Source organism: Pseudomonas sp. GW823-FHT05G12, assembly GCF_058795575.1.
This window is the reverse complement of the sequence record NZ_CM179501.1, coordinates 2,165,658-2,223,175: the sequence shown is the minus strand read 5'-3', so window position 1 is coordinate 2,223,175 and position 57,518 is coordinate 2,165,658. Positions and strand designations below refer to the sequence as shown.

Below are 57,518 nucleotides of genomic sequence, written 5' to 3'. Positions count from 1 at the left end.
GGTTGGCGTTGCGTGCGCGCTCGCTCAGGTACTCGTCACTGGTCTGCAACTCGTCAACCAGCTTGCGATTCAAGGCGGCCACGCCCAGCCAGACTTCGCCAGTGGCCACTTCATCGATGTGCAACTGCGGACGATAGCGGGAGACGAAATCCTTGAACAACTGGTGAGTGATGTCCAGGTCTTCCTGGAACTTCTCCCGGCCCTTCTCGGTGTTTTCGCCAAAGATGGTCAGGGTGCGCTTGTACTCGCCAGCAGTCAGCACTTCGAAGTCGATGTCGTGCTTTTTCAACAGGCGGTTGACGTTGGGTAACTGCGCCACCACGCCAATAGACCCCAGTACGGCGAATGGGGCGCTGACGATCTTCTCGCCGATGCAGGCCATCATGTACCCACCGCTGGCAGCCACCTTGTCGATGCACACGGTCAACGGGATGCCTGCCTGACGAATACGCGCCAGTTGCGACGCAGCCAAGCCGTAACTGTGCACCAGGCCACCGCCGCTTTCCAGGCGCAGTACCACTTCGTCACGCGCGGTGGCGAGCGTCAGCAGCGCGGTGATTTCGTTGCGCAGGCTTTCGGTGGCCGAGGCTTTGATGTCGCCATCGAAGTCCAGTACGAATACCCGGCTCTTGTCTTCGGCCTTGCCCTTCTTCTGCTGTTTTTCCGCCTTGGCCTGCTGCTTGCGCAGGGCCTTGAGCTGGGCCTTGTCGAGCAGGCCGGACTCCAGGCGCTCACGCAGGTCCTTGTAAAAATCGTTCAGTCGGGTGACCTGTAATTGCCCGCCCGATTTGCGCCGACCTTTGCCACGCAGACCGGCGATGGCCGACAGCACCACCAGGATGGCGATGACCAGGGTGGCGGTTTTGGCGAGAAAGCTTGCGTATTCGGCAAGAAACTCCACGTTGACTCCTTAAATGCCTGCGCCACTACGGCGCGTCACTGTTGCAAGCATACCGTTGCGTCTATGGTGCTGCCAGCCGGTGTAAACGCTGGCAACATCTTTCAAACAACCTTTTCAAACGCTTGTATGTTTTTTCGTTGACAGCCCGTGAGCCGCATCCTAACCTCGCAGCAACCTCCAACAGGCCGGAACCTTTCGTGGGCAATCTCTACCTGATTCGACATGGCCAAGCCTCCTTCGGTGCCGATGACTACGACGTCCTCTCGCCCGTGGGCGTGCGCCAGAGCCAGGCCCTGGGTGAACACCTGGCCCAGTTGGGCGTGCGGCTGGACCGCTGCGTGGCTGGCGACCTGCGCCGCCAGCAGGATACCGCACGGCTGGCGCTGCAGGCGCTGCACGCCAACGGCTGCCCGGTGCCGGCGATTGAGACCGACGCCGCATTCAATGAGTTCGATGCCGACGGGGTGATCCGCGCCCTGTTGCCCGACCTGCTGCCGGAAGAGCCCGATGCCCTGCATGTGCTGCGCAATGCTGCGCAGCATCGCAGCGAGTTTCAGCGCCTGTTCGCGTTGATGGTGCAGCGCTGGCACGATGGCGAGCATGCCGATAATGGCCTGGAAACCTGGCATTCGTTTACGTCACGCGTACAAGGGGGCCTGCAACGCGTGCTGGACAGCGCCGGCAGCGGCGATCATGTTGCTATCTTCACCTCGGGTGGCACCATTGCCGCCCTGCTCCACCTGGTTACCGGTATTACCCCCAGCCAGGCGTTCGCGCTGAACTGGCAGATCATCAACACGTCGCTCAGCCAGCTGAAGTTTCGCGGCCGCGACGTGGCACTAGCCTCCTTCAACAGCCAGGCCCATGTGCAGCTGTTGAGGGCGCCGGAGCTTGTCACCTACCGATAAGCCCGGCTTGTTGTGTCCCTGCGGGGACGTGTAAATCACTCTATAAGGAATGCGCCATGACCTCCGTAGCTGATGCCGTCAAAAAGATGCAAGAGAAATTCAACCCATCCGCTGCCGCCGGCCTGGACCTGGTGTTCGGCTTCAACATCACCGACGAAGACAAGCACTACGCGCTGATCGTCAAGGACGGCACCTGCGACCTGCAGGAAGGCGAAAACCCGGATGCCAACTGCACCCTGGTGATGGACGCCGAAACCCTGAAGGGTATCGTAAGCGGCGAAACCGACGGCATGCAGGCCTTCATGGGTGGCAAGCTGCGGGTTGAAGGCGACATGATGCTGTCGATGAAACTCAGCGAGCTGTTCCCGTCCTGAGGGCTGGGAATACCGGATGATCGAAAAACCGAAGCCTGACGGCTTCGGTTTTTTTTGCCCTGCATTCGGTGCAGTGATCCACCAGCAACACCCTCACCTATTTGGCACATGGGACGATTGTTCCAACCCCGGCGGACCATTAGATTACCCAATAGTACTTGCTATCGAGAATAAGGAAGACGCATGACGCTCACCGACCAGTCCACCCAGGTACGCCCCGGCGAAGAACTCGACGCGGCCGTCATCGACCCTTACTTCAAAGCCAATATCCCCGGCCTGCACGGCCTGCCGAGCATCAGCCAGTTTCCTGGCGGCGCCTCCAACCTCACCTACCTGGTCAGCTACCCGGGCCGCGACTTCGTGCTGCGTCGACCACCCTTCGGTCAAAAGGCCAAGTCGGCCCACGACATGGGTCGCGAGTACCGCATCCTCAACCAGCTGAACAGCGGCTTCCCCTACTGCCCCAAGGCCTATGCACACTGCACCGACACCGGCCTGATCGGCGGCGAGTTCTATGTGATGGAACGGGTCGAGGGCATCATCCTGCGCTCGGACATCCCGGCCGAACTGAACCTGGACGCCAGCCGGACCGAAGCCCTGTGCAAAAGCTTCATCGACCGCCTGGTCGAGCTGCACCAGGTGGACTACACCGCCTGCGGCCTGGCCGACCTGGGCAAGCCGGAGGGCTACGTGCAGCGTCAGATCGAGGGCTGGACCAGCCGTTATGAAAAAGCCCTGACACCGGATGCGCCACGCTGGGAAACGGTAACCGCCTGGCTGCACGAAAAAATGCCCGCCGACCACCCGCGCCCAGGCATCGTGCACAACGACTACCGGTTCGACAACGTCATCCTGGACGCGGACAACCCCATGCGCATCATCGGTGTGCTGGACTGGGAAATGGCCACCCTGGGCGACCCACTCATGGACCTGGGCAACTCCCTGGCCTACTGGATCGAAGCCGGCGACCCGGCGCCAGTGCAGTTGATGCGCCGCCAGCCGAGCAACGCGCCGGGCATGCTCAGCCGTCGCCAGTTCGTCGATTACTACGCCGAGCGCGCCGGCATCCGCCTGGACAACTTCGATTACTACTATTGCTATGGCCTGTTCCGCCTGGCAGGCATCGTTCAGCAGATCTACTACCGCTACTACCATGGCCAGACCCAGGACAAGCGTTTCGCCCAGTTCATTCACATGAACCGCTTGCTGGAACAAATGACCTTGCAGGTCATTTCCAAGTCCAGCCTCTGAGCACAGCCCACGACGACGGATAACAAGGAAAACAGCATGTCCAAGACCCACCTGTTCGACCTCGACGGCAAGATTGCCTTTGTTTCCGGCGCCAGCCGAGGCATCGGCGAGGCCATCGCCCACTTGCTCGCGCAGCAAGGGGCCCATGTGATCGTTTCCAGCCGCAAGCTTGACGGGTGCCAGCAGGTGGCCGACGCCATCATTGCCGCCGGCGGCAAGGCCACGGCTGTGGCCTGCCACATTGGTGAGCTGGAACAGATTCAGCAGGTGTTCGCCGGCATTCGCGAACAGTTCGGGCGACTGGACGTGCTGGTCAACAATGCTGCCACCAACCCGCAATTCTGCAATGTGCTGGACACCGACCCAGGGGCGTTCCAGAAGACCGTGGACGTGAACATCCGTGGTTACTTCTTCATGTCGGTGGAGGCTGGCAAGCTGATGCGCGAGAACGGCGGCGGCAGCATCATCAACGTGGCGTCGATCAACGGTGTTTCACCCGGGCTGTTCCAAGGCATCTACTCGGTGACCAAGGCAGCGGTCATCAACATGACCAAGGTGTTCGCCAAAGAGTGTGCACCCTTCGGTATTCGCTGCAACGCGCTACTGCCGGGGCTGACCGACACCAAGTTCGCTTCGGCATTGGTGAAGAACGAAGCCATCCTTAACGCCGCCTTGCAGCAGATCCCCCTCAAACGCATGGCCGACCCCAAGGAAATGGCGGGCGCGGTGCTGTACCTGGCCAGCGATGCCTCCAGCTACACCACCGGCACCACGCTCAATGTCGACGGTGGCTTCCTGTCCTGATCAGGCTTTGACGGCGACCAAGGTGTAACTCAGGGGCAGGCGTGCAGGCTGCTCGCGCAGGCGATATTCGCCGTCTTCGCCCTTGACCATCTGCCCCGGCAGCGCCTCCCAGGGGATGCTCTGGTGCTCGACCAGTGCTGTCAGCTGCAGGCCGTGGGCCAGCAAGGCAGTGATCACTTCTCCCAGGCCGTGGTTCCATTCGTGGGTTTCGGTGTGGGCCAGGCGTTGATCGGTTTCGACGTAGGTCTGGTCGGTGTGCCACACCGTCGGCGCTTCGTGTTCGAAATACGGATATTCGAGCTGCAGGCGGTCCTGATGATCTTCGTTGACAGCCATCAGCATCGGGTGCCCGTCGCGCAGGAACAGCCGCCCGCCCGGTTTCAGTAGTGCCGCGACGGTGCGCGCCCACGGCTCGATGCGGGGCAACCAGCAGAGCGCGCCAATACCGGTGTAGACCAGGTCGAACGTACCCGCCGGCAGTACCTTGTCGGCGGCATAGACGTCAGACTCGACATACTGGATGGGCAGCGCGCATCGCTCGGCCAATGCCCGTGCCTCGGCCAGCGAAGCCTTGGAATAATCCAGGCCACAAACCTTGGCGCCAAGGCGCGCCAGCGACAGGGTGTCGGTGCCGATGTGGCACTGCAAGTGGACCGTATCAAGCCCGTCGATGTCACCGAGCAATGGCAGGTCGAAGCGTACGGTTTCGGACAAGTGCCCGTGTTGCTGGACCAGGCGTTCGACCTCGTAGTCCTTCGAAGCGGCGTGCAACGGGGCACGCTCATCCCAGCTGATGCGGTTGAGTTGCAGTGAACGGTCCATGGTGTCGTCCTTGAGTGGAAGCACCTTATGCTAGCCGCCACCGAGCGCCCTGCGACACAACTGCCTTGAAAAAAACTGTAAAGCCCGCGCGCCTCTGCCGTGGCAACAACTGCCTTGCTCAGTACCCTGAATGCACGGGCCCCTTACAGGAGCGGCGATAGCGTCAGCCGTTACAGGCAGGTTGCAGCAGCCGCTCGGCGTTGCAGGGCCACGCCGTCGTTCTGCTTCGCGTAGTAATCCACACGCGTGCCGCCCGGCTGCGGGTAAACGTCCACGAACGCTTCGGCCTCACGGGTAAACACGGTGAAACCGCCCTGCTTGCGAGGCTCCAGGTAGCCGCTGGCGTCATCACCGAACACCTTCTCTTCCTGCCAGCTGAACTGGATGCACTGGGCCACCAGCTCTGGCGCCTTGTGCGAATCGAGCTGCGCAGTCGGCTTGCCGCCACGCGCCGTTTCCATGGTCGCAGAAGCACAACCGGCCAGCATCAGCACCGCAGCCAACGGCAGAATCGCACGCATGTTCCATCCTCGGGGTCGCAAAAAAGAAGGCGACTCTAGCACTGGCAGGCATCCCGAGTGAATTGCCGCGCACTTGCCGCTGTCGCAGATAAAACATGCCATCACGAGGAACGCATCATGAAACTGCACTATCTGCTACTCGCCGCCCTGCCTTGCCTGCCTCTGAGCGTCAGCGCCGCCCCCTCGAGCGAAGAAAGCATCACCGCCCCCGAAACCCACAACCGTGAACTGAACGTCGGCGACAAGGCCCCGGACCAGTACAAACGCGATGACCAGGCCATCCAGGACTGGAAAGCCAAAGGCCTGCCCGAACCGGAAAAGGAAAGCCACTGGGTGCGCATGGGCAAGCATTATGTGCTGGTGCAGATCACCAATGGCGTGGTGCTGGCGATTCAACCGGCATCCTGATTCGACACGCCCCGGCCAAGGCGACCCATTGCACAGCACTTCGCCGCCGGCCAAGCATGGCCAGAACGTGTTGATACGCTTGGAACGATCAATGCCGGTCAGCGCCACAGCCCGTTCTTTCAGGCGAACGCCTTGGCGCTGATCACTTGAAGCACAATTTTTTTGCCCGCCCGGGAAACCAAATCGATCGGTCCCAGTCTTAAAAGGTGCCCCGTAAACCTATGCGGATCAAGGACCTATATCGTGCTCACGCGTCTTGCAAGCCTTTCTCTGGTTGCTGTTGTCCTGCTGACCGCAGGTTGCCATAGCCATCGCTACCATGATGACGACGGCTGGCGTGACCGCGACCGTGACCATCGCCACCACCATCGCCATGACCGCGACGACGATGACGATCGGCAATACCGCGGTGACCGCTACTACCGCTGAAGCGTCCTTTCAGCCCTGACCTGCCGCCCGTTGCGCGGCGACTTATCCTGATGATTCCTTTGAGGTTCGTATCATGCGTCTGACTCTGCCTTCCCTTGCCCTTGGCCTGCTGCTATGCCAGGGCGCTTTCGCCGGTGACGGTACTGCCGCCATTGGCGGTGGCCTGGGGGGTGTCCTGGGCAACGTTGTTGGTCAACAGCTCGGCGGCAAGACCGGCGCAGCCATCGGTGCCGGCGTTGGCGGCGCAGCCGGCAGCGCTGTCGGTGCGCGCAAAGGCAACCGTACCGAAGCCGCCATCGGCGGTGGCCTGGGCTCGGCCGGCGGCTCGCTGCTGGGCGGCGCAGTAGGCGGCAAGACCGGTTCGACCGTGGGTGCCGGCCTGGGCGGCGCGGCCGGTGGTGCCCTCGGCAACCATCTGGGCGACAACAACCGCGGCAGCAAGAAGCACCACCGCCACCGTCACTGACCCCGTGACCGGAGGGCCGCATAGCGGCCCTTTTTGTTGCAGCACATCAACACCCCCTTCACTACAAGCTGGCACACTGACTGCTACTGTCTATCGTGCCCCCGTGTGAAGGAACACCCCCTCCCCATGAACCATGAGTTGCTCTGGGTCCTCGGCCTGCTGGCCATCGTGATTACCCTGTTCGTCATCAACCGCCCACGCATGGACGTGGTCGCGCTGCTGGTGATTCTCGCCCTGCCACTACTCGGCATCCTTACCGTGGAACAGGCCCTGGCCGGGTTCAGCGACCCCAACGTGGTGCTGATCGCCGCCCTGTTCGTGATTGGCGAAGGCCTGGTGCGCACCGGCATTGCCTATCGCATCGGCGAATGGATGAGCGAGCGGGCCGGCAATAGCGAAGCACGCCTGCTGGTACTGCTGATGGTGGCGGTGGCCGGGCTGGGATCGATAATGAGCTCCACCGGCGTGGTGGCCATTTTCATCCCGGTGGTGCTGAGCATCGCTGCGCGCCTGCAGCTGTCACCCAGCCGCCTGATGATGCCACTGGCTTTTGCCGGCCTCATCAGTGGCATGCTCAGCCTGGTCGCCACACCGCCCAACGTGGTGGTGCACAGCGAACTGGTCCGCCATGGCGAAGCGGGGTTCAGCTTCTTCAGCTTTACCCCGTTCGGCCTGGTGGTACTGGTGCTGGGCATTGGCTACATGCTGCTGACCCGGCACTGGCTCAACGGTGAAGTGCGCAAGGACGGCCGGGTGGAAAGCCGCCGCACCTTGCTGGACCTGGTACTGGACTACAAGCTCAACGGCCGTGAACGACGCCTGCGCATCCGCCCTCAGTCACCGCTGATCGGCCACAACCTTGGCGAGCTGCAACTGCGCACCAGACACGGCGCCAACGTGATCGGTATCGAGCGCCAACACAAGTTCACCACGCGCGTGATCGCGGCCGACTCGGGCACCGTGCTGCATCAGGGCGACGTGCTGCTGCTCGACCTGTTCGCCAAGCATGACAACCTGCGCAGCCTGTGCCAAACCATGCACCTGGAGCCGCTGCACTTCAAGGCCGCCTACTTCATCGACCAGTCCCAGGATTTGGGAATGGCTGAGGTGTCGCTGCCACCCGGCTCGCAGTTGATCGGCAAGAGCATCCTCGAACTGGCGTTCCGCACCCGCTATGGCCTCAACGTGGTCGGCCTGCGCCGCGATCAGGCCGCTATCGAAGAGCAACTGGTGGAAGAAAAGCTGCGCCTTGGCGACACGCTGCTGGTAGTCGGCCCGTGGAAGGCAGTACGCCAATTGCAAAGCAAGCCCAAAGATTTCCTGGTCCTGAGCTTGCCCGCCGAGATCGACCTGGTCGCACCAGCCCGCACTCGCGCGCCGCAAGCGTTGCTTAGCCTGGCGGTAATGGTCGGGCTAATGGTCAGCGGCGCCGTACCCAATGTCATGGCAGCGTTGATCGGCTGCTTGCTGATGGGCGCAGGCCGTTGCATCGACATGAACAGTGCCTATCGCGCCATCCACTGGCAAAGCCTGGTGCTGATCGTGGGTATGCTGCCCTTCGCCCAGGCGCTGCAGAAAACCGGCGGCATCGACCTGGCGGTGGGTGGGCTGGTGAACGTGCTGGGTGGTGCCGGCCCCAGCGCCATTCTTGCCTGCCTGTTCGCCGTCACCGCAGTGATCGGGCTGTTCATTTCCAACACCGCCACCGCGGTTCTGATGGCGCCGGTGGCTGTCAGCACTGCGGCGCAGCTGGGCATGTCGCCCTACCCGTTCGCCATGACCGTCGCACTGGCCGCGTCGGCGGCATTCATGACGCCGGTGTCATCACCGGTCAACACGCTGGTGCTTGGGCCCGGGCAATACCGCTTCGCTGACTTCGTCAAGATTGGCGTGCCGTTCACCGTGCTGGTGATGCTGGTTACCGTCGTGATGGTGCCGTGGTTCTTCGGGCTGTGAGGAAAGTGGCCAGAAATAGAGGCAATTTGACATTATCGCAACCAATCGCGGCAGATTGACATCAACCACCCTGAGCCAACACACTGCGGGTAATTGCCCCAGGTGCTCTATCGCGTTGTCCTGGATTTCGTTTCCGCTTGCCGGTCGAGTTCATGGTTTTTCCAGCCCAATCGCGCGTGTTGCCTTATGTCATTGTAGTTGGCGTAACCTTCGCCCTTACCCTGGGCGGTATCCTGGCACGCCCGATCGAATCGCTGTCGCTGTTCTGGCCAGTCAATGCCGTACTGGCCGGCGTACTGCTGCGCTACCCCCGTCAAGCCACGTTTACGGGCTTTAGCCTGGTGTGGCTGGCCATGGTCGGGGCCGACCTGCTGTGTGGCAGCGCCTGGGTACCGGCTCTGTGGTTAAACCTGTGCAATCTTGGCGTGGTGGTCACCCTCTGGCAGCTGCTGTCGCGCTTGCCACGCATGCACCGGCGCATGCGCAGCCCGCACGGCGTACTCAGCGTGTTCGCCGCCTGCGCCGCCGCTGCCATGGTGGCGGCCAGCATGGCAGCGGTAATGGCCGCACCCTGGTTCGAACAGTCGTTGCGCGCCACCTGGCTAGCCTGGTTCAGCGAACAGTTCTCGACCGGCGTGCTGGTGCTGCCGGTGCTGCTTACAGCGCCCTCGGTGCGGGCCTTGGTGCGCGGCGGCGCGCAGCCCATTCGCCTGGCGCCGTTGCTGGTACTGCTGGCCTCGCTGGCATTCAGCATCGCATTCGGTGGCCCTGGGGCCATTGCCTTCCCGATTGCCGCGTTACTGTGGTGTGCCTGGACCTACTCACCGTTCCTGGTTTCATTGCTGACGCTCACGGCCGGCAGTACGCTCATCGTGGCCGTGGCGCAAAACCTCATGCACTTCAGCGTGCCGCAGAGCGAGCCTGGGGTTACCACGCTGATGTCGGCGCGCCTGGGCATCGCCATGCTGGTGCTCGGGCCGCTGGTGGTGGCCTGCGTCAGCCAGGCCAACCGTAGCCTCATGGCCCGCCTGGCGCACCAGGCCACCGTCGATCACCTCACCGGCGTGCTCACCCGCAGCGCCTTCACACGCCGTGCCAACTCGCTGCTGGAGAGCCGCCAGCAGCACGCCCAGGCGCTGCCGCTGACCCTGATGATGCTGGACATCGACCACTTCAAGTCGATCAACGATGCCCACGGCCATGCCGTCGGTGACCAGGTGCTGCGCCAATTCGCCAGCACCCTGCAGGACCAACTGCACAACGATGAACTGATCGCACGGCTGGGTGGCGAAGAATTCGTTGTCATCCTGCCCGGACTTGCGCCAGAGCGGGCCAACTTCACCGCCGAACGCCTGCGCCGCGCCATACAGGACCTGCACGTGACACAGGCCGACCAGCGCCTGCAGATTACCGTGAGTATCGGTGTGGCAGGCTGCGACGCAGACATGCCGGCCCCCAGCCTCGACGAACTGCTGGCCAGTGCCGACCAGGCGCTGTACCGGGCCAAGGCCCGGGGCCGCAATCGCGTCGAACAGGCCGAAGCACAGCGCCTGGTGATCTGAACTAGCCGGCCAGCAGGTCCCACGACAGCTTGGCGATCAGCACACACAACAGCACCAGGAACAGCCCGCGGACAAACCCGGCACCCTTGCGTACCGCCAGCCAGGTACCGGTCAGCGCGCCGAGAATGTTACACACCGCCATGGGCAAGGCTATGGCGTACAGCACGTTGCCCGTCGGCACGAAGAACACCAGCGCCGCCAGGTTGGTGGCAATGTTCACCACCTTGGCCGAAGCCGAGGCGTGCAGGAAGTCCAGGGCAAAGAAGCGGATGAACAGGAAGATCAGGAAGCTACCGGTGCCCGGGCCGAACAGGCCATCGTAGAAGCCGATAGCACCGCCGATCAGCACTGCCAGGCACTGCTCCTTGCGGCCGACCTGCGCAGGTGTGTGCAAGGTGCCGAAGTCCTTCTTGCAGAAGGTGTAGACAGCCATCAGCACGATCAGCACCAGCACTGCCGGGCGCATCACGCTGGGGGGTACCAGCGACACCGTGGCGGCCCCCGCGAACGACATGACAAAGGCACTGAGTGCCGCCGGTACGATCAACCCCCAATCCAGCGTCACTTTACGGATGAACGAGCGGGCCGCGAAGGCCGTGCCGCACACGGACGCCAGTTTGTTGCTGCCGAGCAAGGCGGCCGGTTGCGCGGAGGGCAACACGTTGAACAAGGCCGGGATCTGGATCAGCCCGCCGCCACCCACCGCGGCGTCGATCAACCCAGCGGCGAAGGCGAACACAGAAAGCACAGCAATATCCATCATGACGCGGTTCCAGGCAGTGAAGACGCCTGCAAGGCTAATCAAAGTGGCACACTTGTGTTGAAATGCCATATTGCGATAACTGCAACGAGGAGCACGCCATGGCACTGGACATGCTGCGGGAAATTCAGGCGTTCGTCAGTGTGGCGCACAAGCGCAGCTTCGTTGCTGCCGCCCGCGCCCTGGGGCGTTCGCCCAGCGCAGTTACGCGCGCGGTACAAACCCTGGAAGACAATGCGGGAAGCAAACTGCTCAACCGCAACGCCAACGCCGTCACACTGACCGAGGCCGGCGAGCGCTTGCTGCCGCATGCCGAACGCTTGCTGGATGTGCAACGCGATGCTGCCGACGAACTGGCCGCGCTCAGCGGCAGCGCCCAAGGTTGGATTCGCTTTGCCGCGCCGCAACTGCTGGGAGAGCATGTGCTACCGCAAGTGCTTGCCGAGTTTTCCCGCCGCCACCCTCAGGTGACCCTGGACGTGCAGTACAGCGACGAAGCCCTTGACCCGCTGCAAGGTAAATTCGACTTCGTGGTGCGCGGCGCCTTTCCGCAATCGAGCGAGCTGATCGGCTACCCGCTTTGGCCCTACCAGCGCCACCTGTATGCCAGCCCGGCATATCTGGCCCTGGCTGGCACACCGCAACATCCGGAAGACCTGGATGGACACACCTTGATCCTGCATACCGCGCCACGCATCCTCAAGGCCTGGCACTTCTGCCACGATGACCAGATCACCAGCCTGCGCCCCAGGCCCAGGCTCCGCCTGGGCTCAGGAGGCGCGGTGTACCACAGCACCCTGGCCGGCGCCGGCATCGCACGCCTTGCCGCCTGGGTCGGCGAAGCACAGGTCAAGGCCGGCCGCCTGGTGCGGGTGTGCCCGCAGTACCGCTTGACGTCCAGTAGCGGCCAAGACCCACAGATGCATGCTGTATACCCTGCCGGCGAGTTGCCGACGCGGGTGCGTGACTTGCTGGCCGCCCTGCGCCGAGCCGGCCCGCTGTACTGAAACAAGCCATGAAACGACTGTTCAAATTCTGCTCAATTTAACAGAGCCCGCCGCGGGTCTGGCTTGCAGCACTTTATCCACAGACCTACCCACGTTTTTTGTGGACAGATTTCCCAGCGTAAAGAACGACTTATCGCACAAGGAGAAAGGCGAACTGGCCAACCTGACCCGCTCGATCCACGCCTGCCCTGAGAATGACTTGCACCTGATGCTGACCCAGCAGTGCGATGAAAAAGATGACCGGCCATTGGCCAATAGATTGGGCCCGTCGCTTGGAGTGGACGGGCCGCGCAGGGGAAAACGCAGTTGAACTCAGCTTGGCGGAATGGTGCCAAGAATACCAATCAGAATGGTCAGCAGCAGAAAACCACCCAGGAACAGCGCCAGCTTGCCCATTGGAACCTCTACAGTTGTGATGCGGGAATGGGCATATTGTCGAGCTTGGGCTGATACGGTTACAGATTCAGGTTTATGGAAAAAAAGCGGATCAGATGTGATGCGCAGATGCCGCCGAGCTGGATTCAGCCACAGTGGTTGACGCTGAGCACGTGTCGCTCGCGGGCCGGCAATTGATACATGAAGTTTCCAAACACGCCTCCAGGTTTACCCAGCACCTGCGTTGGGTGCGCTGCCCCTCGAAAGCGCCCGAACCCAGCCAATACGGTAGATTGAGCTTGCTTGGGAGGACACGATCTGAAACACGACTTGTAGGATTATTTACCGCACTCCGTAGGAAAGGACGTGGCAATGAGTATTGCCTGTATGAAACATCAGTTTCTCAGGCAAATTCGAGCTGCTACGGTCCATTTTTCCTACAACGGTACGGAAGCCTACAGCGTGAGAAAAGCATGGACTCGTTCAAAACCTCTGCACTGAAGTTGCAGAAAAATCTGCTTAACCTGCGCGTTGAGCGTGAGCGCTTAAGAGGTGAAGGCAAGGACAAGGAAGCGGATCAACTCACTGGGCCGATCGCGCGGCTTGAGGAGGCCATTCGGCAACTGCCGGATAGCCTGAAGCCCGACACCTTGCAGTGACCTGCAAGAGCCATTGTCATGCTCCACAGCTCAGGCCTACCCATCCCCTTGCACGAGCAGCCTTGCGCTGCGAAGAGAGCGGTAAGGCAAACGACTGCCTTAGGCAGCTATTGCTTCTTCGCAGCATAAGGTTGCTTCGGAAGCCGAGCTGGCGCCGGGTCACCTATCCCCTCAGAACACCTTGATCGTGTAACTCAGAATCAAGCGGTTCTCATCTATATCTGTCCGGTAGTTGGAGCGCGCCATCACGTTGCGCACCCGTATCCCAAGCCCGGCCAACGGCCCGCTTTGCACCACGTAGGCCAGGTCCAGGTCACGCTCGCGGTCACGCCCTTCAAAGCCCAGCCCTGTCTCCACGTCCCGGCCCTTCACATAACGCAGGGTCGACGTCAGCCCTGGAAGCCCCAAGGCGACAAAATTGTAATCATGTCGCACCTGCCACGAGCGTTCACCCGGCGCCGAGAACTCATAGGTCGGCAGCGTATTACCCATCGGGTTGGTGTTGGCGCCTACCTGGATAAAGCCGTCATCCCCGCCGATCTGCTGATAGCCCACATAGAAGGTATGCCCGCCGGTCTTGGCCGAGAACAGGCTGAACAGCGCATGGTTATCGTAGTCGCCAGCCACCTTGCTCCCGTCCTCGCTGGCATCGAAGTAGCCGGCATTGACCCCCAGCGTCCAGCCCCCGATCGGCTCGGCATGCTTGAAGCTGTAGAAGCGCTGCTGGTAGATATCCTCCAGCTGCGCCTGCCAGACACCGACGCTGGTTCGGTTGTCGTTGAAGGCATAGTCGGCACCCACGTAGTTGAACCGGTCGCTGGTAAAACGCGCCAGCCGCGCCGGGTTGATCGGGTCGTTGACCAGCGCGTACATCTTCTGGCTGTTGGACGAGTCGCGCAGGCTGGTGGAACGGAACTGGCCGGCGTTCAAGGTCAACCCGGCGAACTCGCGCGACTCCACCATCGCGCCCTGATATGTCGGCGGCAGCAGGCGCAAATCGCTGAACAGCAGCACCGGCAGGTTGGGCATCAACTCGCCCACCTTCAGCTCGGTTTGCGACACCTTGAACTTGATCGCCGCACCCAGGCGGCTGTATTCGTCCGCCGACTTGCCGCTGTCCAGGCTGGGCAGCAATCCGGACCGGGCATGTTCCGGGCTGCTGTCGAGCTTGAAACCCAGCAGGCCAGTAACATCCACACCCACGCCAACGGTGCCCTGGGTATAACCGGAGCTGGCATTGAGGATAAACCCTTGCGCCCATTCCTGGGTGCGCGACTGGGTGCTGGCGCCCTTGATATCGGCATAGTCGCGGCTGAAGAAGTAATTGCGCGCCTGCAGCGTGGCGCGGGCACCTTCGATGAAACCGGCCTCTTCTGCCGTGGCCTCTGCACACAAGGCGGCGGCAATACAACCGCCGGCCAGGCGTGCAGACGAAGAAAAACGCGGCGCAGTGAAACCTTGCATAGGGCTACTCCTGGATTTGGGCAACAGCAACCCGGCGCGGCGGCACTGCATGGCCACCGGCGTGCGGGTTGCATCGAAAGAGGTCGGCAGGCGGGCCACGGCCCGCCTGCCCTGCCGTTGCGTGAAGCGCTGGGCCGCTAGCGGTTGACCAGCTTCGCCGGCAAGGCGATGACCAGGAAGCAGCTGAGGATCAGGCAGCCGGCAAACACCCACAGGGCAGCGTGCGAGGTGCCGGTGAGGTCGGTGACCACGCCCATCAGTGAGTTGCTCACCAGGCCGGCGATGTTGGCGACCGAACAGGCCAGGGCAAAGCCGGTGGCGGCTGCGGTGCCTTTGAGGAAGGTGGCCGGCAGGCTGAAGAACACCGGCACCGCGCCGATGATCGCCGCCGAGGCAATGGCGAACAGCACCACGGTCATCACCAGGTTCTGGCTGAACAAGGTGCTGCTGGCCATGGCGATTGCACCAATGATGAACGGCACGATGATGTGCCAGCGGCGCTCGCGGTGGCGGTCGGAGCTGGCCCCGATCATGAGCATGCCGGCCAGCGCGGCCAGGCTTGGAATGGCCGTGAGCAGGCCGATATGGAAGGTATCGCTGACGCCCGCATCGCGGATGAAGGTCGGCATCCAGAAGCCCATCGCATAGGCGCTGAGCAGGATCGAAAAGTCGATACCACCGAGCATCCACACCTTAAGGTTGAAGAAGCCATCGCGGAAGCTGTGTTTGCTGTCCTTGCCCTCGGCATCGTCCGCGGCCAGGTCTGCCGCCAGTTGTACCTTGTCGTCAGCCGACAGCCATTTGGCCTGCTGGAAATGGTTAGGCAATGCCCAGAACGTGAGGATGCCGAGTAAAACGCTGGGGATCGCCTCCAGCAGGAACAGCCACTGCCACCCATGCAAACCTTGAACCTGGTCGAAATGCCCCATGATCCAGCCAGAAATCGGCCCGCCAATCACGCTCGACAACGGCAGCCCGATCATGAACAGGGCAATGATGCGCCCGCGGCGATAGGTGGGGTACCACATGGTCAGGTAGTACAGCACGCCTGGCAGGAAGCCGGCTTCGGCCGCCCCCAGCAGGAAACGCAGTATATAGAACTGGGTGGTGCTGGTGACGAACATGGTGCAGGCCGACAGCAGGCCCCAGGTGATCATGATGCGGGCGATCCACAGCTTGGCGCCAACGCGCTGCAGGATCAGGTTGCTCGGCACTTCGAAGATGATGTAGCCGACGAAGAACAGCCCTGCACCCAGGCCATAGGCCGCTGTGCTGAACTGCAGGTCTTCGAGCATCTGCAGCTTGGCGAAGCCGACATTGATGCGGTCCAGATAAGCTGCAAGGTAGCAGAAGCACAAGAAGGGGATGAGCCTCCAGGTGATCTTGCTGTACAGCGCTTTCGTGCCATGGTCGATGTCACTGTGGACCGTGGTTGCATTCGCAATTGGCATTTCCTGTCTCCTGGCGGGCGACTTTGTGGTTGTTTTAAGGCCAGCAGTTTTCGACGCGCCGGGCACGCCGCGCATTCTACGCGGCGGGCCTGGACAGCGCCTGAAGACCCCGAGTGCTCCTGCGGGGCGACCACCAGGACAGCAGGCGGTCATGGACGGGCTTCCCGCACCGGTCCTTGATTGTTATTGGGTAGGCGCTGCCCGGCGTTCAGCCGGCCAGGTGCCTGAGTTGCTGCATGGCATCCTGCCGGGTGACGACATCGCCGTACTTGCTGTCGATGTCGAACAGGTTGGCTTCGTGCGGGTCGCTGTGGCGGTCACCGACACACTCGCGCACCACGATGGTTCGAAACCCGTGCTGCATGGCATCCACCGCACTGGCGCGGATGCAGCCGCTGGTCGAGCAGCCAGCCAGCACCACGGTATCCACCCCCTGTGCATGCAGTAGCGGGGCCAGGCTGGTGGCGAAGAAAGCGCTGGCGTACTGCTTGCTCAGCACCACCTCCCCTGCCTGTGGCGCAACGGCCTCGCAAAAGGCTGCCAGCGGGTTGCCTTCGACCATGTCCTTCATCACCGGCGCCTTGCGCACCCACACGCCGCCGTCAGCAAAATGCGGAGGCTGGTAGCGGATGTTGGTATGCACCACCAAGGTACCGCAGTCGCGGGCCAGCGCCAGCAGGCCGGCGGCCTGCTCGACCGCTGCGACCACGCCCGAGGCGTACAGCGGTGCGCCCGGGGTGGTGTAGCCCTGCATGAAGTCGATCATCAGCAGGGCCGGCTTGCGGCCAAAGCCGATGCGCTGGCCCCACACACCCTGGTAGTTGTCACGGGCGCTTTGTGCGTCGCTCATGTCCGTCTCCCGATTTCAGTAGGCGCCCGACAGCAAGGCACCGGCGCCCGGCACGATCGGCTCCAGGTCCAGCGCCTTGAGCATGGCGTAGGTGGTAGCGATGGCAGCGGTGACCACCGGCTTGCCGGTTTGCGCCTCGACCTTGGCCACTGCCGGCAGCGATTGCATCTGCACGCACGCCGACAGCACCACCACATCGACGCCTTCAAGGTCCATGCCGGCGACGATGTCCGGCAGGTTGGCCGGGTCGTGACGGGCCACGGCGAGGTTGTCGGGGATTTCCAGCGCGCGCCAGTCCTGCACCTCGAAGCCTTCCTCGCGGATGTAGTTCACCACCAGCTCGGTCAGCGGCTTCATGTACGGCGCGACGATGGCAATGCGCTTGGCCTTCATCACATGCAAGGCCTCGACCAGCGCCCCGGCGCTGGTGATCACCGGCGCCAGTGCATCATTGTCGGCGGTGGCCTGCTGCAGGCGCTTTTCAGATTGGCGGTGATAGCCCAGCCCCATGGCCATGATCGCCACAAGGCAGGCATAGCCCAGCACATCGACCTTGGCGTCGGACAGCTCGACTGCGCAGCGGTCGGACTCGGCGTCCATCGCGGCCAGTTCTTCCTTCTTCACCTGCTTCATGCGCATGCGGCTGGAATGGAAGGTGAACCGCTCGGGGCGGATCGCCTGGCGTGCGTTGAGCATCGCCGGAATTTCGGTTTCCATGGTGGTGTTCGAACTCGGCACGATCTGGCCGATGCGGTATAGCTGGGTCATGTCTCGTGCTCCGTCAGACGAGGGGGTGGTCGAGGAAGTCGCCAAAGGCGGCGAAGAAACCGTCCAGGTCATCCCAGGGGATCATGTGGCCGGCGTTATCCACGTACGCGACCTGGATATCCGGCTTGAGCTCGCGCATTTCAGCAATGTCACGGGGCTCGATCACTCCACCCCGCCCGGCCACCATCAGCAATGCCGGCTGGCGCACCGCGGGCAGGTACTGGTGGATATCGACCTCGTGGAAATCATCGAAGGCCCGCACGATCGCCGGCTCGTAGCAGGTGTGCAGCCACTCGGCACGCAGGGCCAGCTGCTCGTCGCTCCAGGTGGCACAGAAGGCGCGCATGTCATCGCCGCTCATGCCAACCGTGGCTTGGCGGATCGAATCGACGTACCACGGCAACTTGCTCGGGTAGGCACGGCGGCCCGGCCCGGACACCGGTGGGTCGACCAGCACCAGCCGCTGCAGCCCCGGTGCCCCTTGGGCGGCTGCGCGGATGGCAAAACGCGCACCCATCGAGTGACCGAGCAGATGGTAGCCATCCAGGCCCAGCGCGGCGGCAAAGGCGGGAATATCCGCAGCACAAGCGTCGGTGCCGTAGTCCAGGTCGGGGCCGCTTGAAGACAAGCCACGCCCGCGCACATCCAGCACATAGGTGTCGAAATACTGCCCAAGGCGCTCGGCGACAAAGCTCCAGGTGATCGCTGGGCTTGTGATGCCCGGCACCAGGATCAGCGCATGGCCCTTGCCACCATAGCGCAGGTAATGCTGGCGGATGCCATTGGCGCTGACGTTACCACCAGCGACGAAGGTGCTCATGCCGCCTCCCCGCTTTCAAGCTGCTGCCCATAGAGGTCGTAGCCGTAAACCCAGGCTGGATCTTCCTGGCTGTAGAGCCAGGTGTTGGCGTTGGATACCGATTGCACCTGCGATGCCCGCTCTTTACGGTTGGCCTCGTAGAGGGCGAACGCCGTGCGGTGGTCGGACAGCCCGGTCTCCTGCAGGCAGCGGGTCAGCATGGCCGCGTCCTCGATGGCCATGCACGCGCCCTGGGCCATGTGTGGCTTCATCGGGTGGCAGGCGTCGCCCAGCAGCACCAGGCGGCCACGGCTCCACAACGGCAACGGGTTGCGGTTGCGCAACGGCCACTTGGTGATCGATTCGGTAGCGTCGATCAGCTTCTGCACCGTGGGGTGGTAGCCTTCGAAGGCTGCGCGCATTTCTTCCTGGCTGCTGTCGACGAACGCACCCTGGAAGTCCCAGGCTTCATGTGGCACGCCGGTGACGAAGTAATACTCGTCGCGCTTGCCGGTGGTGTAGTAGACCATCATGTGGCGGTCTTCGGACCACCATTTGACGCAGGGCTCAAACACATCGGCATGCTGTGCCAGGTTCACCCCGCGAATCAGTGCACGGTGCGCGACCCAGCCGCTGTAGATCGGCGCTTCAGCCCCCAGCAACTCTTCACGGATCTTCGAGTGGATGCCGTCGGCCCCGATGACGATGTCGGCCACGGTGTGGGTGCCGTCGGCGAAGTCCAGGCGCACCTGGTCACCTTCGTCGACGATCTTTTCCAGGCGCTTGCCGAAGTGCACGGTGCCCGGCTTGATGGCCTCGATCTGCAGGGCGTGCAGGTCGCCACGGTGGATGGTGATGTAGGCGGCGCCGTATTCGCGGCGGGCAAACTCGCCCAGCGGAATGCGCGACAGGTAATCACCGGTATTGCCGTCGCGGCTGAACCAGAAGTCCGGGTGCGAGCCCATCAGCTCCAGCTTCTGCTCCAGCCCCATGCGGCGGAAGATTTTCATCACGTTAGGGCCGATATGAATGCCCGCGCCCAGGCGGGTGAACGCCGGAGCCTGTTCGAATACCTCGACATCGAACCCGGCCTGTTGCAGCAACGTGGCGGCGGCCGCCCCACCCAGACCTGCACCGACGATTGCGATTTTCTGCCTACCCCGCATGGGTATGTCTCCTCTTGTTCTGATAGGTGGCCAGCGGTTCAACCGCCTGACGATTTAGAGCGTATACGCTACAAATGACCTTTGAAAAGAGCCAGCTGAAAATATTTTTCAAACAGCTGATCGAAACGACACCCGGCTGATTGTTACCGTAAATACTGGTCAATGTGTGGATATGTAACGTTTGAACAGATCACTTGCGCTCGCTGGCAGGATGCGTTTTCATCTGCACACATATGGTGTACACACTATTATTTTGCACCGAGATGAAGCACCAGGCACTGCCATGGTGCGCCCCTGTCAACGCCACCCAGGAGAACCCCGATGCCGGTGAGCAATGCACAACTGACCCAGATGTTCGAGCACGTACTGAAGCTGTCTCGCGTGGACGAAACGCAGAGCGTGGCCGTGCTCAAGAGCCACTACTCCGACTCGCGCACGGTCAACGCCGCCATGGAGGCCGCCCAGCGTTTGAAGGCCAAGGTGTATGCGGTAGAGCTGCCGGCGTTCAACCACCCGACCGCCATGGGCAACGACATGACGGCCTACTGCGGCGACACCGCGCTGACTGGCAACCTGGCGGCGCAGCGGGCGCTGGAAGCCGCCGACCTGGTCGTCGACACCATGATGCTGCTGCACTCGCCCGAGCAGGAGCAGATTCTCAAGACCGGCACGCGCATCCTGCTGGCCGTGGAGCCACCCGAGGTGCTGGCGCGCATGCTGCCGACCGAAGACGACAAACGCCGGGTGCTGGCTGCCGAAACCCTGCTGAAACAGGCGCGCAGCCTGCATGTGCGGTCCAAGGCCGGGAGCGACTTCCATGCCCCGCTCGGCCAGTACCCGGCCGTGACTGAGTACGGCTATGCCGACGAACCGGGGCGCTGGGACCACTGGCCCAGCGGCTTTCTGTTCACCTGGCCGAACGAGGACAGCGCCGAAGGCACGCTGGTGCTGGACGTGGGTGACATCATCCTGCCGTTCAAGAACTATTGCCGCGAGCGCATCACCCTGGAAATCGAAAAAGGCTTCATCACCGGCATACATGGCGGCTTCGAGGCCGAGTACCTGCGTGACTACATGAAATACTTCAACGACCCCGAGGTATACGGCATCTCGCACATAGGCTGGGGCCTGCAGCCGCGCGCGCAATGGACGGCCATGGGCCTGCACGACCGCAACGACGGCATGTGCATGGATGCCCGTGCGTTCTACGGCAACTTCCTGTTCTCCACCGGCCCCAACACCGAGGTCGGCGGCAAGCGCAAGACCCCGTGCCACCTGGACATCCCGCTGCGCAATTGCGATATCTACCTGGATGACAAGGCGGTAGTGCTGGCCGGCGACGTGGTTGCTCCAGAGGAGTCGCGAGCGCGATAGGGGTTATACTGGCCGGGCGCTCCGCTATTGGCGGCCGGCCAGCCTCTTTCCACCCAGCCCAAGCCATCCTATGTCGAAAAAAACCACCCCCAGCAGCGCCCCGCTCGACAACACCCCCTACGACGTTACCGAACAGGTCGGGCACTTGCTGCGCAAGGCCTACCAACGGCACACGGCGATCTTCCAGCAGCAGGCCTGCGACCCGCAGCTTACCTCGATCCAGTTCGTCACCCTGTGCGCCCTGCGCGATCACGGCCCCAGCTCCCAGGCTGAACTGATCAAGGCCACCGCGGTGGACCAGGCAACCATCCGCGGCATCGTCGAGCGCCTGAAGGCGCGCGAGCTGGTGCAGCTTTCGCCAGACCCGGGGGACCGGCGCAAGGTCATCGTCGAACTCACCGAAAGCGGCGCGGCCTTGCTCGATGCAATGATCCCCTGCGCCCGGCAGATCAGCGAATTGAGCATGGGCAGCCTGAATGCCGGGGAGCGCGTAGCCATTTTGTACCTGCTGCGCAAGATGATCGACAGCGACGAGAACGCGGGCTGAAAATTGTTGTGACTGCCGCGATTGCCGTCACAGATACGCAGCCTGAGAGATCAAGCGCATCGCGAGCAAGCTCGCTCACATTGGACACGCATCGGTGGTTGGACACTGGCCGCCGTAGGAGCGGGTTCACCCGCGAATGGGCCGGCCCTGCTGGCCAATCTCCACCCGCCGATCACCGTCACCGCCACCACCGTATTCGCGGGTAACCCCGCTCCTACACACACAACATCGGGGGTTCGGCACAACATCGGGGGTTCGGCACAGGCCGTCGTAGGAGCGGGTTCACCCGCGAATGGGCCGGTCCTGCTAACCAATCTCCACCCGCCGATCACCGCTACCGCCACCACCGTATTCGCGGGTAAACCCGCTCCTACACACACAACATCGGGGGTTCGGCACAACATCGCGGGTTCGGCACAGGCCGTCGTAGGAGCGGGTTCACCCGCGAATGGGCCGGCCCTGCTGGCCAATCTCCACCTGCCGATCACCGGTGCCGCCACCACCGTATTCGCGGGTAAACCCGCTCCTACACACACACAACATCGGGGGTTCGGCACAGCGAGATGCGCCGCGCGGGCGGCGCTCGGTTTCCCGGGCGCCGACAATCTTTAACCCTGCCCCACCATCACAGTTCTCTGCAGATTCATCTCTGGCCTGCTTCTTGCTCTCTCATTTCATGTAGTGAGTACTTACCGAAACGCTCGCGTCATTTGAGTCCTTTGGTAGCGCAAGCAACCTCCAGAGATGAGCCAATAATGCAAACAACCATCTCCCTGCAGGTCAACGGCCAGCCCGTCGAAGTCAGCGCCATGCCTGACACCCCGCTGCTGCTGATCCTGCGCAACGACCTGTGCCTGAACGGCCCCAAGTACGGCTGCGGCCTGGGCGAATGCGGGGCGTGTACGGTGATCATCGACGGCGTGGCCGCCCGCTCCTGCGTCATCCCCTTGGCCGGCGCCGCTGGCCGCAATATCACCACCCTCGAAGGGCTGGGCAGCAAGGCCGCGCCGCACCCCGTGCAACAGGCGTTCATCGACGAGCAGGCGGCCCAGTGTGGTTACTGCATGAACGGCATGATCATGACTGCCAAGGCCCTGCTCGATCGCATTCCCGAGCCCAGCGACGAACAGATTCGCAATGAGCTGTCCGGCAACCTGTGCCGCTGCGGCACCCACGTCGAAATCCTGCGCGCCGTGCGCCGCGCTGCCGAGACCCGGAGAAAGCCATGAACCACTCACAACAGGTGCCCAGCCGCGATCAACTGCTGGCCAAGACCGGCGTGTTGCTGATCGTCGACCAGATCACCCCACCCTCAGGCCCTGTGGCCAAGGGCGTGACACCTGCAGTCAAGGAACTTGAGCTGGCGCTGTTCATCGCGGTCAGCGACGACGGCATGGTCTACGCCTTCAATGGCCATGTCGACCTGGGCACTGGTATCCGCACCTCGCTGGCGCAGATCGTCGCCGAAGAGCTGGACGTGCGCATGGACCAGGTGCACATGGTGCTGGGCGACACCGAGCGGGCACCCAACCAGGGCGCGACCATTGCCAGCGCCACCCTGCAGATTTCCGCGGTACCGCTGCGCAAGGCCGCAGCCACAGCGCGACGCTATCTGTTGCAACAGGCCGCCCTACGCTTTGGCTGCCCGCCCGAAATGCTGCGCATTGAAGACGGCACGGTTATCGCCAGTAACGGCAGCACGCTGAGCTTTGCCGAACTGGTGCAAGGCGAGAACCACCAGCTGCACATTGCCGACGACGCCCCGCTCAAGGCCATCGAGGACTACCGCCTGGTCGGGCGCAGCGCCCCTCGAGTAGACATCCCTGGCAAGGCCACCGGCGAGCTGACCTATGTGCACGACATGCGCCTGCCCAACATGCTTCACGGTCGGGTCATCCGCCCGCCCTATGCCGGCCATGACAGCGGCGACTTTGTCGGCAACAGCCTGCTGGCGGTGGATGAATCCTCCATCGCCCATCTACCCGGCGTGGTCGCCGTGGTGGTCATCCGCGACTTCGTCGGTGTGGTGGCAGAGCGCGAAGAGCAAGCCATCCGTGCAGCCCATGAGCTGAAAGTCAGCTGGAAGCCCTTTACAGGCAAGCTGCCCGACCTTAGCGATGTCGCCCAGGCCATCCGCGACAACCCGCGCGTGCAGCGCACTGTGCTGGACCAGGGCGATGTCGACAGCGGCATCGCCAATGCCAGCCAGCGCCTGAGCCGCAGCTACCTGTGGCCTTACCAGCTGCACGCATCGATCGGCCCATCATGTGCACTGGCCGACTTCACCGCAGGGCAGATCCGCGTGTGGTCAGGTACGCAGAACCCGCACCTGCTGCGCGCAGACCTGGCCTGGCTGCTGGCGTGCGACGAAGCACGCATCGAGATCATTCGCATGGAGGCAGCCGGCTGTTATGGCCGCAACTGCGCCGATGACGTGTGCGCCGACGCGGTGCTGCTGTCGCGTGCGGTGCAGCGCCCGGTGCGGGTGCAGCTGACCCGCGAACAGGAACACGTATGGGAGCCCAAGGGCACCGCGCAGCTGATGGAAATCGATGGCGGCCTGAACGCCGATGGCAGCGTGGCCGCCTATGACTTCCAGACCAGCTACCCGTCCAATGGCGCGCCCACCCTGGCCCTGCTGCTGACCGGTGCCGTGGAACCGGTGCCGGCGCTGTTCGAGATGGGCGATCGCACGTCGATCCCACCTTATGATTACCAACACATGCGCGTCACCATCAATGACATGACGCCACTGGTGCGCGCCTCGTGGATGCGGGGGGTGTCGGCCATGCCCAACAGCTTCGCCCACGAGTCGTACATTGATGAGCTGGCCTTCGCCGCTGGCGTCGACCCGGTCGAATATCGCCTCAAGCACCTGTCCGACCCGCGCGCCATCGACCTGGTCAAAGCCACCGCTGAACGCGCGCAATGGCAGCCGCATACCCGGCCCATGCAGACACAGGCCGAAGGTGACGTGCTGCGCGGCAGGGGCTTTGCCTATGCGCGCTATATCCACAGTAAATTTCCCGGCTTCGGCGCGGCCTGGGCAGCTTGGGTGGCTGATGTCGCAGTGGACCGGCGCACAGGCGAAGTCGCCGTCACCCGCGTGGTGATCGGCCACGATGCCGGGATGATGGTCAACCCCGAGGGTGTGCGTCACCAGATCCACGGTAACGTCATCCAGTCCACCAGCCGGGTACTCAAGGAGCAGGTCAGTTTCGAAGAATCGACAGTGGCGAGCAAGGAATGGGGCGGCTACCCGATCCTGACCTTCCCCGAGCTGCCGGCTATCGACGTGATGATGCTGCCGCGCCAGCACGAGCCGCCAATGGGCAGCGGCGAATCAGCCTCGGTACCCAGCGCAGCGGCCATCGCCAATGCCATTTTCGACGCCACCGGCATTCGTTTTCGCGAGCTCCCGATCACTGCCGAACGCGTGCGCGCTGCGCTCGGTGGCGAAGGCCAAGGGCCAGATGCACCCGTGCCAGCGCAGCCGTCAACCAAGCGTTCGAAGTGGTGGTTCGGCTCGCTGGCCGGGGTGTTCGGCGCCGCATTGGGCATGCTTGCCACCGCCTTGCCCTGGCGCGCCGAAATCGCCCCGGTAACGCCACCTGGTGTCGGCAGCTGGAGCGCCGCCATGCTCGAGCGCGGGCGCCAGGTGGCGGCGGCCGGCGACTGCGCCGTGTGCCATACGGTCAGCGGCGGCAAGGTCAATGCCGGGGGGCTGGCAATGGATACGCCTTTCGGCACGTTGTACAGCACCAATATCACCCCCGACCCGGAAACCGGTATCGGCCGCTGGTCCTTCGCCGCCTTCGAGCGGGCCATGCGCGAAGGTATCAGCCGCGATGGCCGGCACCTGTACCCGGCGTTTCCCTACACCTCGTTTCGCAACATCAACGACGCCGACATGCAAGCGCTGTATGCCTACCTGATGTCGCAAACCCCGGTACGCCAGGAAGCGCCCGCCAACCAGATGCGCTTCCCGTTCAACCAGCGGCCGCTGATGGCCGGCTGGAATGCGCTGTTTCTGCAACGCGGCGAATACCAGCCCGACCCGCAGCGCAGCGCGCAGTGGAACCGCGGTGCCTACCTGGTCGACGGCCTGGGCCACTGCACGGCCTGCCACTCGCCGCGTAACCTGATGGGTGCAGAAAAAGGCGGTAGCAGCTACCTTGCCGGCGGCATGGTCGATGGCTGGGAGGCCCCGGCCTTGAATGCCCTGGCCAAGTCATCGACGCCGTGGAGCGAAGACGAGTTGTTCAACTACCTCAGCACTGGCTTCTCCGAAAAACATGGCGTGGCGGCCGGCCCCATGGGCGCGGTGGTCAGTGAGCTTGCCACCCTGCCAAAAAGCGACGTGCGCGCCATCGCCCACTACCTCAGTTCCCTGGAGGGCGAGCCGCAGGCACTGGCCGCCAATGCCGCGCCCCAGGTGGACACGCACGTGTCGCTGAGCAACGGCGAGCGGGTATTCAAAGGTGCGTGCCTGGCCTGCCACAGTGATGGGCTGGGGCCGAAGCTGTTTGGCGTCAGCCCGTCGATGGCGGTCAACAGCAACGTCCACAGCGACCTGCCGGACAACCTGCTGCGCGTGGTGCTGCACGGCATTCCGACCCCGGCAACCCGCGACCTGGGCTACATGCCTGGTTTCAAGGACAGCCTGTCGGACCGCCAGGTAGCCGACCTCGCGGCCTACCTGCGCCATCGTTTTGCCGCCGACAAACCGGCCTGGCAAGGGCTGGCGTCCAAGGCTGCGCAGGTACGCGCCAACCCTGGCAGCCACTGAGGCTCAGCGGCGCAAGCCGCGCAGCGCAAGGTCACTGATGAAGGCCAGCCAATCGGCCTTGGCCTGCTTGTCGGCCAGGTCCACGGCCAGGAACGAGCTGAGCGTATGGCGGTTGGAGTTATAGAAGTAGCAGAGCGAGGCAATCATCAGGTAGGCGTGGGTAATGCAGATATCGTCGCGGAACAGGCCCTTTGCCTGCCCTGCCTCGATGATCGGCCGCAGCACGCCGACCGCTTCGCCGGACAGCGCCCTGAGGTTTTGCGACTTGCGCGCGTGCAAGCCCTGGTGAAGGTTTTCGGTGGCGAGGATGGTGACGAATTCGGGGTGGCGCACATAATAGTCCCAGATAAACGCCACCAGCTCGCGCAGGGCCTGCTCAGGGTCGGCGAGGTCGAGGCGCAGCTTCGCTTCGGCCTGGTTGAAGCTGGCATAGATGTGTTCCAGCACACTGATGAACAGCTTTTCCTTGCTGCCGAAGTAGTAATAGATCATCCGGTCGTTGGACTTGGCCAGCGTGGAGATCTGCTCGATGCGCCCGCCAGTGAAGCCTTCCTTGCTGAAGACCTTCACTGCGGCCTTGAGAATATTGTCCCGGGTGCGGTCGGCCTGCTGGGCGCGAACACCGGTTTTGCGAGTTTGCATGTCGGTCCCTGTGGGGCTGGCCAGATACCCAACACTGCCACAGACATTGAGCCATTGCGCGGCTTTTTCGGCTGGGCTGATGGCGGAGATGGCGGACCGGCTAACACCGGCAGAGCCGCTGCCATTGATCGCGTTGCTTTCTTCCCGGGCAAACCCGCTCTCCGTCCGCTACCGGCCTGGAAGTCAGCAGTCATCGGGGCTGGCTTGCACCTGATCATTGGCAGGTACAGCCAGCCGGATCATGACGGACTCCCGGGTTACCGGACAGGTGCGTTACTCAAGCAGCGACGCCTCGTTCGCCATCATCACTGACTTCGAACTGCCCCACCAGCTTCTGCAACTTGCCAGCATCCACCTTCACCTTCTGCGCACTGCTTTGCAGCACCAGGGCGGTCTGGCGCATCTCGCTGGAGGACTGGTTGACCTGCTCGATCGTCTTGCCGTATTCAACGCTGCGACGGTTGAGCTGCTGGATAATGGCGAACATGCTCTCCACCGCCTGGTGCAGCTGTACATTTTCGGAAGAGGCGTCCTCCGCCAGGCGCAGGCTGTTGTCGACGTCCTGCACGCCCTGCTCCATGAAGCTTACCGCCTGCCGGGTTTCGCCCTGCAGGCTCTCGACCATGTGGCGGATGTCGTCGGCGGCACGCGAGGTGCGTGCGGCCAGGCTGCGCACCTCGTCGGCCACCACCGCGAAGCCACGGCCATGCTCCCCGGCACGCGCCGCCTCGATAGCGGCATTGAGCGCCAGCAGGTTGGTCTGGTTGGTGATTTCGCTGATCAACCCGGTGATGTTGTCGATCTCGACCATGCGGCTGTCGAGCCGCTGCACGCTGGATGATGAGCGCGCCACCACATCGCGGATCGACTGCGTGCCCGCCTGCACCGCCTGGTACTGCGCGCGTGCGCGGCTGACCACTTCGTCCATGGCCTGCTTCATCTGCTCGGCGCTGACCGAGGCCTGCTGCAGTTCGCCGAGTTGCTCTTCCATGATGATCATCATCTGGTGCACGGCGTCGGCCACGTCGGCGGAGCTTACGCTGGCCTCCTGGCTGCGCCCGAGCATCATCTGGTTGGTGCTGCCGACCGTGCGACTGGCTTTGACCACCTGCCCGACCACCGCGTCCAGGCGGTCGATGAAGCTGTTGATCCAGCGTGCCATGTCGCCGCTCTCATCATTGGCCAAAGTGCTGGTATCCAGGCGCTGGCGCAGGTTGCCTTCACCCTCGGCGATGGTGCACAACACACTGCTCATGCCATTCAACCTCGCGGCCAGGCGCTTGGGCCCGAGCACGCCAAACAACAAGGTGGCGCCCAGCATGCTCACGGCCTCGATCACGTCAGTCAGTCCTTGCGGCAGGCCTGCATAGTGCTGTACCAGAAAATTGCAGCCGAACAGCCCCGCCATGATCGCCACATAGGGTTTCATCAACCCGTAGCTCAGCGAACGCCGGCGGTAGACCTCCTCCAGATCCGCCTCGCACATCATGCCCCAGCGGTCGGGTGAGCCCGGCAACTGGAAGGTCACGCCCTTGCCCACCACTGGCACATGACGGTAGTCGGAATAGCCGGGGTAGGTCACGAACAGGTTGGCACCGCGCCTGATCGTTTCCCTCACGCCAGGGTGCAGTTCCCGCGTGGAAGGGTCGGTGAAACGAAGCTCCAGCTCGGTATGACGCTGGACCTTTACAGTGGCCCAGGGCGTGTGCACACCGTTCTTGAGGTTTTCGCCATGGGTGAAGGTGGCGTCCTCGAAGCGCGAGCGGGACAACGCGGTACCGGGCTGTATGCCAGGGTCGAAGCGCGATTGCGCCATGAACAGGTAGTTGTCGCCCGACTCGGGGTAAATGTGCCCTGCCTCGCGCTGGATCAGATCGCCCAGCACATCGTTGGGCACCCGCCCACACAGACAACCCAGCACTTTGCCCTCGTGCATGAGAGGCTGGTAGAACATCAACGTGACTTCATCGTGGAAGCGCGAGGAAGACGGGCCGATCTGCAAGGTCAGCGGGTCGCTATAGGGACCGTGCAGGAAGGGTGCTTTCAGCCCCTGCGCCAGGGCTGCCAAGTACTCGATACGTGGCGTGCCACGCTGGGGCCAGGTCGAAGCGATGACGCTGCCGTGCACATCGACGACAAACAGTTCGGAAAAGTCCTCCGCCTGGGCCAGCGTGTTGCGCAACATTGCGCTATCGACTTGAGCGAGCCCGGGCGCCACCTGCTCGGCCAGGTCGGCCAGGTGCTCCCACTGCTCGCGCACCCACTCATGCAGCAACTGCACGCGGGTCTGGGCAATGGCTTCGAAGGTTTGCTCGACCTGCGGGTAACTGGCCCGGTTAAGGCGGCACGCCCAGCCCATGCTGAATTTGCCGGTTTTGCCGAACCACGGCAGCCAGCCCTTTTCACTCGACGATAACTGCATCGAACCACTGGAAAGCGACATTATCTTCACCATACGCGACATCGAATGGCAATCTGATAGCAAGTCGCACGCCAACGGCGGGAGGCGTGATTAATCGGCGATGCCGCGGAGTGAATGCACTTCATCAGTGCAAGATGCCGGCAGGCAACCCCGGAACGCACCAGCCACGGGCAAAAATGAGCGATTTAAGCATTCAACTGAAATGAGGCAAATAGCCTCCAGAACTGCTCGCAGATCGCACAACAGTTCGATAATCGCACAAATTCAGCCAAACCCTCTCTACTGTTTCCCTATCTTGCGGCACGCTATAGCGAAAGTCAGCAAACCATTTCAAGTGCTGACAGGCCCCATCGCTTCACGCGCTCCGGCCAGCCCGACAACCACAACTCCAGGAACAACCAGGAGCTCGCCTTGATCAATAAAACGTACGAGTCCATCGCCAGCGCGGTGGAAGGGATTACCGACGGTTCGACCATCATGGTCGGTGGCTTCGGCACGGCTGGCATGCCGTCCGAGCTGATCGATGGCCTCATTGCCACCGGTGCCCGCGACCTGACCATCATCAGCAACAACGCCGGCAACGGCGAGATCGGCCTGGCCGCCCTGCTCATGGCAGGCAGCGTGCGCAAGGTGGTCTGCTCGTTCCCGCGCCAGTCCGACTCCTACGTGTTCGACGAACTGTACCGCGCCGGCAAGATAGAGCTGGAAGTGGTCCCGCAGGGCAACCTGGCCGAGCGTATCCGCGCCGCAGGCTCCGGCATTGGTGCGTTCTTCTCGCCAACCGGCTACGGCACCCTGCTGGCCGAGGGCAAGGAAACCCGTGAGATCGACGGCCGCATGTACGTGCTGGAAATGCCGCTGCACGCCGACTTCGCACTGATCAAGGCGCACAAGGGTGACCGTTGGGGCAACCTGACCTACCGCAAGGCCGCCCGCAACTTCGGCCCGATCATGGCCATGGCTGCCAAGACCGCCATCGCCCAGGTCGACCAGGTCGTCGAACTTGGTGAACTGGACCCGGAACACATCATCACCCCGGGTATCTTCGTCCAGCGCGTGGTCGCCGTCACCGGTGCTACCGCTTCTTCGATCGCCAAAGCTGTCTGAGGCCTGCCATGACCATCACCAAAAAGCTCTCCCGCACCGAGATGGCCCAACGCGTGGCCGCAGACATCCAGGAAGGCGCGTACGTAAACCTGGGCATTGGCGCGCCAACCCTGGTGGCCAACTACCTGGGCGACAAGGAAGTGTTCCTGCACAGCGAAAACGGCCTGCTGGGCATGGGTCCAAGCCCTGCGCCGGGCGAGGAAGACGATGACCTGATCAACGCCGGCAAGCAGCACGTCACCCTGCTGACCGGTGGTGCCTTCTTCCACCATGCCGATTCGTTCTCGATGATGCGTGGCGGCCACCTGGACATCGCCGTACTGGGCGCCTTCCAGGTGTCAGTCAAGGGCGACCTGGCCAACTGGCACACCGGTGCCGAAGGTTCGATCCCGGCCGTAGGCGGCGCAATGGACCTGGCCACCGGCGCCCGCCAGGTGTTCGTGATGATGGACCACCTGACCAAGACCGGCGAAAGCAAGCTGGTGCCCGAGTGCACCTACCCGCTGACCGGTATCGCTTGCGTCAGCCGCATCTACACCGACCTGGCCGTGCTGGAAGTGACACCGGAAGGGCTGAAAGTGGTCGAAATCTGCGCGGACATCGACTTTGACGAACTGCAGAAACTCAGTGGCGTGCCGCTGATCAAGTGATCCAGGAAGACTTAGGGCTTTCCATGCCTCTGCGGCACAGTCAATAGTGCCGCACAAGCGCCGCGAGCAGGGAGCACGCGGTGCTTGAGACTACCTTTACAGCCGCTTCGAAGCCGATGGAACTCTCGGAGAGGTCAACCCAATGAGCTATCGAGCGGGAGCCAGATAGCGGCGTAAAAAATTGCCGGCCACGACTTTACGCCTTTTTTACTCGACATTACCGAAAAGCAGGCAATACTGCCGGCACTGTCCACACGAGCTCCCTCAATGCCGCTTCCTGCATTGCGTTTCATCGCCTTCATTATCGGTGTATTCCTGATCACATTGGCCGTCAGCATGGTGATTCCGATGCTGACGTTGCTGTGGTACGACCGCAGCGACGACCTCGGTGCATTCGTCTGGTCGAGCCTGATCGTTCTTTGCGTTGGCCTGGTCATGGTAGCCCGGGGCGTCCCCGACATACCGCAAATGCGGACCAGGGACATGTATTTTCTCACGACGGCAAGCTGGGTCATCGTGTGCGCATTTGCGGCGCTGCCGATGGTGTTAATTCGCGACATCAGTTACACGGACGCGTTCTTCGAAACCATGTCGGGAATCACAACCACCGGCTCGACCGTGCTGACCGGCCTGGACAGTGCGTCGCCGGGGCTGCTGATATGGCGTTCCCTGCTGCACTGGCTGGGAGGCATTGGGTTTATCGGCATGGCCGTGGCGATCCTGCCACTGCTGCGCGTGGGCGGCATGCGCCTGTTCCAGACCGAGTCTTCGGATTGGTCTGACAAAGTGACGCCGCGTTCGCATGTGGCAGCCAAGATGATCCTGCTGGTCTACCTGGGCCTGACAGCATTGGGGACATGTGCGTTGTGGGCTGCCGGCATGACCCCGTTCGAATCCATCAATCATTCGATGTCGCTGATTTCAACCGGCGGTTACTCGACCTCGGATGCCTCGCTGGCTCATTGGCCACAGCCCGCGGTGCATTGGGTAGCTGTGGTCATCATGATACTCGGCAGCCTGCCATTCACACTCTATGTCGCCACGCTGCGTGGCCATCGAGGCATCCTGCTCAAGGACCATCAAGTTCGCGGTTTCATTGGGTTTCTCGTCTTCATCTGGCTCACGGTCGGAACCTGGCTCTGCTTGCACAGCGACCTGGCCTGGTGGGATGCGTTTCGTATCGTTGCGGTCAATGTGACCTCGGTGGTAACTACCACAGGCGTTGCCTTGGGTGATTACACGCTCTGGGGCAGCTTCGCCATCATGCTGTTCTTTTACCTGACGTTCGTCGGCGGGTGCTCGGGCTCCACCGCCGGTGGTTTGAAAATATTCCGTTTCCAGGTGGCCGCGGCCTTGCTTGTCAGCAGCCTGAAACAGTTGATCCATCCACGGGCAACGATCTCGAAGAAATATAACGGCCACCCCATCGATGAGGAGATCGTACGGTCACTGCTGACGTTCTCGTTCTTCTTCTCCGTCACCATCGCAGTCATCGCCCTCGGCCTCTCTCTGATAGGGCTCGACTGGATGACGGCGTTGAGCGGGGCTGCCACCGCCGTGTGCAACGTCGGTCCAGGCTTGGGGACGCTTATCGGTCCAGCAGGTAATTTCGCCTCGTTGCCGGACGCAGCGAAATGGTTACTGACGATTGGCATGTTGCTTGGACGGCTCGAGATCCTCACCGTACTGGTACTGGTCTCGCCGGCCTTCTGGCGATTCTAGGCCTGGAGTCATACAACCAATCAGCCAGAAGACCTCTGGACGGTAGGTAATCCGCCCTGCCCTGACTACGCCAGGGCAGGACCGAATCCACTTCAGCCCACCACGTGCAAGTAATGCAGGTGGCGTTCGTACTGATCCAGGATGTCGCCAATCACATCGTCACGGCTCCACCCCATGATGTCGTAGTCCTGGCCCCCTTCTCGCAGATGCACTTCCGCGCGGAAATACTTGCGGGCATCGGCACCGTCTTCGGTGTCCCGCATGACGAAGCTTGGCGTATTGAAGGCCCGTGGCCGCACCTCGTAGAGGAAACGTCCTTCACCGGCATGGGAGAGCTCCAGAGATACCCGCCCATCATCACGCTCATTCACGCTCACCTCGTAGCCTTGCTTGCGCAGCTCCTGGGCGACCTCTTCACAGGCCGGCCTCACCACCTCGGCGATAAAGCGCGTGACATGAACCCGGCGAGGCATCAATGCAATATTGCGCAGCCTCCGCTGCCAGCCACCGTGTGGGTGGCGGGTATGGCGTGGGCCCGGCAAGGCTTGATTGCGCAACCCGCGGCGAGTCGCATCAAGGCTCAGCGCCTTGAACAAGCCCCAAATCGCAACCAGCAGGATGACCGCGAACGGCAAAGCGCTCGCAATGGTCGCGGTCTGCAGCGCCTTCAGACCGTTCGCCAGCAGCAACGCGATCGCGACTGCGCCTATGCAGACTGACCAGAAGATCCGTTGCCACAGGGGTGAGTGACCTTGTCCGGAGGAGGCGAGCATATCCACGACCAGCGCACCAGAGTCCGCCGAGGTCACAAAGAACACGACCACCATCAGCACCGCGACCAGCGAAATGATGCTGGAGAACGGAAAATGCTCCAGGAAAGCAAACAACGCGAGGGAACTGTCCTCACTGACCACAGCAGCCAGATCCTTCACGCCATCGTTGAGGATCATATGGATTGCCGAGTCGCCGAACACGGTCATCCACAGCAAGGTGAAACCCGCAGGCACGAACAGTACGCCGCAGACGAATTCGCGGATGGTCCGCCCTCGCGAAATACGTGCGATGAACAAACCCACGAAGGGCGACCAGGACAACCACCAGCCCCAGTACAGCAAGGTCCAGCCGCCGATCCAGTCGGTGGGCTCGTAAGCGTAGAGATTGAAGGTTTTATTGACGATGTCCGAAAGGTAGGCGCCGGTATTCTGTACATAGGTCTGCAGCAGGAACACCGTAGGCCCAAGCAGCAGCACGAACAGCATCAGGATCACCGCCAGGCTCAGGTTGAGTTCGGACAGGATGCGAATACCTTTATCCAGGCCGCTAGCCACCGAAAGCGTCGCCAATGCGCAGGTGGCGGTGATGAGGATGACTTGCACGGTGGTGTTTACCGGCAAACCGAACACATGATGAAACCCGCTGTTGATCTGCAATACCCCATAACCCAGCGAGGTGGCCACACCAAACACCGTGCCGAGGATGGCGAAGACATCCACGGCATGCCCTATAGGGCCATAGATTCGCTCACCGATCAGCGGATAGAGTGCCGAACGCAAGGTTAACGGCAGGCCATTGCGGAAGCTGAAGTAGGCCAGGATCAGCGCGACGATGGCATAGATCGCCCAGGCATGCAGGCCCCAGTGGAAAAAGGTGATTTTCATGGCTTCGCGCGCCGCGGCAACGGTGCCGGGATCGCCCACGGGCGGCGTGGAGAAATGCATGACCGGTTCGGCCACGCCGAAGAACATGAGGCCAATCCCCATTCCTGCCGAGAACAGCATGGCGAACCAACTGCTCTTTCGGTAATCCGGCTCACTGTGGTCAGGGCCTAGCTTGATGTCGCCATAGCGGCTGACGGCCAGAAACACCACGCTGATCAACACCAACGCTACAACAAGAATGTAGAACCAGCTGGCATTGGTGATGATCCATCGCTGGACTTGCTCGAACAGCGTTTGGGCGTGCTCCTGAAATGCCGTGGCGTACAAGACCAGCAGAAAAACAAGTATCGCACTGGTGTAGAAGACAGGTGGATTGAGGGTGCTCCTGGGTTTGGGGGCTGCAGTCATAGCGGCAGTTCTCCTTGCAAGGCGATGAGCACAGCAGTGCCTGGGCACGACGACATTTACCAAGGCTAGCAGCTGGATAAACTCTCGTTTGCCAAGCTCCGTGTGCTCGAAAACAACCACAAACCCTAGCGTCTGCAGGAAAAAATCTCAAACCGACGCCTCATTGGAGTGAATGGTTTGGCGCTTTTTGTTCATCTGCGAGTGGTTATTCGGTAGACTACCGCACGGGTGCCAGCTGCACGGTGCAGTGAGGCAGGTTAAAGAACAGCGCAGGTCGGGCCGCCATGCGGGAGCACCTGTGCCTATGCATAAACAAGAATTACCTCGCGCCCAGAAACTGGCCGAGCGCGCCTTCGCCAACCTTGAACGCTTTTTGCACATTGAAGCGGTCAGCGGCATCGTTCTCTTGATTGCCGCAGTCGCTGCCCTGATCTGGGCGAATTCCCCGGCTGCCGACAGTTATGAAGCCCTTTGGCATACCCCGTTGACGTTCGGCGTGGGCTCGCATGTCTATTCGCAGTCCCTGCATTTCTGGATCAATGATGGCCTGATGACCATCTTTTTCCTGGTCGTGGGCATGGAGATCCGCCGCGAGATCCACGAAGGTGCACTGTCCAGCCTGCGTCAAGCCACGCTTCCCATGGCAGCCGCTGTCGGCGGCGTAGCGGTACCCGCACTCCTCTACCTGAGTTTTGGTCACGCGCCAGCAGACCAACAAGGTTGGGCCGTGCCAACGGCGACGGATATCGCCTTTGCGGTGGGCGTATTGGCCCTGCTCGGCAAGTCGATCCCGTCCAACGTACGTGTATTCCTCCTCGCCCTGGCAATCATCGATGACATCATCGCAGTCCTGATCATCGCGTTCTTCTACTCAGGCGGCCTTGATTACACCGGCTTCGGCGTTGCAGTGATCGGCCTGCTAATGGTGATCGGGCTTCAGAAGATTGGAGTGGGTTCAGCCTACGCCTATGTCATTCCCGGTGCGATCGTCTGGCTGGGCATCTTGTTGACCGGCGCCCACCCGACCCTCGCAGGTGTCGTGCTGGGCCTGATGACACCTGTCACCGCAATGCCGATGCGTGAGCGCCCACTGGACGCCATTACCCGCTTCACCGGCGAATTGCTGGGGCGCGCCAAGGCGCCTGAGCAAGATGCCAGCGACCTCATGGACCCGTTGAAACGACTGCGCCTGGCCCAGCGCGAACTGCTGCCGCCGGTAGTGCGCATGCAAGGCACCCTGCACCCCTGGGTAGCCTTCGGCATCATGCCGGTGTTTGCCTTGGCCAACGCCGGGGTCAGCCTTTCGGGTGTCGACCTGTCCGCAGAAGGCCCCCAGTGGGTCATGATCGCCGTCGCTGTCGCCCTGGTAGCAGGAAAGCCCTTGGGCATCGTCAGCGTCAGTTGGCTGATGGTCCGCCTGGGCTGGTGCGTGCTTCCCGCCGAGGTCAACTGGCGTAGCATTGTCCTGGTCGGGCTGCTGGCCGGCATCGGTTTCACCATGTCGATCTTCATCGCCAACCTCGCGTTCGTCGACCCTGGCTCACTTGGGGCAGCGAAACTCGGCGTGCTATCCGCATCGTTGATCGCGGCCGTGCTGGGGTTGACCTGGGGGGTGTGGAGCCTGCGTAGCGCAGCGTCTGCTACCAAAGCAGGTTCGCCCACCTAGCCACGTTCCGAGACTGGCGATCCCTTGCAGTCGGGCAAGCGGATCGCCACTCCCGGCGCGGCTACAACCTGTGTCGGGTAGGCCTGTGCGGGAAAACACGCCATACTCTCGGTTTTCCAAGTCAGCCATGTGTGGACAATGTCCGACCCTACCCGACCTGCTCCTTCACTCCCCCGCCGTTCACGCTGGCGAGAATGGCGTCAGCGACTGGCGTTCTGGATCGGGGCATTGCTGGTGGGGCTCGTTGCGCTGGCATTCGCCTGGCTAGCCGACGCGGCGTTCGCTTCGTTCAAGCGCTTGCTGGAATGGGCACCCTGGTCACCTCTTCTCATCACTCCGCTGGGTTTCGCGGCCCTGGCTTATCTGACGCAACGATGGTTTGAAAATGCCAAGGGTAGCGGCATTCCCCAAGTCATCGCCGCCCTGGAAATGCCCTCTCGCCGGCTGCGCGCCCGATTACTCTCGCTCCCTGTGGCTGCAGCACGCATGAGCCTGACGCTGGGCGCCCTGCTGGTCGGCGGTTCGGTTGGCCGGGAAGGCCCGACCGTCCATATCGGCGCCGCAGTGCTCTATTCCTTTGGCCGACGCTTAGGCCTGCACGGCCGGCGCACCATCGCTGGCCTGGTGCTCGCCGGAGGCGCCGCGGGTATTGCCGCAGCCTTCAATACACCGTTAGCGGGGGTAGTCTTTGCCATTGAGGAGTTGAGCCGCACGTTCGAGCAACGTTTCAGTGGCTTGGTGCTCACTGCGGTGCTGATCGGCGGGGTCGTGACGCTGGGGCTGATGGGGCATTACGCCTACTTTGGCGAGATCAGCGGTCGGATGCCGGTGGGCTGGGGCTGGAGCGTCGTTCCTGCCTGTGCAGTGCTGGGCGGGCTGCTGGGTGGTTTTTACGCCAAGCTTGTGCTGCCCACCGACAAGGGCATACTCGGCCAGGTCTGTACGTTACGCGGACGCTATCCAGTGCGCTTTGCTGCCACCTGTGGGTTGCTGCTGGCCACCTTGGGGCTCGTCTCTGGCAATCATGTATTCGGCACCGGGTATGAAGAAACGCGTGCGTTGCTGGAGGGGCAGCCGATCACGGACACAAGCTTTCTCCTGTGGAAGTTTCTGGCCAACGTCGCGTCCTATCTTTCCGGGATTCCAGGCGGGCTCTTTTCGCCTTCGCTGAGCATCGGCGCCGCCTTTGCGCCGCTGTTGAGCTTGCTGCCCGATGTTGACCCTCAGGCAGGCGCACTACTCGGCATGGGCGCATACCTGGCCGGTGTGACACGCTCGCCACTGACCGCCTCGGTCATCGTGCTTGAACTGACACACAGCCCGGACCTGGCCATTCCCATGTTGGCAGCCACACTGATGGCGGCGGCGATCTCTGGATGGGTGTCTCCGGTCTCGCTTTACCATGCCTTGGCCAAGCAGATTACTGACAAGCTTCATGCTGCCGCGTCTTCCTCCACAGAACCCGCCGCTCGCCAAACGAGCGCTACCGAAAAACCTTGAGCAGCACCAAGCCTGCCCTGCCAGACGTTAACGGGTAGTCAGGTAGCGGAACTGCCCTGAGGGGGACGGGGCTCCCAACAGGGTGGAACTGTCGCGCGCATTCACGCGTCCGTAGAGTCTGTTGGCCGCTTTAGCACCCCGAGCAACAGCAGGTCGAACGCCTTGCCAGCCTGCGCCAAGCGTGCATTGCCGTCTTCGGCCTCCGCGATCCACACAGCCGCTTCAGCCAAGCTGCCGTAGATCAAAGCAGCCAGCGCTTGAGCGTGCGCGTTGACGAAAACGCCCTCTAGTACCAGGTTGTCGATCAACTGGCGCAGCGACTCTATGCAATACCGCTGGGCCTCAGGCGAGCCGCCCCCCAACACCGCTCTGGCGTCGCGCAGCACGATGCGCTGGATCTCGGGCTCCAGCGCCATCTCCAGGTAGGCGTGGCAGCGTTGGCGGAAGCCGTCCAAAGCGTTATCGGCGGTCTCGGTAATAGCACGCAGGCGCTCGTCCATTTCAGCGTCGAGCTGCTCAACGACGGCTGCCAGCAACCCCTTCTTGTCGCCAAAGTGGTGGTACAACGCCCCCCGTGTCAATCCCGCCCGAGCGGTCAGATCATCCATCGAGGCGTGCGCAAACCCCTGCTCGCTGAACATCTGGCGGGCGGTGGCCAGTAACAGGGCTCGGGTTTCTTGCATTGCGGCGCGGGTGCGGCGAACCATCCAGCTATTCCTTGTGTTCTGGCGGCATGGGGTAGGCGTATACGAGTATTCATACCGCTTGCACGCATTGTCTTGGGCGCGAGGCGCACTGACAAGCCTGTCGTATCGTCGCGCGGTGACCGAGCCACCAAGCCTGCCGGCCAGCCCTGAAGCCGATCAAAGCGAATACGACGCCTGTCGGGCTCCGGCGCGCATGCGCTGGTAGCCCCAAAGCGCGACCAACAACACTGCGGCCCCACCGGCCAAGGCAACGTTGAATCCGGCCTGGGCACCCCACATATCGACCACCTGCCCAGACGCTGCGGCACCGCCGGCAACTCCAACGTTGAGACCGGCGAGCAACCAGGTCATCCCTTCAGTCAGCTTGCTTTCGGGAACGATGCGCTCTACCAGCGACATCGCCACGATCATGGTCGGGGCGAAGAACAGGCCCGCAACCAGCACGGCAATGGTCAGCCCGATGATGTTTCCCACCACCAGCAGCGGCAAGGTTGTCGCCGCCGTCGCCAACCCACCCAGCAGTAGCAGCTTGTGTAGCGGGGTATCGAGTTTCAGGACACCGAACACCAGCCCCGCGACACAGGAGCCGATGGCATAACAGGACAGCACCACGCTGGCCGCAGCCGGCATGTACATCTGCTCGGCGAATGCCACGCTGACGATGTCGACCGTACCGACGATCAAGCCCATAGCGACCATCAGCAAGGTCAGCAGGCGTACGTCGGCCAGCCTGAACACCGACATGCTGCCTTGCCCGGTGGCGGCATCGGCCTCTACTGGCGGCTCGGTGCCGACCTGCACCGCCAAGGCGAACACGCCGATGGCCAGGAACACGGCAGCAGCCAATGTACCGGCCTGCGGAAGTACCGCCACGCTCAGCCCCACCGAAATCGGCGGGCCAGCAATGAAGGTGACTTCGTCAAGAACGGTTTCCAGCGAGTAGGCTGTCTTCAGTTGCGCCTTGCCGCGGTAAATCGCGGTCCAGCGCGCGCGCACCATCGCCGACATGCTGGGCATGAAGCCGGCGAGCGCGGCCCCGACGAATAGGGTCCAGTCCGCCAGCCGCCAATAGCTGCAAGCCAATAGCAGAAGGATGCCCAGCACACTGAGCCCGGCGGCGGCCGGCAATAATCGGCCCTGGCCATGGCGGTCGACCAGGCGCGAGATCTGCGGCGACATCAGTGCATAAGTCAGCACGAAGGTGGCCGCCACCGCACCGGCCAGGCCGTAACTGCCGGTGATTTGAGACAACATGGTGATGATCCCGATACCGGTCATCGGCAACGGCAGCCGGGCCAGCAGGCCGGCCAAGGCGAAGCCCTTGGCGCCTCTGACCTGGAACAACTCGCGGTAGGTACTGAACACGCTCGACTCTCCTTATCGAAAGGCCCTTGGGCAGTCACGCTCAAGGTAAAATACATACAGCTCGTATGATTAAAACCTTATTATCATACGAATTGAATGTAAATACTCGACGGGGAACGTCCTTATTCAGCCGCCCTGCCCCGTGACGCCTTGCGTGTGGCGAACACTCGTTCGCCGTTGAGCGAGAGTTGAAGGTGTGAGCGATGAGGCCCGCAGGCCAGTCGCCACGAACGTCGCTGCAGTCAGCGCACAATTGTAGAGCTTGCTTGAACCACCAAAGCCAACGGCCAAGAACCCTATGCATGGCTTCGCCACGTACTGGAGGACTTGCCGCATGCCGCGAAGATTGAGGATTACGAATCGCTATTGCCGTGGAAGTGAAAGTCGGGGAAGCCACGGTAAACCAAGCCCTGACCTTGCGGCAGGAGGGGAACGTGCATCGGTTAAGAATCGCAAAAAGCCCTGAATAATCAGGGCTTTCCTCACGCCTTTGTCCCATTGGGCCGGCGCGCTCCGCTTGCCATTTGACCACAAGATTCAATGACGTGAACCGTCGCATATCTCCGTCGCAGATCACGCGCATAGGCTGGCCCAGCGTTGGAGAACCCTGCATGACATTGGAGGGACTTTTCTTTCACCCCATTTTCACGACACCTAGGCAACACTCGTCCTATCCCCCCGCGTGATAGAAGCTCCCATTAGCCCGCCTAGCAGCGGGCTTTCTTTTGCCTAGAATTCGGCCGTTTGTCTTCTGAGTTGTCCGTTCAACAGGCCCAGGCTGTCCCTTGAGGACACTAGCTAGAGCCACTCTCATGCCACAACTCATCAAATTCGTAGCCCTTCCCCTGGCCTGTAGTCTTCTTTGGGCTTGCTCTGCTCCTGAGACGAAGTCGCCTGTGGAGACGCCTGGCAGGCCCGAATCCGCAAAGACTCAGTTGCTGGAAGCCGGCGCCGCGACCTTGCAGGCGAAGCCGCCCATTGAGGCCATCAACGCCTATCTGGATGGCTTCCACTTTTACAACGGACATCCTGATGTGCAGATGGAAGCGCATCACTACTGCTCCATCCTGAATGAGGATGTCATCCAGTGCGTCATCTTCGACGGTAATACCAGGGAAGCGAAGATCATGGGTGTCGAGTACATCATCGACGAAAAGCTGTTTGCTGGTCTGCCGGCCAACGAGAAGGCGATGTGGCACAGCCACGGCTATGAAGTCTCGTCCGGTCAGTTGGTTGCACCAGGCATCCCCGCGACTGCTGAACATGCGCTGATGGAGCGGCTTGCCCATACCTACGGGAAGACATGGCACACGTGGCACACCGACCAGGATAAAGCTCCTCCTGTGGGCGTTCCGCAGTTGATGATGGGGTTCACAATGGATGGCCAGGCTGACCCGGCGATGGTCGAGCAGCGCAATCGCCGTCTGAGGGTAGATGCGGCAAAAATCAAAGCTCAGCGGGCTAACATTCAAATCCCTGCGGCTGATCCCAAGGCGGATGCTTGGCAACACGGCAACGTTATTCAGATCACCGATCCAACAGGTGCTCATCTGCATCGGCCCGCCACGTCGACATCTGAGAAAGCGAACAGCCGTTCCAGCCAATAGCACGTGGGACAGTTGCATGTAGTTATGCCCCTGACGTACCCCTCTTGGGACGGCTATCGTAAACCGCACCCTGGCAAAGCCAGGCTACAGCCCTTTCGGGCTTACATCCTCACGCGCTGGCCCATCCTTGGGCCGGCGCGCTCCGCTTGCCTTATCCAAATTATCCCGGCGCATCCCACAACTTGGATTCCCGACTGCCCTTGTCAGTAGTTGCCATCATCCAGCAGCGGGCTGGGCAAGCTAGCCTCATGTCAAAGTGAACGCTCAGCACACCGCGCCACTCCATTTACCGCACCGTGTTTCACGAACAGCACGGCAACGGAAGGGTACTCATCAACATCCATGGAGAGGAAAGCTGTGAGCGGCACGCTGAGATGTCTCAAATGCGGTGGGCAAGACCTTGTGACACCAATAAAGTTGAACAAAAAGGCCATCCTCACGTGCCGAAGGTGTGGCGCAATTGCCAATTATGGCGATCTGATGCAGGCAGAAGGCAGACGGCTCATCGCCGACATCCGGCAGCGTCTGCCCCTGTTGGAAGTAAATTAGCCGCGCTCAGATCGCCACACCTACCTATACCATCGCAACGATCTTTATCACACGATACGTTGCGTTTTACGATCTTTCGCGCCCCCGGTCAGCTAGCACGAAAGTAAGGGGAGCATCCCACACTCTCCCGGCATCCGAAGAAAACACAGGCTCTCTGTGTGAACACACGAGGTGCGAGATCATGGCTAACGATCAAGACAAGGCTGGTCAGCAAGGCGGCACCGCTCAAAACAACCCTGGCAGTTTTGCCAATGATGCACAACGGGCGTCTGAAGCCGGCCAGAAAGGTGATCAAATGTCCGGAGGGAGACCTGAGAATCAGCAAACTGGGCATGGCAGCGGCAGTAACCTTCAGGAAGATGATCCTCAGCGTGCCGGTGGTGCAACCCAACGGGGTGGCCAAGGAGGCCATTCCACCGGCATTAAATCTGACCGGGAGGAAAGTATGGAAGATGAGTCGCAAGCGATTCAGGACGAAGACAGCGGAATGACGGAAGACAACCGCTGAGCAAATGGCCAGGGAGAGGGATAACCCTGGCTTCCCCAATATCTTCGAAGCCACCATTCAAGGAATGACGGAATGACCGGCTAAGGGAACAGTACAGTTTTCCCAATTGATAGGCGAAAAAAAGCCCGCGCACAAAGCGCGGGCCGATCAGAGAGCAACACCCGCCCTGATTAGTTATCCAGCTCGTCCTTGGTGATCTTGCCGTCGTGCGGATCGACCTGGAACTCGTACTGCTTGCCGTCAGCTTTCATACCTTCGCCCTCCCAATGACCATCATCGGCCTCGATCTTGGTAATCTGCGTGTAGCCGGCGCCCTTTAAGGTAGCTTCGGCCTGATCCTTGGTTACTTTCCAATCTGCTCCAGGCTGATCCGCCCATGCTGCAGTGCTTGCCATTGCGGCGACCATGGCGAAGCCTGTGAACAGTCGAGTCATCGCTTTCATCGTTAACATCCTTTTTCGTGACAGTTATCGTTCCGACCCTTACGCTGATCTCGCCGTTCAGTTTGAGTGCAGGTCGACACCGAAACTGAGGTCTCTTCATGGAGCTCCGGCAGACAAGCAGTCGGGTGAGGCTTCATAAATCGTTGGATCGAGTGACTCGAGCTATCCCCGCGTGAAAGTGCTTGCCCGCCTAGCAGCCGGCATTCTTCTGCCCATTAACCAGGCACGCCTTCTAACCCCACCTTGGTTGGCCAAGCTCCTTCTCGTATCATCAGCCCTCCCCACCTGGAATGATTGTCGTGAAGCCGTCACCTGGAAGTGCCCAGTCCATCCCTGCGAATGCCAACGGCCCGAAGTGGGATGTCGGCGAAGCTGTCAGCCAACTTTCCTGGGACGACTTGCGGATCATTAAAACGCTAAGTGACTGTAGCAACCGCTCCGCCACAGCCAAGAAGCTCGGCATCAATGTGTCCACCGTCTCGCGCCGGGTCGCGCAAGTTGAGAAGACGCTTGGGGTCGCGCTTTTCGATCATCGCAAGGCGGGGTATCTGCTGACCGCCGAAGGCGTCGAGCTGCGTGCACTGGCCGAGCGCGTTGAGCTGGACATCGTCAGTGTCACCCGCAGGGTGTCCCGCGCCGGCCAAGGCCCCCTGGGAAAGCTGCGAATCACTACCAGCGACTCGCTGCTGCTGTACTTTCTCACGCCGATCATCGCGGACTTCAAAGCCCTCAATGAGGGGATTACCATCGAGGTGTTGGTCGGCAACCAGACGTTGAGTTTGGCGAGGGACGAGTCGGATATTGCGGTGCGCGCGACCAAAAAACCGACGGACACCCTCGTGGGCCGCAAGCTCGCCAACATCGCGTGGGCGGCATATGGCAGCGTCAAGCAGGCGGCGATTACCGATCCCTTCGCTGAGGGTCAGGCATGGGTATCCTACTCGGGAGGCCTGTGCGGTTTGAAGGCAACGAGCTACGTCGAACGTCGAGTGCCCTCGGAGCATATTGCTTACCGCACTGATTCCGTGGCGGCAGCAAGTGCCGCTATTGCGGCGGGCCTCGGTTTTGGTTTCCTCCCCTGCATGCTGGGCGACATCACCCCAGGTTTGGTTCGAGCCGGCCCAGTGGTGCAAGAGCTTCAGGATGAGTTATGGCTGCTCACCCACCAGGACATAAGAAAGTCCTGGCGGGTAAAAGCATTCATGACGTTCTGCGCGGCTGCCGTGGTGGACCTTAAACCTCTGGTCGAAGGTCAGCAGGCCATCCCTGCTTCCTAGTTGAAATCGGAGGCGCCGTTTATTTGACTTGGGCGCCAATCACAGCACGACACACGATCTCGATCAGCTGGGGGCGCTGTGCAAGCCGCGATACACCGATGATATTACTGGCCGCCTGCGGTCGCTCGGTGCCATAGGCCGCCTTGCGCACCTTGCCGACTACGGCAAAGGCTGCGTCCATGTCCAACACATACAGCGTCTCCTCAACGACATCCTGCATCGTAGCGCCATACAAGGCCAACAGCTTGGCGATGTTGTTGTAGGAAACCCGCATCTGTTCGCCCATTGACGAGAAATCGCTCGGACGACCGTCAGCATCCAGTGGCGCCGGCGCTACCAGGTTGCCCTCTTCGTCATGGTTGAACTGCCCCGAGATGAAGATCTCGTTGCCAACTCGCCGCGCTTGCGGATAGCCGTAGCCCTCTTCCCATGAAACGCCCCAGTAGGCGGTGTCGTCGTTGAAAGGTCGTGAAGCAGCCATTGGATTCTCCTTGGCGAAAAATGGATCGACGTGATCCGACTGGCCGAGATCCTAGCACCGGATTGAACGTCATCCATGGTGCATTAATGCGCCCACAAGAGCGCAAATGTGCGCCACTATTTCGCTGAGTGTTTCGCTATCTTGTACTGGCACTCGGCGACATCCCGCCGAAAAACTCTCGCCACCGTTCAGCAAAAGGGAAGAACAATGAGCAAGCCACACACTGAATTCCTGACCCCGCTCAACAGCCAACTGATCTTCATCGATCAGCAACCGCAAATGGCTTTTGGCGTGCAGAGCATTGACCGGCAGACGCTGAAGAACAACACCGTGGGCCTGGCCAAAGCAGCCAAGATCTTTAATGTTCCCACCATCTTCACCACAGTCGAAACCGAGAGCTTCTCCGGGCATACCTACCCCGAGCTGCTCGCGGTCTTCCCTGACGCTCCGCTGCTCGAGCGCACGTCCATGAACTCCTGGGACGACCAGAAGGTACGTGACGCGCTGAAGAAGAATGGTCGAAACAAGATCATCGTTTCGGGCCTGTGGACTGAGGTCTGCAACACCACCTTCGCGCTGTCCGCCATGCACGATGCAGGCTATGAGATCTATATGGTTGCCGACGCTTCCGGGGGCACGACCAAGGAGGCTCACGACTACGCCATGCAGCGCATGATCCAGGCGGGCGTGGTACCAGTTACCTGGCAGCAGGTGCTACTGGAGTGGCAGCGCGACTGGAAAAACCGCGACACCTACGATGCGGTCATGGAACTGGTCAAAGAGCATTCGGGTGCCTACGGCATGGGCGTCGACTACGCCTACACCATGGTGCACAAAGCGCCAGAGCGCGTTCAGCACGGCCCAACCCTGGCCCCCGTGCCCGCATCGGTCTGATGCCTGATCAGCCCCAAAGTTGGTTCCTGATCAACAAGCGGGGCTGGATGAGCTGATCCGGGCTACCAATCGTTACGGAGTGTTCTGAAGCGCCAGACGAGGCTTCAGCGAATCGTGCTGCCCGGATCAAGCCATCTACAGATTTTTCAGGATGAATTGATCCCATGCACAGTACTAAAGGCATCGTTATAGCCACCGTCGGGATTCAGTCGACTGGGCGGCTCAAACCCTGGCAGGTCACAACGGCCAAGCAGATGATGTTGGATCATCTGGATACCGGCATATCGGTCACCGCGCTTGCTGCAGCATGCGGGCAGTCGCGCAGCCATTTTTCGCGAATGTTCAAGGAATCCACACAGATCTCTGCGCAGCAGTGGTTGCGGGAGCAGCGGCTCAGGAAGAGTAAGGACTTGCTGCAGGCGTCGACGATGATGCTCGCCGAGATCGCTCTGGAATGCGGCTTCTACGACCAGCCGCACTTCTGTCGGACGTTTATGAGATCCGTTGGGATGACGCCGCAGGCTTGGCAGCAACAGCCCATTTAGCAGAGTCAGGTGTGCTATCCCAGAAGCACCCGTTGGCGGCGGGTATTCTGGAAACCATCAACGCGTACCTGCGAGACAAAGGGTGCGAAAGTGGAGCACCCGTCCCGGGTGATCAAACGCCAGCTCGGTTATGTGAAGACTCGCTTTCGTGGCTTGGCCAAGAACATGGCGCAACTGACCACGCTATTTGCGCTGTCTAATCTGTGGATGGTGCGCCGGCAATTATTGCCTGCTGCGGGAGAGGTGCGTCCGTGAGGGCAAAAAATTAAGTTTGCGCCTTGGTTTTCCAATAATCAGCGGCTGAAAATCGGGCTTCTCGGCATCCCCAAGCCGTCCATTTCCGGCTGATGGGCAACTTGTTCTGAGTTCCCTCAAATTAGCATTCGAATGGCCAACGAATCCAAAATCATTAGCCCCTAGTTCTAGAACATGGAAATCATTCTGATATTACAATGACGTTGACGCCCCCAAAGCACTAAAGCGGATGAAATATATAGTCACCTCCCTCTTGGCCATCCAATGCCACACCAGCCTGTTTAAGTCTCTGCCGCAGAACTGGAATGTCGACCCGGACTTTCCAATCCGTTCGAATTTGGCTAGCTCTCATGAGTGCGTCGTAAAAAACAAAAGCATCGAATAGCTGTTCTCGATCAAGCAGGTACACAGTAAATGCGTTGCCTTTCCACGCAGCAACATTTAGCCCTAAGATTTCACATATAGCGATTTTAGCCCGAGCATCGTCTCTATCTGCCTTTCGAGAGCACTCAATCTGATTCGCCAGAACGGGGTCAATGATACGGTCAGTGAATAATACTTCACCTTCATCCCATACCTCAGGCGGACAGATTTTGCTCGCAGGATTCAGTGGGATGAACGGATTTATTTCCGCAGGATAGATTCGACATACCAACGGACGCTCGTCATAGATGCCGCAAAGGTTGTTATCACCCAGGTTCTGACAGCCATTTAGGGCATTGCCCGCGAATACTGCAATGACATAGATTGAGGCATGACCACTGGTGACCTCCACGGCTCGGCCTTTGGCATGAGAAAACTCCTCCGGACTTGAACTCCAATGAAGCTCGTCAAATGCCTCAAGCAGAATTGCTACCTCATGCCCTCTGTTTAGCCACTGCCTCGTTTCATACAGCGTAAGTGGAATCAGCCGTCCTTTACAGCAGACCCCACATCCGTTGCAGGCAAATCGGAAAGAGTTGTTTTCCATAGAAGAACTCGAAAATGCTCTCGGCGCACCATTTGCAAAATTGACCTGACAAGGCAACGCCTTTCAAGAAAATGACCTAAACGGGGCAATCACTGACCACGTAAGTACTTTTATCAATCAAGAATTTTCTTAAATTTTCGGAATAGTCCGCTGATACAGCCTGACGCACGCTTGGTCGAGTCATTAGCGATTGCTTCCAGGCTTCAACTCGAGGGAGCCCATCCAGCACGACATTCTGGGCTGGGGAGTTAAGCACTTCAAAAAACCTGAAAATCGGTGCCATAACAACATCGACCATACTGAATTCAGCCCCTTCAAAGTACGGCCCAGCGACCAAGGCAGAATCAAGCTTCATTAGTTTTCCACGAAGTTCGAATGCCTTATGAACGAAACCCTCTTTATCGGGAGAGTTGATCATTCCCCAAGCATCCCCCATTGCGGCTGTGGAAAACTCCATCCATGCTCGATGTTTAGCTCGCTTCAAAGGCACAGTCGGGTGTAATGGTACCTGGCGATACTCGTCTTCAATAAATTCACATATCGGAAAGCTTTCAAATAAAACAGTTTGACTTTCCTCCTCCTCACCTACGATCAATAGCGGTACCTTGCCGGACGGCGAGATTGCGAGGAACCATTCTGGCTTGTTAGCCAAATCGATGGTTTCACGCTCGAAGGCAATATTTTTCTCGAGCAACGCAATGGCGACACGCTGGACAAACGGACACAATCCATGGCTCACGAGCTTGAGGTTATTGGGCATTTCTTAGGCCTATATTGAAAGGAGGGCGAGACAGCGAGTACATCTAGGCCTACTAAGCCCTACACCGCCCCGCCCACGCGCTGAAGTGATAAGTAAGGGACTTTTACAGTCGACGTCCGCCGTCCACGATGATTTCAGACCCAATCGTCCATTTGGACTCATCAGATGCTAGGTACACTACCGCTTTGGCGATCTCTTCTGGTGTGCCGAAACGACCTGCGGGAATGGAAGAAACGATTTCAGCGTTTACCTGCTCCCTGTACTCAACTGGAATACCGAGCTTGTCATAAAGTGGTGTATCCACAGGGCCAGGACTCACAGCATTCAGACGAACACCGCGATCAAGCAGCTCTGTTGAAAGTGTTTTCGACATATTCAGCAGCGCTGCTTTGGTCGCCGCGTAAACCGAAGAGTTGGCATCACCCACATGAACACTCACAGAAGTATTCAATACTACGGAAGCCGGATTTGCGAACACCGGCAGGAGTGCCTGGATCAGGAAGTAAGGCCCTTTGACATTGATGTCAAAAGACCGATCAAACATCTCTTCAGTCCACGCTTCCATAGGCATCCATACAGAAACACCAGCATTGAGGAAAGCGATATCAAGCTGTCCAAAATGATCACGGATGTCGAGAGCGAGTATTTTCTGGGCTTCCACGTCAGCGGAGTCCGCCTGGAGCACAAGTACCTCGCTCCCTAGCTGATTCTTAGCTTTAGCGATTGAATCTGGGTTCACGCCTGTAACGACAACTCTGGCCCCCTCATTCAGAAAATGTTTAGCGGCTTCGAGACCAATTCCGCTGGTGCCACCGGTGATCAGTGCGCGTTTGCCTTGCAATCTTGCCATTGGAAATTCTCCTGGTGTGCGGGGCCTTCATGCCCCGGTTAGGTGTACTATGTACCTATGCCGAATAATTGATAAGATGGCGAAATTGAATAGCATTCATGCCCTCCAGGCATAAATCGGAGAATGGAACGTGGATCGTCTGCTACTGATGACATGCTTTGTACGCACTGTGGAAACGGGTAGCTTCTCGTCGGCAGGTCGAGATTTAGGCCTTGGCCAACCGAACGTAAGCCGCTATGTAGCCGCCTTGGAAGATCATCTGAAAACTCGATTGCTTCACAGGTCTACCAGGAAGCTGTCACTCACGTCTGAAGGAGAGCGGTACTACGCGGATGCACGCCGAATTCTCGATGCAGTAGCTGAATCGGAATCAGCACTGAAGAACGACGTTACGCCTTCTGGGTTGCTGAGGGTGGCCTGCCCTACTGCTCTGGCACATACCTTTATCGTTCCTGAAATACCCAGATTTCTAAGCCTTTATCCGGAAATGACCCTAGACCTGCAGATTAATGATCGCTTCGTAAACCTTGTAGATGAGGGTGCTGACCTAGCACTGCGGATCGGTCACTTCGATGACAAGACACTTAGAACTAAACAATTAGGTTCATTCAAGCGCGTATGCGTCGCTAGTTCAGATTATTTGGCCAAGCGTGGCACCCCTTCGACGCCAGAAGATCTCGAAAATCATGACTGTATAATTTATACATTGTTAAGCACCGGGGCCACATGGCGTTTTCGTAATGTGGACATACCTGTCACCGGAAAGCTCAGAGTAAACTCTCCAGAAGCTACCCGAGAGTTGGTCAATGCGGGTGTGGGGATAGCACAAGGGCCCGAATGGCTATACGAGGCGGGCTTGAGCAATGGAAATCTTAAACTGATACTTCAGGAGTTTTATCCGCCTCCCGTACCTATCCAGTTTGTTTACATTGCGGATCGGCTAATGCCTAAAAGAGCGCTGGTATTCATGGAGTTTATAGCGGAAGCATTCGCCAACAGCTCCGTGATTGACGAACGCCATGCCTCACCCTAGCTAATGTGTCTCCGAGCCTGCTACCTCTGACCGAACTCGCTACCGGCTGTTAGTCCTAAGTGGTGACTTGAGCTATAGGCTTGGGAGCTTTATACACCAAGCCTTAACAACTCGAACACAGACAACCTAAATATTATTGAACCTGGACTTCAATAACGAAACACCGGTCATCTCTTTGGGCTGCGGAAGATCTAGGATATCTAGAATGGTTGGAGCGATATCACACAGCCGCCCATTACTTAGGCCGAATTTCTTCCCACCGGAAATGTAGATGAGAGGTACGGCATTAAGAGTATGGGCAGTATGAACTTGTCCAGACTCCGGATCCCACATCTGCTCAACGTTGCCGTGATCTGCAGTTATCAGGCAATTGCCACCCGACACAAGCACTGCGTCTACAACACGCCGCAGGCATTGATCGACGGCCTCCACAGCTTTTACAGCAGCTTCAAAAACACCACTATGACCAACCATGTCCCCATTTGCATAATTACATACAATCAAGTCATGATTGGCGCTTAAGATTTCTGCGACTAAATTATCCGTCAATTCAAAGGCACTCATCTCGGGCTGAAGATCGTAGGACTCCACCAGCGGAGATTTAACAAGAATCCTTTTTTCCAATGAGAATGGCTCTTCCTGCCCCCCATTAAAGAAAAACGTAACGTGGGCATACTTTTCTGTTTCGGCAATTCTAAGTTGAGACCTTCCCAGCCGGGCCATGTACTCACCCAGACTATTCCTAATAGGCTCTGGCGGAAAAGCACACAATACATCAAATTCTTCTGCGTAGCGCGTCATAGTGAGCATCTGCTCTTTGCCTATGACAAAAGGTCTCTTGAACTCAGAAAAATTATAGTCAGTGAGCGCTTTACACATTTGACGAGATCGGTCAGGCCTAAAATTTAATAGTATGACTGCATCGTTTCCACTAATTATAACAGGGCTGCCAATCGATGTTGCCTGGACAAACTCATCGCTTTCGCCACGTGCATAGGCTTCTTGAAGAGCCTCCAGCGCAGTTTCATAGTGAAACTTGCTTTGCCCTTGAACAATTAACCTGTAGGCCGCCTCTACCCGACTCCAGCGGTTATCGCGATCCATCGCATAGTAACGCCCTACTAACGACGCGATCCTACCTCCGCCATTGTTGGCCAATTCAAGCTCAAGGGCAGAAATAGATTCTGAAGCGCTTTTGGGTGGGGTATCTCGCCCATCAAGGAACGCATGAACATAGCACTGTTCGATACCATTCGCCGCAACCAAACTGGCTGCTGCAACAAAATGATCCAAGTGACTATGAACACCGCCAGGTGACAATAAGCCAAGCAGATGAATTGAACCACCTCGTTGCCTTGTACGTTTCAAAACCTCTAGAAAAGCATCGTTCTCATAGAATGAGCCATCTTCGATACTTTTGTTGATCCGCGAAAAATTTTGATAAACGATCCGGCCCGCTCCGAGGTTCATATGACCGACCTCGGAATTTCCCATTTGACCATCAGGAAGCCCTACAGCCATACCGGACGTCGCAATCTCACTGTAAGGGTAATTTTCGAAAAGGTAGTCCAGGGTCGGAGTGTTGGCAGCAGCTACTGCATTGGCTTCCTGCTGAGACCTCAGTCCAATTCCATCCAAAACAATTAGAGTGCAGGTTGTCATATGAGAACCTCTGAATGATATTCCTGGCGCGCACGACTCATACATCTACTTAGAGCTAAACCGTGCGCGCGATGGTCAGTCGGCATCTACGAGGATCGTCCCAGCACCTTAGGACGCTTGGCCTTCAAGAGCCTCTTCAATACGAAGCAAGCGGTTGTACTTCCCAACACGATCTGAACGACACAGCGAGCCGGTTTTGATCTGCCCGGCGTTAGTCGCTACGGCCAAATCGGCAATCGTTGTATCCTCCGTTTCCCCGGATCGATGGGAGATCACAGCAGCATAACCAGCCTCTTGCGCCATACGTATGGCATCAAACGTCTCACTTAGAGTTCCGATTTGATTAAGTTTAATCAAAATGGAATTGGCAACTCCTTGCTCAATACCCCTGCGCAGAATTTTTGGATTAGTGACGAAAAGATCATCCCCCACCAGTTGAACCTTCTGGCCCAGCTGAGCGGTTAAGTATGCCCATCCATCCCAATCACTCTCATCCAGACCATCTTCGATAGAAGCAATCGGATATTTGCTACAGAGATCAGCTAAATAGTCAACAAACTGCTCGGAAGTCAGAGACCTCCCCTCACCTTCCAACGTGTATTTACCGTCCTTGTAAAACTCGGAGGCCGCGCAATCTAATGCCAATGTTACGTCTCGCCCTAACTCGTAGCCTGCGCGACTAACAGCTTCGGCAATAACAACGAGCGCTTCTTCATTCGAGGCCAAGGAGGGTGCGAAGCCTCCCTCATCACCAACAGAGGTACTTAGACCACGCTCTGAAAGCACGGCCTTCAAGGTATGAAATATTTCAGCACCAATTCTCAAACCCTCCCTAAAATTCGGAGCTGAAATTGGCTGAATCATGAACTCTTGGATGTCGATATTATTATCCGCATGCTCACCACCGTTGAGGATATTCATCATCGGCACAGGCATAGAGTAAGTGGGGTTCGCACTGAATAGTTTCGCAAGGTGTTCGTACAATGGAATACCTTGGGATGCTGCGGCAGCTTTAGCCGTGGCCAAAGAAACAGCGAGAATTGCGTTAGCACCAAGAATAGATTTCGAGTCCGTACCATCAAGAGAGATCATCGCTTGATCAATGACGCGCTGATCCAGTGCGTCCAGGCCTAGAATGCGCTCGTGAATCGCGACATTCACATTTTCGACGGCACGCATTACTCCTTTTCCCTTGTAACGCCATGAGCCATCACGCAATTCAAGGGCTTCACGGGAGCCGGTGGAAGCGCCTGACGGTACGCTTGCCTCACCTGTTACTCCACAACCTAAAGTAACCACAGCCTCTACGGTAGGGTTGCCTCGAGAGTCCAAGATCTCGCGAGCGAAGACTTTCTTGATGCGAGTGAACTCACTCATCACTACTTTCCTCCAATTGCGATGCACATCCAGCATATTGATAATTAGCGTCCAGCAACTCTTGTTGTTCGGCAAACTCAGCTCGAATATCAAAATCGCGCGGCCAGTCATCAGGCTTCAAATCTTGATCCAAACCAGACTCAAAAATTTTCTGTTGAACAACCATTTGGAAACTCCCTGACAATAGCGACCATACCCCGGAGCTACACCTAGGTGAGTACCGATTGCGTGGCACCGCCGTATATATCCGACAAGAATTAGAGGCAGATCCTTATAAGCGTCAAAGCTGATGCATCCGCCTCTAGAATTATTTCAATTAACTGAGAGTTAGACTTGGAGGATTTTCATGCCGTTCGTACCACCCACCACATTGTAACTGTCACCCTTAGTGAGAATTATCCAGTCTCCAGGCTGTACCAAATCACGCTTCAGCAATTCGCCGATGGCGGCCTCGCTTACTGTCTCAGAGGGCAGTGAGGCAGGATCAAACGCTATTGGATAAACACCACGGAACAGAGAGGAGCGAGCCTGGGTAGCGCGATGAGGCGAAAGCGCATAGATCGGCACATGAGAACGAAGCCTAGACATAATCAAGGGTGTGAAGCCACTCTCTGTGAGCGAGATGATTGCTTTAACACCAGGAAAGTGGTTCGCTGTGTAGAGTGCGGCCAGCGCAATGCTTTCGTCACAACGCCCAAAGGTCGTATGCAATCGATGACTAGACTTTACATTGGTTGGATGCTTTTCAGCACCGCTGCAAATACGAGCCATGGCACGTACTGCCTCGATGGGGTATGCCCCGGCAGCGCTTTCAGCGGACAGCATTACGGCGTCAGTATTGTCGAGTACCGCATTGGCCACATCTGACACTTCAGCGCGGGTAGGCATCGGACTGGAGATCATCGACTCCATCATCTGGGTCGCAACGATCACCGCTTTATTGTTACGCCGGGCATGCAGAATGATCTTCTTTTGGATAGCGATTAGCTCCGCATCTCCAATCTCCACACCAAGATCTCCCCGAGCGACCATGACCGCATCACTCGCTGCGATCAGCTCATCGAGCGTCTGATCATCGGCAACAGCCTCTGCTCGTTCGATTTTCGACACCAGCCAGGCTGTCCCTCCTGACTCGTCACGCAGCTTGCGGGCGTACTCCATATCCTTGGCATCCCGAGGGAATGAAACGGCCAAATAGTCGAGATCCATTTGGGCAGCGAGTTTGATATCAGCTTTGTCTTTTTCGGTAAGGGCAGGAGCAGTGAGCCCGCCCCCCTTGCGGTTGATCCCCTTGTGATCTGACAGAGGCCCGCCCACAGTGACGATGCAATGTAAGGCTTCGGGCGTAGTTGACTCAACACGCATAACCACGCGCCCATCATCAAGCAGGAGCTCGTCACCGACACCACAGTCCTTCACTAGGTCAGGGTAATCAATCCCTACAACCTGCTCATTGCCTGACATGAGGGGATGGCTCGTGGAGAACGAAAAGGTATCGCCAACCTTCAACTCGATCCGTTTGTTAGTGAATTTCGCAATACGAATTTTAGGGCCCTGCAAATCGCCCAACAAAGCCACGTGCCTACCGTGTTTGGCAGCGATCTCACGAATCAAGCGAGCGCGAGTAATGTGCTCACTTGGAGTGCCATGAGAAAAATTCAAACGCGCTACATCTAGCCCGGCCAAGATCAGCGCTTCAATGACTTGCGGCGAATTACTAGCAGGGCCTAGAGTTGCAACAATTTTGGTTCTACGGATGGTCATACCGATACCTTCCAGGGACGAGGATTCTCTCATCTCACTGAGTAAGTTCGAAAAGTTATTGCTGGCTGAGCACTCAGCAATACAAGGTGGGATTTACAGCCGAGACTGCGTGCCCCCGGGGAGGCACGCAAATGCCAGGGTCACTCGTCGACGATGTCCACGTCTTTTGTCTCAGCAGACAGGTAGACACAGAGTCCAGAGAACGCCGCGAGAGCTATCGTGAGCATCGAGATCGCGTAAGGCGTACCGTAATGGCTGAGGAGGAATGCCCCTACAATTGGAGCAGTACCACCGCCTACAATTCCACCAACGTTAGTAGACATCGCGAAACCAGTGAAGCGAGCGCTAGGCCCGAAAGCTTCGCCAGTGAACGATGGCACTGCACCGTATACCAAGCCATATCCGGTCATGAACAGGCATGATCCAGCGACCATCGGCCAGAACTCGCCGGTTGAAAAGAGGTGCCAGAAAGGAAAGGCGGCAAGTGCCGTCACGACGAAACCAATCAGCATCATGGTACGGCGGCCAATACGATCTGCCAGCGCCCCGGCAAAGGGTACGACTACCAGGTGAGTACAGATTGCAACCATTGCGACTGACAACACAAATGCGTTGGACAGGCCTAGCTCTCGCTGGCCATAGCTCAGGGCAAATACAGTGAAGAGGTAGAAGGTCGAGAAGTGGCAGATGTTAGCGCCTGCAACCAGCATCAGTTGCTTAGGATAGCGAGTGAACAAGCGGAGCGCTGGAGATTGCGAATCGCCAGGGGTTGCAGCCCTCTTCTCAGCAGTTTTTTCAAACACTGGAGACTCAGGAACTTTGGAGCGGACAAACACCCCTACTATCAGCAGCGCAAGGCTGGCGATGAAAGGAATACGCCATCCCCAAGCTGTGAAATCCTCTTTAGAAAGCAAGGCACTCACGATCAAAAGCATGCCAGCGGATGCGATGAAACCAAAGACTGGGCCGATGTTATTGATCGCCGCATAGAATCCCCTCCTTCTTCTTGGGGCATGCTCTAAGAGCATCAGCACAGCGCCACTGTACTCACCCGCAAAAGCGAAGCCTTGGATGAAGCGGAGCACGCAGAGCATGATAGGTGCCCAAATGCCAATGCTGGCATAGGTAGGCAAAAGACCAATACCTACCGTGCTCAAGCCCATAATGATGAGAGTGAGATACAGCAGCTTTTTACGGCCAATCCTGTCCCCGAAATGACCAAGTACAAGCGACCCTAGTGGACGCGCCACGAAAGAAATTGCGAATGACGCGAGAGAGGCCAGCCGGGATACTGTCTCGTCAGTCCCTGGGAAAAACAGAGGCCCAAAAATAAGGGCAGCAGCAGTGCCATAGAGGTAGAGATCGTAGGTTTCTAATGCTGTTCCGAACAGGCTTCCGGCCACAACATTCTTCATGGATTTTTTCTCGTCATGATCCATGTGATCGAGGTCACTTTCGACAGGGCTCGATATAGAGGTATGCATGGTTTCACCTTTTGTTATTGTAGATATGCAAGTATTTTCTTGCTGAAAAACCCTCAGAGATTATTCAAGGCCTCTGAGTGCTTTGACGAAATAATCACGATCTCCCATCTGCCCACCTTTTAGAGCAATCTCCACATCCTTCAGGTACGGCTCGCGAGAGTGCATTTGGCACAGAGGAGCGCCAGGAGAAATATCAGACTTGATAACCAGAGCGTCGGGAGCAAGCACTTTGGTCACTTGGCTCGATGTGTCGCCACCGGACACCACTAATCGTTTCAACGGGAATGCCTTGAGAATTTCAAGTGCAACCTGGCCTACCTCCATCGCTAGCTGCTTCCCTCCCTGAACCCTCGCCTCATCCCTAGGCAGGCCTTTTTGCAGCATTGCCTCGATCATCTGCTCGATCCGAGAGTCGCCAGGGCCTTTGGCAGTGTGAATCAACACCGACCGCCCCTCTTCGAGGTGGGATACAGCGGCCATCACCACATCTCGTATTGCGGCGCTTTTTCGGGACTCAGTAATCAAAGCGGCAGCATCGACTTCAAGCTCCACAAACCCGTAATCGATTGCCGTTTCAATCTGGGCCTGACTCAACGGCGAAGCACTGCCTGAGATAACCAGTACCTGGTCTGCAGGTTTCAGAGGTACGGCCAGCGACGCTCGTGGCGGAAACACCCCAGCGGTACGCCAATATTGTGTTAGGCCGTACTCCACGCCGGAAGAACCGACGACGAAAACTGGAGCTGCGCCTGATGAAAGCTCGGTCAATACTTGGCCAGCGGTGGTCATATGAGAGTCGTC

Annotated in this window: 52 protein-coding genes and 2 pseudogenes (2 of these 54 cut by a window edge); 28 read left to right on the top strand and 26 right to left on the bottom strand. The window is 59.5% G+C overall.

The window, feature by feature from the left end:
* On the bottom strand, positions 1-901 hold the 5' portion of the coding sequence (sohB, locus tag AC3RCM_RS10020) for a protease SohB (RefSeq protein ID WP_064492611.1). The gene continues 119 nt to the left of window position 1, outside the view; 901 of the gene's 1,020 nt are visible here — the first part of the coding sequence; it begins with the start codon at positions 899-901; the stop codon falls past the left edge of the window.
* Between the two features lie 197 nt (positions 902-1,098).
* On the opposite strand from sohB, the gene AC3RCM_RS10015 reads away from it, so the two are divergent.
* From AC3RCM_RS10015 to AC3RCM_RS10000, 4 genes are all read left to right on the top strand, one after another.
* Entirely contained in the window at positions 1,099-1,809 is a 711-nt protein-coding gene (locus AC3RCM_RS10015) for a histidine phosphatase family protein (RefSeq protein WP_104886327.1), read from the top strand.
* A 56-nt stretch (positions 1,810-1,865) separates the two neighbouring features.
* Positions 1,866-2,183 (top strand): SCP2 sterol-binding domain-containing protein, encoded by a 318-nt coding sequence (locus tag AC3RCM_RS10010; protein ID WP_003251077.1) that lies wholly within the window; start codon positions 1,866-1,868, stop codon positions 2,181-2,183.
* Positions 2,184-2,366: 183 nt separating this feature from the next.
* The gene (locus AC3RCM_RS10005; RefSeq protein ID WP_064492613.1) at positions 2,367-3,434 is read left to right on the top strand and encodes a phosphotransferase family protein; all 1,068 of its coding nucleotides are present in this window, start codon (positions 2,367-2,369) and stop codon (positions 3,432-3,434) included.
* A 36-nt stretch (positions 3,435-3,470) separates the two neighbouring features.
* Positions 3,471-4,238 (top strand): SDR family oxidoreductase, encoded by a 768-nt coding sequence (locus AC3RCM_RS10000; protein ID WP_492629551.1) that lies wholly within the window; start codon positions 3,471-3,473, stop codon positions 4,236-4,238.
* Here the strand turns inward: AC3RCM_RS10000 and AC3RCM_RS09995 are convergent, their stop codons facing one another.
* Both AC3RCM_RS09995 and AC3RCM_RS09990 read right to left on the bottom strand, forming a co-directional pair.
* A complete protein-coding gene (locus tag AC3RCM_RS09995; protein WP_064492614.1) occupies positions 4,239-5,060 on the bottom strand; it encodes a class I SAM-dependent methyltransferase in 822 nt (273 codons plus the stop codon).
* 170 nt (positions 5,061-5,230) lie between these two features.
* Positions 5,231-5,581 carry a hypothetical protein gene (locus AC3RCM_RS09990; RefSeq protein ID WP_003251087.1) on the bottom strand — a complete coding sequence of 117 codons (351 nt, stop codon included), beginning with the start codon at positions 5,579-5,581 and terminating at the stop codon, positions 5,231-5,233.
* Between the two features lie 117 nt (positions 5,582-5,698).
* Here AC3RCM_RS09990 and AC3RCM_RS09985 point away from each other — a divergent pair, with 117 nt between their 5' ends.
* From AC3RCM_RS09985 to AC3RCM_RS09965, 5 genes are all read left to right on the top strand, one after another.
* Entirely contained in the window at positions 5,699-5,989 is a 291-nt protein-coding gene (locus AC3RCM_RS09985; protein WP_010954750.1) for an RcnB family protein, read from the top strand.
* 243 nt (positions 5,990-6,232) lie between these two features.
* A complete protein-coding gene (locus AC3RCM_RS09980) occupies positions 6,233-6,418 on the top strand; it encodes a hypothetical protein (protein WP_004577263.1) in 186 nt (61 codons plus the stop codon).
* A gap of 73 nt (positions 6,419-6,491) precedes the next feature.
* Entirely contained in the window at positions 6,492-6,884 is a 393-nt protein-coding gene (locus tag AC3RCM_RS09975) for a glycine zipper domain-containing protein (protein WP_010954752.1), read from the top strand.
* A 126-nt stretch (positions 6,885-7,010) separates the two neighbouring features.
* Complete coding sequence (locus AC3RCM_RS09970; RefSeq protein WP_064492615.1) at positions 7,011-8,840, top strand: SLC13 family permease; 1,830 nt, start codon at positions 7,011-7,013, stop codon at positions 8,838-8,840.
* Positions 8,841-8,977: 137 nt separating this feature from the next.
* Complete coding sequence (locus tag AC3RCM_RS09965) at positions 8,978-10,402, top strand: GGDEF domain-containing protein (RefSeq protein ID WP_104886331.1); 1,425 nt, start codon at positions 8,978-8,980, stop codon at positions 10,400-10,402.
* A 1-nt stretch (position 10,403) separates the two neighbouring features.
* Here AC3RCM_RS09965 and AC3RCM_RS09960 read toward each other — a convergent pair whose 3' ends face one another.
* The gene (locus AC3RCM_RS09960) at positions 10,404-11,165 is read right to left on the bottom strand and encodes a sulfite exporter TauE/SafE family protein (protein WP_010954755.1); all 762 of its coding nucleotides are present in this window, start codon (positions 11,163-11,165) and stop codon (positions 10,404-10,406) included.
* 98 nt (positions 11,166-11,263) lie between these two features.
* Between AC3RCM_RS09960 and AC3RCM_RS09955 the strand changes: the two genes are divergently transcribed.
* Complete coding sequence (locus tag AC3RCM_RS09955) at positions 11,264-12,169, top strand: LysR family transcriptional regulator (protein WP_104961331.1); 906 nt, start codon at positions 11,264-11,266, stop codon at positions 12,167-12,169.
* An 848-nt stretch (positions 12,170-13,017) separates the two neighbouring features.
* Complete coding sequence (locus AC3RCM_RS09950; RefSeq protein WP_274147262.1) at positions 13,018-13,203, top strand: hypothetical protein; 186 nt, start codon at positions 13,018-13,020, stop codon at positions 13,201-13,203.
* 171 nt (positions 13,204-13,374) lie between these two features.
* Here the strand turns inward: AC3RCM_RS09950 and AC3RCM_RS09945 are convergent, their stop codons facing one another.
* The 6 genes from AC3RCM_RS09945 to nicC all read right to left on the bottom strand — a co-directional run bounded on the left by AC3RCM_RS09945 (position 13,375) and on the right by nicC (position 19,701).
* Positions 13,375-14,667: an OprD family porin gene (locus AC3RCM_RS09945; RefSeq protein ID WP_457251739.1), complete on the bottom strand. Its 1,293-nt coding sequence runs from the start codon at positions 14,665-14,667 to the stop codon at positions 13,375-13,377.
* Positions 14,668-14,804: 137 nt separating this feature from the next.
* The gene (locus tag AC3RCM_RS09940) at positions 14,805-16,118 is read right to left on the bottom strand and encodes an MFS transporter (RefSeq protein ID WP_492629550.1); all 1,314 of its coding nucleotides are present in this window, start codon (positions 16,116-16,118) and stop codon (positions 14,805-14,807) included.
* A gap of 208 nt (positions 16,119-16,326) precedes the next feature.
* Positions 16,327-16,968, bottom strand: coding sequence for an N-carbamoylsarcosine amidohydrolase (locus AC3RCM_RS09935; RefSeq protein ID WP_104886336.1), 642 nt, complete (start codon positions 16,966-16,968; stop codon positions 16,327-16,329).
* 15 nt (positions 16,969-16,983) lie between these two features.
* Positions 16,984-17,736, bottom strand: a complete 753-nt coding sequence (locus AC3RCM_RS09930) for a maleate cis-trans isomerase family protein (protein WP_104886337.1) — start codon at positions 17,734-17,736, stop codon at positions 16,984-16,986.
* Positions 17,737-17,749: 13 nt separating this feature from the next.
* Positions 17,750-18,556, bottom strand: a complete 807-nt coding sequence (gene nicD / locus AC3RCM_RS09925) for an N-formylmaleamate deformylase (protein WP_064492618.1) — start codon at positions 18,554-18,556, stop codon at positions 17,750-17,752.
* Positions 18,553-19,701, bottom strand: coding sequence for a 6-hydroxynicotinate 3-monooxygenase (nicC, locus tag AC3RCM_RS09920; RefSeq protein ID WP_064492619.1), 1,149 nt, complete (start codon positions 19,699-19,701; stop codon positions 18,553-18,555). The genes nicD and nicC overlap by 4 nt, the downstream gene beginning before the upstream one ends.
* A 321-nt stretch (positions 19,702-20,022) precedes the next feature.
* On the opposite strand from nicC, the gene AC3RCM_RS09915 reads away from it, so the two are divergent.
* The 4 genes from AC3RCM_RS09915 (at position 20,023) to AC3RCM_RS09900 (ending at position 26,411) form a co-directional block, all read left to right on the top strand.
* The gene (locus AC3RCM_RS09915) at positions 20,023-21,075 is read left to right on the top strand and encodes a 2,5-dihydroxypyridine 5,6-dioxygenase (protein WP_064492620.1); all 1,053 of its coding nucleotides are present in this window, start codon (positions 20,023-20,025) and stop codon (positions 21,073-21,075) included.
* Positions 21,076-21,145: 70 nt separating this feature from the next.
* The gene (locus AC3RCM_RS09910) at positions 21,146-21,622 is read left to right on the top strand and encodes a MarR family winged helix-turn-helix transcriptional regulator (protein WP_003251120.1); all 477 of its coding nucleotides are present in this window, start codon (positions 21,146-21,148) and stop codon (positions 21,620-21,622) included.
* Positions 21,623-22,377: 755 nt separating this feature from the next.
* Entirely contained in the window at positions 22,378-22,851 is a 474-nt protein-coding gene (locus AC3RCM_RS09905) for a (2Fe-2S)-binding protein (RefSeq protein ID WP_064491887.1), read from the top strand.
* A complete protein-coding gene (locus AC3RCM_RS09900; RefSeq protein ID WP_492629549.1) occupies positions 22,848-26,411 on the top strand; it encodes a molybdopterin cofactor-binding domain-containing protein in 3,564 nt (1,187 codons plus the stop codon). Before AC3RCM_RS09905 ends, AC3RCM_RS09900 begins: the two co-directional genes overlap by 4 nt.
* Before the next feature lie 3 nt (positions 26,412-26,414).
* Here the strand turns inward: AC3RCM_RS09900 and AC3RCM_RS09895 are convergent, their stop codons facing one another.
* Both AC3RCM_RS09895 and AC3RCM_RS09890 read right to left on the bottom strand, forming a co-directional pair.
* Positions 26,415-27,053, bottom strand: a complete 639-nt coding sequence (locus AC3RCM_RS09895; RefSeq protein WP_012051871.1) for a TetR/AcrR family transcriptional regulator — start codon at positions 27,051-27,053, stop codon at positions 26,415-26,417.
* A 277-nt stretch (positions 27,054-27,330) separates the two neighbouring features.
* Positions 27,331-27,981: a methyl-accepting chemotaxis protein gene (locus AC3RCM_RS09890; RefSeq protein ID WP_370688786.1), complete on the bottom strand. Its 651-nt coding sequence runs from the start codon at positions 27,979-27,981 to the stop codon at positions 27,331-27,333.
* 1,905 nt (positions 27,982-29,886) lie between these two features.
* Here AC3RCM_RS09890 and AC3RCM_RS09885 point away from each other — a divergent pair.
* The 3 genes from AC3RCM_RS09885 to AC3RCM_RS09875 all read left to right on the top strand — a co-directional run bounded on the left by AC3RCM_RS09885 (position 29,887) and on the right by AC3RCM_RS09875 (position 32,954).
* Complete coding sequence (locus AC3RCM_RS09885; protein ID WP_064491891.1) at positions 29,887-30,582, top strand: 3-oxoacid CoA-transferase subunit A; 696 nt, start codon at positions 29,887-29,889, stop codon at positions 30,580-30,582.
* A gap of 8 nt (positions 30,583-30,590) precedes the next feature.
* Positions 30,591-31,232, top strand: coding sequence for a 3-oxoacid CoA-transferase subunit B (locus tag AC3RCM_RS09880; RefSeq protein WP_003251131.1), 642 nt, complete (start codon positions 30,591-30,593; stop codon positions 31,230-31,232).
* A 267-nt stretch (positions 31,233-31,499) separates the two neighbouring features.
* On the top strand, positions 31,500-32,954 hold the full coding sequence (locus tag AC3RCM_RS09875; protein WP_492629548.1) for a TrkH family potassium uptake protein: 1,455 nt from the start codon (positions 31,500-31,502) through the stop codon (positions 32,952-32,954).
* A gap of 92 nt (positions 32,955-33,046) precedes the next feature.
* Here the strand turns inward: AC3RCM_RS09875 and AC3RCM_RS09870 are convergent, their stop codons facing one another.
* On the bottom strand, positions 33,047-35,020 hold the full coding sequence (locus tag AC3RCM_RS09870; RefSeq protein ID WP_019750946.1) for a BCCT family transporter: 1,974 nt from the start codon (positions 35,018-35,020) through the stop codon (positions 33,047-33,049).
* Positions 35,021-35,324: 304 nt separating this feature from the next.
* Here AC3RCM_RS09870 and nhaA point away from each other — a divergent pair, with 304 nt between their 5' ends.
* Together nhaA and AC3RCM_RS09860 are read left to right on the top strand one after the other, a co-directional pair.
* Complete coding sequence (gene nhaA / locus AC3RCM_RS09865) at positions 35,325-36,686, top strand: Na+/H+ antiporter NhaA (protein WP_104886341.1); 1,362 nt, start codon at positions 35,325-35,327, stop codon at positions 36,684-36,686.
* A gap of 138 nt (positions 36,687-36,824) precedes the next feature.
* Positions 36,825-38,186 (top strand): chloride channel protein, encoded by a 1,362-nt coding sequence (locus AC3RCM_RS09860; protein WP_232968710.1) that lies wholly within the window; start codon positions 36,825-36,827, stop codon positions 38,184-38,186.
* Between the two features lie 101 nt (positions 38,187-38,287).
* Here AC3RCM_RS09860 and AC3RCM_RS09855 read toward each other — a convergent pair whose 3' ends face one another.
* A complete protein-coding gene (locus tag AC3RCM_RS09855; RefSeq protein WP_010954776.1) occupies positions 38,288-38,893 on the bottom strand; it encodes a TetR/AcrR family transcriptional regulator in 606 nt (201 codons plus the stop codon).
* Between the two features lie 156 nt (positions 38,894-39,049).
* Complete coding sequence (locus AC3RCM_RS09850) at positions 39,050-40,258, bottom strand: MFS transporter (RefSeq protein WP_492629547.1); 1,209 nt, start codon at positions 40,256-40,258, stop codon at positions 39,050-39,052.
* Between the two features lie 270 nt (positions 40,259-40,528).
* On the opposite strand from AC3RCM_RS09850, the pseudogene AC3RCM_RS09845 reads away from it, so the two are divergent.
* The 3 genes and pseudogenes from AC3RCM_RS09845 to AC3RCM_RS09835 all read left to right on the top strand — a co-directional run.
* A pseudogene (locus AC3RCM_RS09845) lies at positions 40,529-40,639 on the top strand (transposase domain-containing protein); the annotation flags it as partial.
* Positions 40,640-41,070: 431 nt separating this feature from the next.
* Positions 41,071-41,865: an OBAP family protein gene (locus AC3RCM_RS09840; RefSeq protein ID WP_492629546.1), complete on the top strand. Its 795-nt coding sequence runs from the start codon at positions 41,071-41,073 to the stop codon at positions 41,863-41,865.
* A gap of 730 nt (positions 41,866-42,595) precedes the next feature.
* The gene (locus tag AC3RCM_RS09835) at positions 42,596-42,922 is read left to right on the top strand and encodes a KGG domain-containing protein (RefSeq protein ID WP_081273210.1); all 327 of its coding nucleotides are present in this window, start codon (positions 42,596-42,598) and stop codon (positions 42,920-42,922) included.
* 170 nt (positions 42,923-43,092) lie between these two features.
* Here AC3RCM_RS09835 and AC3RCM_RS09830 read toward each other — a convergent pair whose 3' ends face one another.
* Positions 43,093-43,365, bottom strand: a complete 273-nt coding sequence (locus AC3RCM_RS09830; RefSeq protein WP_064491896.1) for a PepSY domain-containing protein — start codon at positions 43,363-43,365, stop codon at positions 43,093-43,095.
* 290 nt (positions 43,366-43,655) lie between these two features.
* Here AC3RCM_RS09830 and AC3RCM_RS09825 point away from each other — a divergent pair, with 290 nt between their 5' ends.
* Positions 43,656-44,642 (top strand): LysR family transcriptional regulator, encoded by a 987-nt coding sequence (locus AC3RCM_RS09825; protein ID WP_198747826.1) that lies wholly within the window; start codon positions 43,656-43,658, stop codon positions 44,640-44,642.
* 19 nt (positions 44,643-44,661) lie between these two features.
* Here AC3RCM_RS09825 and AC3RCM_RS09820 read toward each other — a convergent pair whose 3' ends face one another.
* Entirely contained in the window at positions 44,662-45,123 is a 462-nt protein-coding gene (locus tag AC3RCM_RS09820; protein WP_198747827.1) for a RidA family protein, read from the bottom strand.
* Positions 45,124-45,330: 207 nt separating this feature from the next.
* Here AC3RCM_RS09820 and AC3RCM_RS09815 point away from each other — a divergent pair, with 207 nt between their 5' ends.
* The 3 genes and pseudogenes from AC3RCM_RS09815 to AC3RCM_RS09805 form a co-directional block, all read left to right on the top strand.
* Complete coding sequence (locus AC3RCM_RS09815) at positions 45,331-46,017, top strand: hydrolase (protein WP_492629545.1); 687 nt, start codon at positions 45,331-45,333, stop codon at positions 46,015-46,017.
* Between the two features lie 164 nt (positions 46,018-46,181).
* A complete protein-coding gene (locus tag AC3RCM_RS09810; protein WP_064491898.1) occupies positions 46,182-46,562 on the top strand; it encodes a helix-turn-helix domain-containing protein in 381 nt (126 codons plus the stop codon).
* 84 nt (positions 46,563-46,646) lie between these two features.
* Positions 46,647-46,817 (top strand): annotated as a pseudogene (locus tag AC3RCM_RS09805) (IS5/IS1182 family transposase); the annotation flags it as partial.
* A gap of 220 nt (positions 46,818-47,037) precedes the next feature.
* On the opposite strand, the gene AC3RCM_RS09800 reads toward AC3RCM_RS09805, so the two are convergent.
* The 3 genes from AC3RCM_RS09800 to AC3RCM_RS09790 form a co-directional block, all read right to left on the bottom strand.
* Positions 47,038-47,787: a YkgJ family cysteine cluster protein gene (locus AC3RCM_RS09800; RefSeq protein ID WP_492629544.1), complete on the bottom strand. Its 750-nt coding sequence runs from the start codon at positions 47,785-47,787 to the stop codon at positions 47,038-47,040.
* Positions 47,788-47,863: 76 nt separating this feature from the next.
* On the bottom strand, positions 47,864-48,547 hold the full coding sequence (locus AC3RCM_RS09795) for a glutathione S-transferase family protein (protein ID WP_012051843.1): 684 nt from the start codon (positions 48,545-48,547) through the stop codon (positions 47,864-47,866).
* A 103-nt stretch (positions 48,548-48,650) separates the two neighbouring features.
* Positions 48,651-49,397, bottom strand: a complete 747-nt coding sequence (locus AC3RCM_RS09790) for an SDR family oxidoreductase (RefSeq protein WP_064491899.1) — start codon at positions 49,395-49,397, stop codon at positions 48,651-48,653.
* Positions 49,398-49,527: 130 nt separating this feature from the next.
* Here AC3RCM_RS09790 and AC3RCM_RS09785 point away from each other — a divergent pair, with 130 nt between their 5' ends.
* Positions 49,528-50,430, top strand: a complete 903-nt coding sequence (locus AC3RCM_RS09785; RefSeq protein WP_081273212.1) for a LysR family transcriptional regulator — start codon at positions 49,528-49,530, stop codon at positions 50,428-50,430.
* A gap of 126 nt (positions 50,431-50,556) precedes the next feature.
* On the opposite strand, the gene gpmI is transcribed toward AC3RCM_RS09785, so the two are convergent.
* From gpmI to AC3RCM_RS09755, 6 genes are all read right to left on the bottom strand, one after another.
* Positions 50,557-52,092: a 2,3-bisphosphoglycerate-independent phosphoglycerate mutase gene (gpmI, locus tag AC3RCM_RS09780; RefSeq protein ID WP_064491900.1), complete on the bottom strand. Its 1,536-nt coding sequence runs from the start codon at positions 52,090-52,092 to the stop codon at positions 50,557-50,559.
* 108 nt (positions 52,093-52,200) lie between these two features.
* Positions 52,201-53,469: a phosphopyruvate hydratase gene (eno, locus tag AC3RCM_RS09775; protein WP_104887831.1), complete on the bottom strand. Its 1,269-nt coding sequence runs from the start codon at positions 53,467-53,469 to the stop codon at positions 52,201-52,203.
* Entirely contained in the window at positions 53,462-53,635 is a 174-nt protein-coding gene (locus tag AC3RCM_RS09770) for a hypothetical protein (protein ID WP_492629543.1), read from the bottom strand. The genes eno and AC3RCM_RS09770 overlap by 8 nt, the downstream gene beginning before the upstream one ends.
* Before the next feature lie 161 nt (positions 53,636-53,796).
* Positions 53,797-55,233 (bottom strand): pyruvate kinase, encoded by a 1,437-nt coding sequence (pyk, locus tag AC3RCM_RS09765; protein WP_017148220.1) that lies wholly within the window; start codon positions 55,231-55,233, stop codon positions 53,797-53,799.
* A 140-nt stretch (positions 55,234-55,373) separates the two neighbouring features.
* Positions 55,374-56,717: an MFS transporter gene (locus AC3RCM_RS09760; protein WP_014755976.1), complete on the bottom strand. Its 1,344-nt coding sequence runs from the start codon at positions 56,715-56,717 to the stop codon at positions 55,374-55,376.
* Between the two features lie 60 nt (positions 56,718-56,777).
* On the bottom strand, positions 56,778-57,518 hold the 3' portion of the coding sequence (locus tag AC3RCM_RS09755) for a four-carbon acid sugar kinase family protein (RefSeq protein WP_064491903.1). The gene runs 651 nt beyond the window's last position; 741 of the gene's 1,392 nt are visible here — the last part of the coding sequence; its start codon lies beyond the right edge, outside the window; its stop codon occupies positions 56,778-56,780.

Bases quoted from the DNA above. Each gene is read 5' to 3' on its own strand.
- AC3RCM_RS09955 (WP_104961331.1), top strand. From the start codon at position 11,264: ATGGCACTGGACATGCTGCGGGAAATTCAGGCGTTCGTCAGTGTGGCG.
- AC3RCM_RS09825 (WP_198747826.1), top strand. From the start codon at position 43,656: ATGATTGTCGTGAAGCCGTCACCTGGAAGTGCCCAGTCCATCCCTGCG.
- AC3RCM_RS09860 (WP_232968710.1), top strand. From the start codon at position 36,825: ATGTCCGACCCTACCCGACCTGCTCCTTCACTCCCCCGCCGTTCACGC.
- AC3RCM_RS09890 (WP_370688786.1), bottom strand. From the start codon at position 27,981: ATGGACGAAGTGGTCAGCCGCGCACGCGCGCAGTACCAGGCGGTGCAG.
- AC3RCM_RS09950 (WP_274147262.1), top strand. From the start codon at position 13,018: ATGGACTCGTTCAAAACCTCTGCACTGAAGTTGCAGAAAAATCTGCTT.
- AC3RCM_RS09930 (WP_104886337.1), bottom strand. From the start codon at position 17,736: ATGACCCAGCTATACCGCATCGGCCAGATCGTGCCGAGTTCGAACACC.
- AC3RCM_RS09915 (WP_064492620.1), top strand. From the start codon at position 20,023: ATGCCGGTGAGCAATGCACAACTGACCCAGATGTTCGAGCACGTACTG.
- nicC (WP_064492619.1), bottom strand. From the start codon at position 19,701: ATGCGGGGTAGGCAGAAAATCGCAATCGTCGGTGCAGGTCTGGGTGGG.
- nhaA (WP_104886341.1), top strand. From the start codon at position 35,325: ATGCATAAACAAGAATTACCTCGCGCCCAGAAACTGGCCGAGCGCGCC.
- gpmI (WP_064491900.1), bottom strand. From the start codon at position 52,092: ATGACAACCTGCACTCTAATTGTTTTGGATGGAATTGGACTGAGGTCT.
- AC3RCM_RS09870 (WP_019750946.1), bottom strand. From the start codon at position 35,020: ATGACTGCAGCCCCCAAACCCAGGAGCACCCTCAATCCACCTGTCTTC.
- AC3RCM_RS09820 (WP_198747827.1), bottom strand. From the start codon at position 45,123: ATGGCTGCTTCACGACCTTTCAACGACGACACCGCCTACTGGGGCGTT.
- AC3RCM_RS09790 (WP_064491899.1), bottom strand. From the start codon at position 49,397: ATGGCAAGATTGCAAGGCAAACGCGCACTGATCACCGGTGGCACCAGC.
- AC3RCM_RS09995 (WP_064492614.1), bottom strand. From the start codon at position 5,060: ATGGACCGTTCACTGCAACTCAACCGCATCAGCTGGGATGAGCGTGCC.
- AC3RCM_RS09810 (WP_064491898.1), top strand. From the start codon at position 46,182: ATGCACAGTACTAAAGGCATCGTTATAGCCACCGTCGGGATTCAGTCG.
- AC3RCM_RS09910 (WP_003251120.1), top strand. From the start codon at position 21,146: ATGTCGAAAAAAACCACCCCCAGCAGCGCCCCGCTCGACAACACCCCC.
- AC3RCM_RS09945 (WP_457251739.1), bottom strand. From the start codon at position 14,667: ATGCAAGGTTTCACTGCGCCGCGTTTTTCTTCGTCTGCACGCCTGGCC.
- AC3RCM_RS09970 (WP_064492615.1), top strand. From the start codon at position 7,011: ATGAACCATGAGTTGCTCTGGGTCCTCGGCCTGCTGGCCATCGTGATT.
- AC3RCM_RS09905 (WP_064491887.1), top strand. From the start codon at position 22,378: ATGCAAACAACCATCTCCCTGCAGGTCAACGGCCAGCCCGTCGAAGTC.
- eno (WP_104887831.1), bottom strand. From the start codon at position 53,469: ATGAGTGAGTTCACTCGCATCAAGAAAGTCTTCGCTCGCGAGATCTTG.
- AC3RCM_RS09985 (WP_010954750.1), top strand. From the start codon at position 5,699: ATGAAACTGCACTATCTGCTACTCGCCGCCCTGCCTTGCCTGCCTCTG.
- AC3RCM_RS09935 (WP_104886336.1), bottom strand. From the start codon at position 16,968: ATGAGCGACGCACAAAGCGCCCGTGACAACTACCAGGGTGTGTGGGGC.
- AC3RCM_RS09940 (WP_492629550.1), bottom strand. From the start codon at position 16,118: ATGCCAATTGCGAATGCAACCACGGTCCACAGTGACATCGACCATGGC.
- AC3RCM_RS09830 (WP_064491896.1), bottom strand. From the start codon at position 43,365: ATGAAAGCGATGACTCGACTGTTCACAGGCTTCGCCATGGTCGCCGCA.
- nicD (WP_064492618.1), bottom strand. From the start codon at position 18,556: ATGAGCACCTTCGTCGCTGGTGGTAACGTCAGCGCCAATGGCATCCGC.
- AC3RCM_RS09900 (WP_492629549.1), top strand. From the start codon at position 22,848: ATGAACCACTCACAACAGGTGCCCAGCCGCGATCAACTGCTGGCCAAG.
- AC3RCM_RS09815 (WP_492629545.1), top strand. From the start codon at position 45,331: ATGAGCAAGCCACACACTGAATTCCTGACCCCGCTCAACAGCCAACTG.
- AC3RCM_RS09835 (WP_081273210.1), top strand. From the start codon at position 42,596: ATGGCTAACGATCAAGACAAGGCTGGTCAGCAAGGCGGCACCGCTCAA.
- AC3RCM_RS09795 (WP_012051843.1), bottom strand. From the start codon at position 48,547: ATGCCCAATAACCTCAAGCTCGTGAGCCATGGATTGTGTCCGTTTGTC.
- AC3RCM_RS09880 (WP_003251131.1), top strand. From the start codon at position 30,591: ATGACCATCACCAAAAAGCTCTCCCGCACCGAGATGGCCCAACGCGTG.
- AC3RCM_RS09975 (WP_010954752.1), top strand. From the start codon at position 6,492: ATGCGTCTGACTCTGCCTTCCCTTGCCCTTGGCCTGCTGCTATGCCAG.
- AC3RCM_RS10005 (WP_064492613.1), top strand. From the start codon at position 2,367: ATGACGCTCACCGACCAGTCCACCCAGGTACGCCCCGGCGAAGAACTC.
- AC3RCM_RS09895 (WP_012051871.1), bottom strand. From the start codon at position 27,053: ATGCAAACTCGCAAAACCGGTGTTCGCGCCCAGCAGGCCGACCGCACC.
- AC3RCM_RS09960 (WP_010954755.1), bottom strand. From the start codon at position 11,165: ATGATGGATATTGCTGTGCTTTCTGTGTTCGCCTTCGCCGCTGGGTTG.
- AC3RCM_RS09990 (WP_003251087.1), bottom strand. From the start codon at position 5,581: ATGCGTGCGATTCTGCCGTTGGCTGCGGTGCTGATGCTGGCCGGTTGT.
- AC3RCM_RS09800 (WP_492629544.1), bottom strand. From the start codon at position 47,787: ATGGAAAACAACTCTTTCCGATTTGCCTGCAACGGATGTGGGGTCTGC.
- AC3RCM_RS10010 (WP_003251077.1), top strand. From the start codon at position 1,866: ATGACCTCCGTAGCTGATGCCGTCAAAAAGATGCAAGAGAAATTCAAC.
- AC3RCM_RS09875 (WP_492629548.1), top strand. From the start codon at position 31,500: ATGCCGCTTCCTGCATTGCGTTTCATCGCCTTCATTATCGGTGTATTC.
- AC3RCM_RS09770 (WP_492629543.1), bottom strand. From the start codon at position 53,635: ATGGTTGTTCAACAGAAAATTTTTGAGTCTGGTTTGGATCAAGATTTG.
- AC3RCM_RS09840 (WP_492629546.1), top strand. From the start codon at position 41,071: ATGCCACAACTCATCAAATTCGTAGCCCTTCCCCTGGCCTGTAGTCTT.
- AC3RCM_RS10000 (WP_492629551.1), top strand. From the start codon at position 3,471: ATGTCCAAGACCCACCTGTTCGACCTCGACGGCAAGATTGCCTTTGTT.
- AC3RCM_RS09760 (WP_014755976.1), bottom strand. From the start codon at position 56,717: ATGCATACCTCTATATCGAGCCCTGTCGAAAGTGACCTCGATCACATG.
- pyk (WP_017148220.1), bottom strand. From the start codon at position 55,233: ATGACCATCCGTAGAACCAAAATTGTTGCAACTCTAGGCCCTGCTAGT.
- AC3RCM_RS09855 (WP_010954776.1), bottom strand. From the start codon at position 38,893: ATGGTTCGCCGCACCCGCGCCGCAATGCAAGAAACCCGAGCCCTGTTA.